This is a genomic window from Actinomadura sp. NAK00032, from assembly GCF_013364275.1.
Classification (GTDB): domain Bacteria; phylum Actinomycetota; class Actinomycetes; order Streptosporangiales; family Streptosporangiaceae; genus Spirillospora.
In genome coordinates this window covers 3,613,225-3,668,964 of sequence record NZ_CP054932.1, presented here as the reverse complement: position 1 = coordinate 3,668,964, position 55,740 = coordinate 3,613,225, and the positions used below count along the sequence as shown (strand labels likewise).

General features: G+C 74.1%; 53 protein-coding genes and 1 pseudogene (2 of these 54 cut by a window edge). 32 read left to right on the top strand and 22 right to left on the bottom strand.

The annotated features are described in order from the left end of the window. Together HUT06_RS17205 and HUT06_RS17200 are read right to left on the bottom strand one after the other, a co-directional pair. Positions 1-157: the 5' portion of a Zn-ribbon domain-containing OB-fold protein gene (locus HUT06_RS17205; protein ID WP_176196664.1), read on the bottom strand. Its footprint begins 263 nt before the window's first position; the window shows 157 of its 420 coding nt (coding positions 1-157); the start codon lies at positions 155-157; the stop codon falls past the left edge of the window. Next, complete coding sequence (locus HUT06_RS17200) at positions 154-1,317, bottom strand: thiolase family protein (RefSeq protein ID WP_176196663.1); 1,164 nt, start codon at positions 1,315-1,317, stop codon at positions 154-156. The genes HUT06_RS17205 and HUT06_RS17200 overlap by 4 nt, the downstream gene beginning before the upstream one ends. A 301-nt stretch (positions 1,318-1,618) precedes the next feature. Here HUT06_RS17200 and HUT06_RS17195 point away from each other — a divergent pair, with 301 nt between their 5' ends. Beyond that, positions 1,619-3,163 carry a class I adenylate-forming enzyme family protein gene (locus HUT06_RS17195; protein ID WP_176196662.1) on the top strand — a complete coding sequence of 515 codons (1,545 nt, stop codon included), beginning with the start codon at positions 1,619-1,621 and terminating at the stop codon, positions 3,161-3,163. Positions 3,164-3,204: 41 nt separating this feature from the next. Then, entirely contained in the window at positions 3,205-3,522 is a 318-nt protein-coding gene (locus HUT06_RS17190; protein ID WP_176196661.1) for a hypothetical protein, read from the top strand. 42 nt (positions 3,523-3,564) lie between these two features. Here the strand turns inward: HUT06_RS17190 and HUT06_RS17185 are convergent, their stop codons facing one another. The 3 genes from HUT06_RS17185 to HUT06_RS17175 form a co-directional block, all read right to left on the bottom strand. Further along, positions 3,565-4,323 (bottom strand): MarR family transcriptional regulator, encoded by a 759-nt coding sequence (locus HUT06_RS17185; RefSeq protein ID WP_176196660.1) that lies wholly within the window; start codon positions 4,321-4,323, stop codon positions 3,565-3,567. 106 nt (positions 4,324-4,429) lie between these two features. Further along, positions 4,430-6,817: a CoA transferase gene (locus HUT06_RS17180; RefSeq protein ID WP_176196659.1), complete on the bottom strand. Its 2,388-nt coding sequence runs from the start codon at positions 6,815-6,817 to the stop codon at positions 4,430-4,432. A 209-nt stretch (positions 6,818-7,026) separates the two neighbouring features. Next, positions 7,027-8,523, bottom strand: coding sequence for an MFS transporter (locus HUT06_RS17175; RefSeq protein ID WP_176196658.1), 1,497 nt, complete (start codon positions 8,521-8,523; stop codon positions 7,027-7,029). A gap of 411 nt (positions 8,524-8,934) precedes the next feature. Between HUT06_RS17175 and speB the strand changes: the two genes are divergently transcribed. From speB to HUT06_RS17155, 4 genes are all read left to right on the top strand, one after another. Continuing rightward, positions 8,935-9,981, top strand: coding sequence for an agmatinase (speB, locus tag HUT06_RS17170; RefSeq protein ID WP_176196657.1), 1,047 nt, complete (start codon positions 8,935-8,937; stop codon positions 9,979-9,981). A 79-nt stretch (positions 9,982-10,060) separates the two neighbouring features. Beyond that, entirely contained in the window at positions 10,061-10,660 is a 600-nt protein-coding gene (locus tag HUT06_RS17165) for an ABC transporter ATP-binding protein (protein WP_217711320.1), read from the top strand. Continuing rightward, positions 10,657-12,084: a DUF6297 family protein gene (locus HUT06_RS17160; protein WP_176196655.1), complete on the top strand. Its 1,428-nt coding sequence runs from the start codon at positions 10,657-10,659 to the stop codon at positions 12,082-12,084. Before HUT06_RS17165 ends, HUT06_RS17160 begins: the two co-directional genes overlap by 4 nt. 174 nt (positions 12,085-12,258) lie before the next feature. Continuing rightward, positions 12,259-13,674: an MFS transporter gene (locus HUT06_RS17155; protein WP_254715232.1), complete on the top strand. Its 1,416-nt coding sequence runs from the start codon at positions 12,259-12,261 to the stop codon at positions 13,672-13,674. Positions 13,675-13,677: 3 nt separating this feature from the next. Here the strand turns inward: HUT06_RS17155 and HUT06_RS17150 are convergent, their stop codons facing one another. Next, positions 13,678-14,544: a universal stress protein gene (locus tag HUT06_RS17150; RefSeq protein WP_176196654.1), complete on the bottom strand. Its 867-nt coding sequence runs from the start codon at positions 14,542-14,544 to the stop codon at positions 13,678-13,680. A gap of 180 nt (positions 14,545-14,724) precedes the next feature. On the opposite strand from HUT06_RS17150, the gene HUT06_RS17145 reads away from it, so the two are divergent. Then, positions 14,725-15,219 carry a hypothetical protein gene (locus tag HUT06_RS17145; RefSeq protein WP_176196653.1) on the top strand — a complete coding sequence of 165 codons (495 nt, stop codon included), beginning with the start codon at positions 14,725-14,727 and terminating at the stop codon, positions 15,217-15,219. Here HUT06_RS17145 and HUT06_RS17140 read toward each other — a convergent pair. Further along, complete coding sequence (locus tag HUT06_RS17140) at positions 15,188-15,679, bottom strand: neocarzinostatin apoprotein domain-containing protein (RefSeq protein ID WP_176196652.1); 492 nt, start codon at positions 15,677-15,679, stop codon at positions 15,188-15,190. The two genes, HUT06_RS17145 and HUT06_RS17140, sit on opposite strands and share 32 nt — an antisense overlap. 251 nt (positions 15,680-15,930) lie before the next feature. Between HUT06_RS17140 and HUT06_RS17135 the strand changes: the two genes are divergently transcribed. The 6 genes from HUT06_RS17135 (at position 15,931) to HUT06_RS17110 (ending at position 19,255) form a co-directional block, all read left to right on the top strand. Next, positions 15,931-16,419 carry a hypothetical protein gene (locus tag HUT06_RS17135; RefSeq protein WP_176196651.1) on the top strand — a complete coding sequence of 163 codons (489 nt, stop codon included), beginning with the start codon at positions 15,931-15,933 and terminating at the stop codon, positions 16,417-16,419. After that, on the top strand, positions 16,416-17,198 hold the full coding sequence (locus tag HUT06_RS17130) for an SDR family oxidoreductase (RefSeq protein WP_176196650.1): 783 nt from the start codon (positions 16,416-16,418) through the stop codon (positions 17,196-17,198). Before HUT06_RS17135 ends, HUT06_RS17130 begins: the two co-directional genes overlap by 4 nt. A gap of 160 nt (positions 17,199-17,358) precedes the next feature. After that, entirely contained in the window at positions 17,359-17,505 is a 147-nt protein-coding gene (locus HUT06_RS17125; protein ID WP_176196649.1) for a hypothetical protein, read from the top strand. Between the two features lie 25 nt (positions 17,506-17,530). Then, a complete protein-coding gene (locus tag HUT06_RS17120) occupies positions 17,531-18,133 on the top strand; it encodes an arylmalonate decarboxylase (protein WP_176201424.1) in 603 nt (200 codons plus the stop codon). Positions 18,134-18,137: 4 nt separating this feature from the next. Continuing rightward, a complete protein-coding gene (locus tag HUT06_RS17115) occupies positions 18,138-18,392 on the top strand; it encodes an alpha/beta fold hydrolase (protein ID WP_176196648.1) in 255 nt (84 codons plus the stop codon). 11 nt (positions 18,393-18,403) lie between these two features. Beyond that, positions 18,404-19,255, top strand: coding sequence for a DUF72 domain-containing protein (locus HUT06_RS17110; protein ID WP_176196647.1), 852 nt, complete (start codon positions 18,404-18,406; stop codon positions 19,253-19,255). A gap of 21 nt (positions 19,256-19,276) precedes the next feature. Here the strand turns inward: HUT06_RS17110 and HUT06_RS17105 are convergent, their stop codons facing one another. Continuing rightward, the gene (locus HUT06_RS17105) at positions 19,277-19,981 is read right to left on the bottom strand and encodes a FadR/GntR family transcriptional regulator (protein ID WP_176196646.1); all 705 of its coding nucleotides are present in this window, start codon (positions 19,979-19,981) and stop codon (positions 19,277-19,279) included. 141 nt (positions 19,982-20,122) lie between these two features. Between HUT06_RS17105 and HUT06_RS17100 the strand changes: the two genes are divergently transcribed. Further along, positions 20,123-21,511, top strand: coding sequence for a GntP family permease (locus HUT06_RS17100; RefSeq protein WP_176196645.1), 1,389 nt, complete (start codon positions 20,123-20,125; stop codon positions 21,509-21,511). Positions 21,512-21,596: 85 nt separating this feature from the next. Next, positions 21,597-22,829 carry an acetyl-CoA hydrolase/transferase family protein gene (locus HUT06_RS17095; RefSeq protein ID WP_176196644.1) on the top strand — a complete coding sequence of 411 codons (1,233 nt, stop codon included), beginning with the start codon at positions 21,597-21,599 and terminating at the stop codon, positions 22,827-22,829. Between the two features lie 7 nt (positions 22,830-22,836). Here HUT06_RS17095 and HUT06_RS17090 read toward each other — a convergent pair whose 3' ends face one another. From HUT06_RS17090 to HUT06_RS17070, 5 genes are all read right to left on the bottom strand, one after another. Next, positions 22,837-23,418: an HU family DNA-binding protein gene (locus HUT06_RS17090; RefSeq protein WP_176196643.1), complete on the bottom strand. Its 582-nt coding sequence runs from the start codon at positions 23,416-23,418 to the stop codon at positions 22,837-22,839. Between the two features lie 66 nt (positions 23,419-23,484). Next, positions 23,485-24,456 carry a glycine betaine ABC transporter substrate-binding protein gene (locus HUT06_RS17085; protein WP_176196642.1) on the bottom strand — a complete coding sequence of 324 codons (972 nt, stop codon included), beginning with the start codon at positions 24,454-24,456 and terminating at the stop codon, positions 23,485-23,487. Positions 24,457-24,474: 18 nt separating this feature from the next. Beyond that, positions 24,475-25,242: an ABC transporter permease gene (locus tag HUT06_RS17080; RefSeq protein ID WP_176196641.1), complete on the bottom strand. Its 768-nt coding sequence runs from the start codon at positions 25,240-25,242 to the stop codon at positions 24,475-24,477. Beyond that, positions 25,239-26,246, bottom strand: a complete 1,008-nt coding sequence (locus HUT06_RS17075) for an ABC transporter ATP-binding protein (protein WP_176196640.1) — start codon at positions 26,244-26,246, stop codon at positions 25,239-25,241. Before HUT06_RS17075 ends, HUT06_RS17080 begins: the two co-directional genes overlap by 4 nt. After that, positions 26,243-26,887, bottom strand: coding sequence for an ABC transporter permease (locus tag HUT06_RS17070; RefSeq protein WP_176196639.1), 645 nt, complete (start codon positions 26,885-26,887; stop codon positions 26,243-26,245). Before HUT06_RS17070 ends, HUT06_RS17075 begins: the two co-directional genes overlap by 4 nt. A gap of 218 nt (positions 26,888-27,105) precedes the next feature. On the opposite strand from HUT06_RS17070, the gene HUT06_RS17065 reads away from it, so the two are divergent. Beyond that, a complete protein-coding gene (locus HUT06_RS17065) occupies positions 27,106-28,035 on the top strand; it encodes an alpha/beta hydrolase (protein WP_176196638.1) in 930 nt (309 codons plus the stop codon). On the opposite strand, the gene HUT06_RS17060 is transcribed toward HUT06_RS17065, so the two are convergent. Next, the gene (locus tag HUT06_RS17060; protein WP_176196637.1) at positions 28,032-28,949 is read right to left on the bottom strand and encodes a PDR/VanB family oxidoreductase; all 918 of its coding nucleotides are present in this window, start codon (positions 28,947-28,949) and stop codon (positions 28,032-28,034) included. The two genes, HUT06_RS17065 and HUT06_RS17060, sit on opposite strands and share 4 nt — an antisense overlap. Before the next feature lie 247 nt (positions 28,950-29,196). On the opposite strand from HUT06_RS17060, the gene HUT06_RS17055 reads away from it, so the two are divergent. Further along, complete coding sequence (locus HUT06_RS17055) at positions 29,197-29,547, top strand: MmcQ/YjbR family DNA-binding protein (protein ID WP_254715230.1); 351 nt, start codon at positions 29,197-29,199, stop codon at positions 29,545-29,547. Positions 29,548-30,994: 1,447 nt separating this feature from the next. Here the strand turns inward: HUT06_RS17055 and HUT06_RS17050 are convergent. Further along, positions 30,995-31,888 carry a hypothetical protein gene (locus HUT06_RS17050; protein ID WP_176196635.1) on the bottom strand — a complete coding sequence of 298 codons (894 nt, stop codon included), beginning with the start codon at positions 31,886-31,888 and terminating at the stop codon, positions 30,995-30,997. A 59-nt stretch (positions 31,889-31,947) separates the two neighbouring features. Then, positions 31,948-33,291, bottom strand: coding sequence for an MFS transporter (locus HUT06_RS17045; protein ID WP_176196634.1), 1,344 nt, complete (start codon positions 33,289-33,291; stop codon positions 31,948-31,950). 72 nt (positions 33,292-33,363) lie between these two features. Here HUT06_RS17045 and HUT06_RS17040 point away from each other — a divergent pair, with 72 nt between their 5' ends. Next, entirely contained in the window at positions 33,364-34,026 is a 663-nt protein-coding gene (locus HUT06_RS17040) for a TetR/AcrR family transcriptional regulator C-terminal domain-containing protein (RefSeq protein WP_176196633.1), read from the top strand. Here HUT06_RS17040 and HUT06_RS17035 read toward each other — a convergent pair. Continuing rightward, positions 34,018-34,631 (bottom strand): annotated as a pseudogene (locus HUT06_RS17035) (alpha/beta hydrolase). The gene HUT06_RS17040 and the pseudogene HUT06_RS17035 sit on opposite strands and share 9 nt — an antisense overlap. A gap of 97 nt (positions 34,632-34,728) precedes the next feature. Here HUT06_RS17035 and HUT06_RS17030 point away from each other — a divergent pair. The 6 genes from HUT06_RS17030 to HUT06_RS17005 all read left to right on the top strand — a co-directional run bounded on the left by HUT06_RS17030 (position 34,729) and on the right by HUT06_RS17005 (position 39,662). Beyond that, positions 34,729-34,986 carry a hypothetical protein gene (locus HUT06_RS17030; protein WP_176196632.1) on the top strand — a complete coding sequence of 86 codons (258 nt, stop codon included), beginning with the start codon at positions 34,729-34,731 and terminating at the stop codon, positions 34,984-34,986. Positions 34,987-35,028: 42 nt separating this feature from the next. Then, the gene (locus tag HUT06_RS17025; protein WP_176196631.1) at positions 35,029-35,940 is read left to right on the top strand and encodes an LLM class F420-dependent oxidoreductase; all 912 of its coding nucleotides are present in this window, start codon (positions 35,029-35,031) and stop codon (positions 35,938-35,940) included. A gap of 267 nt (positions 35,941-36,207) precedes the next feature. After that, on the top strand, positions 36,208-37,110 hold the full coding sequence (locus tag HUT06_RS17020) for an ABC transporter substrate-binding protein (RefSeq protein WP_176196630.1): 903 nt from the start codon (positions 36,208-36,210) through the stop codon (positions 37,108-37,110). 85 nt (positions 37,111-37,195) lie between these two features. Next, positions 37,196-38,209, top strand: coding sequence for an iron ABC transporter permease (locus HUT06_RS17015; RefSeq protein WP_217711759.1), 1,014 nt, complete (start codon positions 37,196-37,198; stop codon positions 38,207-38,209). Further along, the gene (locus HUT06_RS17010; protein ID WP_176196629.1) at positions 38,206-38,976 is read left to right on the top strand and encodes an ABC transporter ATP-binding protein; all 771 of its coding nucleotides are present in this window, start codon (positions 38,206-38,208) and stop codon (positions 38,974-38,976) included. The genes HUT06_RS17015 and HUT06_RS17010 overlap by 4 nt, the downstream gene beginning before the upstream one ends. Continuing rightward, the gene (locus tag HUT06_RS17005; RefSeq protein WP_368406973.1) at positions 38,973-39,662 is read left to right on the top strand and encodes an adenosylcobinamide amidohydrolase; all 690 of its coding nucleotides are present in this window, start codon (positions 38,973-38,975) and stop codon (positions 39,660-39,662) included. Before HUT06_RS17010 ends, HUT06_RS17005 begins: the two co-directional genes overlap by 4 nt. Positions 39,663-39,771: 109 nt before the next feature. Here the strand turns inward: HUT06_RS17005 and HUT06_RS17000 are convergent, their stop codons facing one another. Then, positions 39,772-41,097, bottom strand: a complete 1,326-nt coding sequence (locus HUT06_RS17000; RefSeq protein WP_176196628.1) for a chromosome segregation ATPase — start codon at positions 41,095-41,097, stop codon at positions 39,772-39,774. 76 nt (positions 41,098-41,173) lie between these two features. Continuing rightward, positions 41,174-42,724 carry an AMP-binding protein gene (locus tag HUT06_RS16995; protein WP_176196627.1) on the bottom strand — a complete coding sequence of 517 codons (1,551 nt, stop codon included), beginning with the start codon at positions 42,722-42,724 and terminating at the stop codon, positions 41,174-41,176. Positions 42,725-42,928: 204 nt separating this feature from the next. Here HUT06_RS16995 and HUT06_RS16990 point away from each other — a divergent pair, with 204 nt between their 5' ends. Together HUT06_RS16990 and HUT06_RS16985 are read left to right on the top strand one after the other, a co-directional pair. Then, positions 42,929-45,028 carry a vWA domain-containing protein gene (locus HUT06_RS16990; protein ID WP_176196626.1) on the top strand — a complete coding sequence of 700 codons (2,100 nt, stop codon included), beginning with the start codon at positions 42,929-42,931 and terminating at the stop codon, positions 45,026-45,028. Further along, positions 45,025-46,383: an extracellular solute-binding protein gene (locus HUT06_RS16985; RefSeq protein ID WP_176196625.1), complete on the top strand. Its 1,359-nt coding sequence runs from the start codon at positions 45,025-45,027 to the stop codon at positions 46,381-46,383. Before HUT06_RS16990 ends, HUT06_RS16985 begins: the two co-directional genes overlap by 4 nt. Positions 46,384-46,398: 15 nt before the next feature. Here HUT06_RS16985 and HUT06_RS16980 read toward each other — a convergent pair whose 3' ends face one another. Next, positions 46,399-46,989, bottom strand: a complete 591-nt coding sequence (locus HUT06_RS16980) for a TetR/AcrR family transcriptional regulator (protein WP_176196624.1) — start codon at positions 46,987-46,989, stop codon at positions 46,399-46,401. Between the two features lie 77 nt (positions 46,990-47,066). On the opposite strand from HUT06_RS16980, the gene HUT06_RS16975 reads away from it, so the two are divergent. From HUT06_RS16975 to HUT06_RS16960, 4 genes are read left to right on the top strand one after another with little or no spacing between them, the layout of a single operon-like run. Then, a complete protein-coding gene (locus HUT06_RS16975; protein ID WP_176196623.1) occupies positions 47,067-48,680 on the top strand; it encodes a carboxyl transferase domain-containing protein in 1,614 nt (537 codons plus the stop codon). An 8-nt stretch (positions 48,681-48,688) separates the two neighbouring features. Further along, entirely contained in the window at positions 48,689-50,641 is a 1,953-nt protein-coding gene (locus tag HUT06_RS16970) for a biotin carboxylase N-terminal domain-containing protein (protein ID WP_176196622.1), read from the top strand. Then, complete coding sequence (locus HUT06_RS16965; RefSeq protein ID WP_176196621.1) at positions 50,638-51,567, top strand: hydroxymethylglutaryl-CoA lyase; 930 nt, start codon at positions 50,638-50,640, stop codon at positions 51,565-51,567. The genes HUT06_RS16970 and HUT06_RS16965 overlap by 4 nt, the downstream gene beginning before the upstream one ends. Before the next feature lie 2 nt (positions 51,568-51,569). After that, positions 51,570-52,718 (top strand): acyl-CoA dehydrogenase family protein, encoded by a 1,149-nt coding sequence (locus tag HUT06_RS16960; protein ID WP_176196620.1) that lies wholly within the window; start codon positions 51,570-51,572, stop codon positions 52,716-52,718. Between the two features lie 51 nt (positions 52,719-52,769). On the opposite strand, the gene HUT06_RS16955 is transcribed toward HUT06_RS16960, so the two are convergent. Both HUT06_RS16955 and HUT06_RS16950 read right to left on the bottom strand, forming a co-directional pair. Continuing rightward, positions 52,770-54,002, bottom strand: coding sequence for a hypothetical protein (locus tag HUT06_RS16955; protein ID WP_176196619.1), 1,233 nt, complete (start codon positions 54,000-54,002; stop codon positions 52,770-52,772). Further along, positions 53,992-54,513, bottom strand: a complete 522-nt coding sequence (locus HUT06_RS16950; RefSeq protein WP_176196618.1) for a SigE family RNA polymerase sigma factor — start codon at positions 54,511-54,513, stop codon at positions 53,992-53,994. Before HUT06_RS16950 ends, HUT06_RS16955 begins: the two co-directional genes overlap by 11 nt. A gap of 91 nt (positions 54,514-54,604) precedes the next feature. Here HUT06_RS16950 and HUT06_RS16945 point away from each other — a divergent pair, with 91 nt between their 5' ends. Both HUT06_RS16945 and HUT06_RS16940 read left to right on the top strand, forming a co-directional pair. Next, complete coding sequence (locus HUT06_RS16945) at positions 54,605-55,354, top strand: FkbM family methyltransferase (RefSeq protein ID WP_176196617.1); 750 nt, start codon at positions 54,605-54,607, stop codon at positions 55,352-55,354. 41 nt (positions 55,355-55,395) lie between these two features. Next, on the top strand, positions 55,396-55,740 hold the 5' portion of the coding sequence (locus HUT06_RS16940; RefSeq protein ID WP_368406972.1) for an SAM-dependent methyltransferase. It continues 516 nt past the right edge of the window; the window shows 345 of its 861 coding nt (coding positions 1-345); it begins with the start codon at positions 55,396-55,398; its stop codon lies off the right edge, out of view.

The following is a 55,740-nucleotide window of genomic DNA, read 5'->3' as shown; positions in this document are numbered from 1 at the left end:
GGCAGTGCTCGCTCGGCGGGAAGGTGATCGCGCGGCACCGGCCGCAGCGCTGGAACAGCAACTCGCCCCGCGCGCACCCCTCCCAGAAGGGGGCGGTCACCTCGCCGGGGACGGCGTGCGGGAGGTCGCGGGTCTGGGCTCGCAGCCGGGTCGTCATGGCAGGTCGTCTCCCAACAGGATCACGCCGGTGAACAGGGCGCCGGCTCCGCCGGTGGTGCACAGGGCGACGTGCGCGCCGGGCACCTGCAGCGGCCCGGCGTCGCCGCGCAGCTGCTGGACGCCGCGGATGACGCGCTGCATCATCTGGGGGTTGGCGCCCGCGTGGCTGAACGACATCAGGCCGCCGTCGGTGGTGACGGGATGGCTGCCGGTCAGCTCGATGCGTCCGTCCTCGACGAACGGGCCGCCCTCCCCCTCGGGGCAGAACCGCAGCGCCTCCAGCTGGCGGATGATCTCGAACGAGAACGGGTCGTAGAGCTCCAGCACGTCCACGTCGGCGCGGTCGAGGCCCGCCTGCCGGAAGGCGAGGTCGCCGGCGCGGCGGCCGGCCCACCCGTTGGACGGCGCGTCGCGCCGGCCGCGCAGGTCCCAGCTCGGCGGGAACTGGTAGGACGGGCCGAAGAAGTCGACCCCGGCGCCGAGCACGTGGACCGGGGGGCGGCGCAGGGAGCGGGCCCGCTCGGCGGTGGTGATGACGGCGGCGCAGCCGCCCTCCGACGTCATGGCGCAGTCGAGCAGGTGGAAGGGCTCGGCGATGGGGCGGGACGCCGTGATGTCCGCGGGTTTGAAGGGGCCCCGCCCGTAGTAGACGGCCTCCGGGTTGCGGTCGCCGTTGTTGCGGATGGTGGCCGCGACCCGCGACATCTGCTCGCGGGTCGTCCCGAAGATCTCCATGTGGCGGCGCGCGATGAGCGCGAACTCGGCGGCGGTGAACATGCCCCAGGGGGCGACGAACTCGTTCTCCGGACGGGTCCAGGGCGCGGTCGCCGCGCGGTCGGTGTAGCCGCCGGCCTGGGCGGCCACCAGCACGACGACCTCGGCGTAGCCCTTCTCGACGGCGGCGGCGGCCTCGGCGAACATGCCGGCGCCGAAGTCCTGGCCCTGCCAGGCCGGCCCGGCGCCGAGGTCGTAGATCAGGGACGTGCTGTCGGCCATGGCGCTGACGCCGTCGACGTCGGACAGGGCCAGCCCGGCGTCGTCCAGCGCGCCGCGGACCGCCGTGACCATGAGGCTGCGGGAGGTCTCCTCCTCCAGGCGGCGCGCCTGGCGGGTGTTGTGCACCCCGGCGATGACGGCCCGGCGGTTCGATGCCCTCACTCGTAACTCCTAGGGGGTCGGGCGATGTGCTGTAGATCACTAGCAGCTATGCACTATTAGACTTATCGATTTCGGGCCTGTCAAGGGGGCATTTCCCCGTGATCGCGGGATTGCCCCACGACGGGGCGGCGTTGTGAAACCCCTGCTAATCGGCGACTGTCGCCGCTCGATCCTGGGAGATCGGCACCCGTCGCCACCGGAACGCGGGCCGGAGGGCTGGCGCTCCGACGGCCGCTGTGTGACCATCATGAGTGACTAATAGTTCAAGAAAGCTTGGGTGATGACGAGCCATGGAGTCCGCATGACCATCCGCCTCATCCTCGACATGGCCGCGCAGGCGGGCGCCGGCCGCACCGCGCTGCTGCCCGGCGCCGGCGATCCGGTGACGTTCGGCCGGCTCGCCGAGGTGGCCGACGCCGGAAGCGCGCTGCTGGGGCGGCTGGGCGGCCGCACCCTGGCGTTCATCGGCGTCAACTCCCCGGCGGTGCCCGCCCTGCTGTTCGCCGCCGCCGGCGCCGGCGTCCCCTTCGCCCCGCTCAACTACCGCCTGGCGGAGCCCGCCCTGCGGGAGCTGATCGCCCGCCTCGACGCGCCCGTCCTCGTCACCGACCCGTCCCACCGCCTCGATCCGCCCGGCAACGCGGTCGCGTCGATCACCACGGGCGAGTGGTTCGACCTCCTCGCGTCCCCCGGCGCCGAGGACGCGCCGGGGGCGGCCTCGGCGGCGGCGTCCGAGGAGAGCCCCGCGGTCCTGCTGTTCACCAGCGGCACGACGTCCGCGCCGAAGTGCGCCGTCCTGCGGCACGCGAACCTGCTCGCCTACGTCCTCGGGACCGTCGAGTTCGACGCGGCGGCGGCGGACGACTGCGCGCTCCTCAGCGTCCCGCCGTACCACATCGCCGGAATCGGCGCCGTGCTCACCAACGCCTACTCCGGCCGCAAGGCCGCCTACCTGACGGACTTCACGCCGGAGGGCTGGCTCGACGTGGTCCGGACCCGGCGGGTCAGCCACGCGATGGTGGTGCCGACGATGCTGGCCCGGATCGTGGAGCACCTCGGGGACCGCCCGGCGGACTGCCCGAGCCTCACCTCGCTCGCCTACGGCGGGGCCCGGATGCCGCTGCCGGTGCTCACCCGGGCCCTGGAGGCGTTTCCCTCGACGGGCTTCGTCAACGCGTACGGCCTCACCGAGACCAGCTCGACGATCGCGGTCCTCGGCCCCGCCGACCACCGCGCGGCCGTGGCGGCCGGGGAGGCGTACCGCCTCGCCTCGGTCGGCCGCGTCGTCCCCGGCGTCGAGGCGGAGATCCGCGGCGAGGACGGCCGCGCGGTGCCCGCCGGCGCGACCGGCGAGCTGTGGGTCCGCGGGCCGCAGGTCTCCGGCGAGTACACCGGGCTCGGGTCGGTGCTGGACGCCGCCGGCTGGTTCCCGACCCGCGACCTCGCGCGCCTCGACGAGCAGGGCTACCTGTACGTGGAGGGACGCGCGGACGACACGATCATCCGCGGCGGCGAGAACATCGCGCCGGCCGAGATCGAGGACGTCCTGCTGCTGCACGGCGCGGTGCGCGAGGCCGCCGTCGTCGGGACGGCCGACCCGCACTGGGGAGAACGCCTGGTGGCCGTCGTCGTCCCCGCCGGACCGGCGGGAACCGCCGGCCCGGCCGCGGCCGCGGGCGCGGACCTGGCGGCGGAGCTGCGCGCCTTCGTCCGCGCCCGGCTGCGCGGCTCCCGCACGCCCGACGAGGTCGTGTTCCGCAGCGAGCTGCCCTACACCCCGACGGGCAAGCTGCTGCGCCGCGAGATCGTCGCCGGGCTCGCAGCCGGCTCGACCGCGCTCGCCTGACCGAGCGCCCCACCGACACCCGATCCGGACAGGAGAATCAGTTGACCGACACCGTCATCAAGCCCGGTACGCGCCTGCACAGCCAGGTGTGCGGCACCGGGGTCATCGTCGTCCGGCCCGGCTCGTCCGCCCTCGACCTGCGCTGCGGCGGGGTGCCGATGTCCGCCTCCGCCGACCGCGCGGCGGGCGGCGAGCCGCGGAGCCCGTTCGACCAGGGGTCGCTGCTGGGCAAGCGGTACACCCATCCCGACGACGACTCCCTTGAGCTGCTGGTGACCAGCCCGGGGGCGGGCACGCTCTCCGACGGCGACACGCCGCTGGTGGTGAAGGAGGCCAAGCCGCTGCCCGCGAGCGACTGACCCGCGAGCGACTGACCCGCGAGCACGGGCCGGCCGGGCGCGTCAGCCGTCCTCGGCCGGCTCCGTGCCCGGTTCAGGCCGCACCCTGCGCCGCACGGACGTCTTCGGATGGTCGGCGTACTTCTGGTAGGCGTCGCCCATGTTCCAGTCGATGTCGTCGCGCAACTGCCGGATGTTCGCCATCTCGGCGTAGAGCGAGCGCAGGGTGTACATGGTCACCGCCTGCGGGTACCGGGACCTCGGGTCGTCCAGCAGCCCCAGCTCCCTGCCCCTGCTCTGGGCCCACTGCAGCTCGTCGATCGACTTCTGCACGGTGTCCAGGTAGCGGTCGATCGCCTCCAGGACGCGGGCGGGCTCGGTGTCGCCGGCCAGCCAGATCTTGAGCATCAGCGGATGCTTGGTCATCACCGGCTCGTCGCCCGGCAGGGCCTCCGCCCACGCGCGCAGCGCCCGCTCCCCGCGCGCCGTCGACTCGTAGACCGTCATCTTGCGCCGGCCGACGTGGATGGTGCGCTCGGCCGCCATCCCGTGCTCGATCAGGCGGGCCAGCTCCCGGCGGATGTGGCTGACGGCCGGGGCCCAGTAGAAGTGCCCGACCGTGTGCTGGGAGCGCACCTTGATCTCGCCCGCGGTGAGCGACTCGTCGGTGACGATCAGCACGCCGAGGACGAGGTACGCGGTCGTCGGCAGGTCCGGGTAGCCGGCACCGGGCGCCGCGCGGGCCCCCTCCCCCGCCGCGTCGTCGCCCGTGTCCCAGGCCGCCTCGAATCCCACGTCGCCCTTCCCGCCGGTCGCCGTCATCCTGCGAGCGATCGTAGCCCTCGCCGGGGCGCCGGCGGCGCGGATCGCCGCCGCGCCGCCGCGGCGCCGGTGGCGGCGCCGGCAACAGGGCCGGCGGTGGGGCCGGTCACAGGCCGGCGGGACGGGAGCCGATGATGCCGTCCTCCTCCAGGGCGGCGATCTCGCGCTCTCCGAGGCCCAGCTCCGCCAGGACCTCCCGGTTGTGCGCGCCGAAGAGCGGAGCCGCGTCGCGGACCCACCCGGACGGCACGGTCCTGGATCCGAAGGGCAGCCCGGTCGAGCGGAACTCGCCCGCCACCGGGTGCCGGACGTGCTCCCAGAACCCGCGGGCGCGCAGGTGCTCGTCGTCCAGCACGTCGCGCGCCGGCGTCACCCGCGCGGCCGGGACGCCCGCCGCCCGCAGCACCGCGACGGCGGTCGCGACGTCCACTCCCGCCGCCCACGCGGCGACGGCCTCGTCGACGCGCGCGGCGTCGGCCGCGCGGCCGGCCCGGGTCGCCAGGCCGGGATCGCCCGCGAGGTCGGGGCGGCCGATGGCGGCGGCGAGCGCGGGCCACTGCGCGTCGTCGGTCACGGCGACCGCCGCCCACTCGTCGGGGCCGGCCGTCCGGTACACGCCCTGCGGCGCGGCGCCCGGCCCGCGGTTGCCGTCGCGGCGCGGCGTCACGCCGCGGACGGTGTGCTCCAGCAGCGCCTCGGCCGCCACGTTGAGCGCGGCCTCGACCATCGTCCCCTCGACGTGCACGCCCCGGCCGGTCGCGTCGCGGCTCTCCAGGGCGAGCACCGCCGCGAAGGCCGCGTGGACGCCGGCGACCGGGTCGCAGACGCCGCGGGGGATGATCGGGGGCCCGTCCGGGTGGCCGGTCATCCAGGCCATGCCGCTCGCCTGCTCCATCGTCTGCGCGAACCCGACCCGGTCCCGCCAGGGTCCGTCGAGCCCGAAGGCGGGCATCCGCACCATGCACGCGCGCGGGTTGGCGCCGGACACCTCCGGCCATTCCAGCCCGAAGTTCGCCATCACGCGCGGGGAGAAGTTCTCGACGACCAGGTCGCTGCCCGCGATGAGCCGCAGCGCGATCTCCCGCGCCCGCGGCAGGCTCAGCTCGAGGCCGAGCCCGCGCTTGTCGTTGTTGCTGGCGAGGAAGACCGACCCCCATTCCCACCACTGCTCGACGGTCGGCGGGCGCCCGCCGGAGAACCGCATGCCGTCCGGCCGGCGCAGGCCCTCGATCTTGACCACGTCCGCGCCGAACGCCGACAGCAGCTGGGTGGCGGTGGGGCCGGCCCAGAACGCGGTGAAGTCGGCGACCCGCACCCCGTCCAGGGGCCGCCGGTCCGCCGCCGCGCCCGGCTCGGACGTGCGCTCGCGCGCCGGCCAGCGCACCGCGCCGGTGTCGCCGCCCAGCTCCGGCACCGGCCCCGGCGGGCCCGCCTCGAACGCGCTCGCCCGGTACGGGACGCGCGGCTGGAGGTGGCCGAGCGCGTTCTTGACGAAGACGCCGCGCTCGCGGAACTGGTCGATGTCGGCCAGGGTCTCGGGCGTCCCGATCGGGGCGACCGGGATCCGCAGCGCGGCGGCGAGCTCCACGATCTCGGCGGTGGTGCGGGTGGCCGCCCAGCCGTGCACCATCTCCAGGAACTCCTCGCGCCGCCTGATCCGGCCGGCGAACGAGGCCAGCTCGGCGTCGTCGAGCAGGTCCGCGCGGTCGATCAGGACGAGGAAGTCCGCGAACTGCTGCGCGGTGATCGTGCAGAAGCCGACCAGGCCGTCGGCCGTGGGCACAATCGACGGCATCTCCAGGTTCCGGCCCGCCGCCGGGGCGTCGGCGCCGAGCACCTCCGCGCCGACGGCGCCGAGGCCCCCCATGGTGACGACCATCGCCTCCAGGACCGACACGTCGAAGACGTCGCCGCCGCCGGTCCGCCGGAGCCGCCGGAACCCGGCGGCGGCGGCGAAGGCCGCGTACGCCCCGGCCACCCACTCGCCGATCCGGCCGCCGGCCTGCAGCGGCTCCTCGCCGGGCCAGCCGCGGCCCTCGATCGACCCGCACATCGCCTGGAGGATGAACTCGTTGGCCTGGACGCCCTGGTCGGCGTAGGGGCCCTCGGTGCCGAACGGCGTGATGCTGACGAGCACGGCCCCGTCACCGCCCGCGAGGAGGGACCGCACATGCGCCAGGTCCCAGCCGCCCGTCCCGTCGACGACCACGACGTCCGCGCCGCGGATCAGGTCGTGCGCGGCGGGCGCGTCCGCGCGGTCCGCGACGACCGACCGCTTGCCGGCGGCCAGGTACTGGAACAGGGGCGCGTGCTCGCCCGGGCCGGGGGCGGGGTCCCCCGACGCGCTCCACGCGCGCAGCGGGTCGCCGCCCGGCGGCTCCAGCTTCACCACCTGCGCGCCGGCGTCGGTGAGCATCTTTCCGCAGTACGCGCCCGGGATGCCGCCGGTGCACTCCAGGACACGGACGTCAGCGAGCGGGAGGGGGCTGGGCATCGGATCCTCACAACGTCGAGGTGGTCTGAGTCTCGCCATGCGATCTAAGACTATTAGATACTCATATGTTGCGCCTGGCAAGGAGCAAGAACGCAGCTACGTCTACGTTTCCGCAGGTAACCGCAGATCAATCACCCAGCAGCCGAGTGGACTAATCGTCATGGCTCGCGGGCGCCGGCGCCCCGGGAGGGCACCGGCGCCCGGAGTCCTCAGTCGAGCCGGACGGCCGGCTCCCGGCCGGCGCGGGCGGCGGCCCCGTCGCCGCCCGCGAGCATCGACTCGCGGTAGCGCGACGCCGCGACGGCGAGCAGGAACCCGAGGACGGCGGCGACAACGGCCGCGACGGCGAGCGTGCCCAGCCCCTTCTCGCTCAGGAAGGCCAGGTCGCCCACCTTGATCTCGCCCCGCGCGAGGAAGACCCCCGAGAAGGACGCGGCGACGCCCTGGAACGTCGTCCGCACCACGGCCTGCATCCCCACGGCGGCGCTGGTCTCCTCCGGCGGGACGCACTCGACGATGAGGGTCGGCAGGGCGCCGTAGCAGAACGTGACGGCCACCGAGCTGACGATGGTGAAGGCGATGAAGCCGCCCAGCGTCGTGTGGAGGTGGACGACCGACCAGAAGGCGCCCACCGCGACCGCGGAGCCGATCATGATCGTCCGGGCCGCGCCGTGGCGGCGGGAGATCCGGCCGGGCAGCGGCGAGATGGCGAACCCGACGAGCGCGCCGAGGCCGCCCACCAGCCCGGTCATGGTGGCAGTCAGGCCGAGCCCGACCGGCAGGTCGATCGGGTCGCCGCCCGGCACCGGCAGGTGCGTCGGGGTGCGCAGCACGGCCGTCGGCATGACCTGGCTGAGCCCGAAGACGCCGAAGGCGATGATCACCGTGGCGAGCATCCCGATCGCGAACTTGGGGTTGGCGAACCGCCGGACCTCCATCATCGGGTGCCGGACGCGCAGCTCCCAGACCGTCCACAGGGCGAGCAGGACGAACCCGGCGCCGAGGAAGCCCAGCGTCCGGGAGTCGTTCCACGTCCACTCGCTCGACTTGGTGACGCCGTAGAGGGTCGTCCCGACGGCGACCGAGAACAGCACGGCCCCGAGGTAGTCGACCTTTCCGGGGTCGCGCGTCGCGGCCGCGGATTTCGGGACGACGGCGCGGATCCCGGCCATGGCGAGCGCGGCCAGCAGCACCGCCGACCAGAAGATGAGCCGCCAGTCGAGGTGGTCCAGGATGAACCCGGCGACGAGCATGCCCGACGCGCCGGCGATGAGCGCGGACGCGCTGACGACGGCGATCCCGGTCGTGACCTTCTCCCGCGGCAGCGTCTCGCGGGCCAGCCCGATCACCAGCGGCAGCACCGCGCCGGACACGCCCTGCATGCCCCGGCCGACGATGAGGACGTCCAGGTCGGGGGCGACCGCGCTGACGATGGAGCCCACCGCCGAGACCAGCAGCACGATGTTGAGCACGCGGGTGCGGCCGAACTGGTCGCCGAGCCGGCCGCACACCCCGGTGGCGGCCGCCGCCACCAGCATGTACGCGGTCACGATCCAGGTGAGCTTGCTGATGTCGGTGCCGAAGAACGGCAGCTGGGCGTAGAGCAGCTGGACGGACATCGTGGTCTCGAACGCCGACACCGTCTCGGCGAGCACGAGGACCGCGATCAGGAGGGCGGCGGGTCTGGACGATCTGGTTCCGGGCATGGCCGTACCGACTTTCCGAGGTGGGTGGGGTGCGGTGCAGTCGGGGCCCGGCGGCGCCCTCGCGCCCCGGGCGCGGGGCGCGGCTGCGGCGTCGGCGGGCCATCTGGCGTGGGCTGGGTCCCATTCCGGCTGTGACTAATAGAACGATGCTTCGTGGCGTTCGTCAACCCTCCCGGCAGAAACTTCCTGCAAGTACGGGTGTAGCCCTCGACCAGCCAGGGAACTTTAGACTCAGCGACCTCCGTTGATCGAGGACGGCCACCGCAACGACGCCCCAGCACCTCGGCGCACCCGGCAATTCGATGCCGGGCGCCATTACCGCTTTCTGACGGCGCATTTAACAGGGAACGCTTAGGCTCCCCGATATACGCGCATCCGCGCCGCGCAACGGCACAATACATTCGGGGGAAGATGACCTTGTCGGAACGGTACGGCCCGCAGTTCGGGCCCGACACCACCTTTCTGGGCGTGCCGCGATGCACCTGGTCGGAGCCGTCCACCTACGCCGATGCCGACGTGGTCATCCTGGGCGCGCCGTTCGACGGCGGCACGTCCCACCGGCCGGGCACCCGGTTCGGGCCGCAGCACATCCGGACGACCTGCTACCTCCCCCAGAGGGGCTCGCGGCCGTCGCTGGCCCTGCGGGTGGACGGCCTCCAGGGCGACCTCACGGTCTACGACGCCGGCGACGTCGAGATGTACTCCGGTGACGCCGAGCGCTCCGTCCGCGACCTGCGGAAGGCCGTCTCCGCCGTCGCGCGTACCGGGACGGTCCCGCTCGTCCTGGGCGGCGACCACACGATCGCGTGGCCCGACGCCGCGGGCGTCGCCGAGCACGTCGGCGCGGGCCGCGTCTCGATGATCCACTTCGACGCGCACGCCGACACCGGCGACGTGGCGTTCGGCTCGCTGGTCGGGCACGGCCAGCCGATGCGGCGGCTGATCGAGTCCGGCGCCGTGCGCGGCGACCGGTTCCTGCAGCTCGGCCTGCGCGGGTACTGGCCCGGCCCCGAGACGCTCGCCTGGATGGCCGAGCAGGGCATGCGCTCCTACGAGATGACCGAGATCGTCGCGCGCGGCCTGGACACGTGCCTGACGGAGGCGTTCGAGATCGCCACCGACGACTGCGACGCGGTGTTCCTGTCGGTCGACATCGACGTGTGCGACCCCGGCCACGCCCCCGGCACGGGCACGCCCGAACCCGGCGGGCTGACCGCGCGGCAGCTCCTGGACGCCGTCCGCCGCATCGCCTACGAGCTGCCGGTCGCCGGCGTCGACCTGGTCGAGGTGTCCCCGCCCTACGACCACGCCGACATCACCTCGGCACTGGCCAACCGCGTGGTGCTGGAGGCGCTGTCGGGCCTCGCCCGCCGCCGCCGCGACGCCCGCGACGGCACCACCTGGGACCCGCGCCGCCCCCTCCTCGACGGCCGCACCTCCGACGGCCGGGAAGGGTAATTCCTGGAGGGCGAGAACGCTGCCCTAGATTACATTCATGGTCGAAACGGGCACGGCAGTGCTTCTTCGTGTCTCGGGCGTGCGCAAGTCCTATTTCGGTGTGCCCGTCCTGGACGGGATCAGTTTCACCGTCCGGCCCGGCGAGGCGGTGGCCGTCGTCGGCCCCAACGGCGCCGGGAAGACGACGCTCCTGAAGTGCGCCGCCGGGGTCGAGACCGTCGACGAGGGAAGCATCGAACTCGACCGCGCGCGGCTGCGCGAGTCGGACCCGGCGGTGCGCGCGGCGATGGCCTGCCTGCTCGACGACGCCGACTACTTCCCGGACCTGTCGGTCGTCGACCACCTGCGGCTCTACGCCTGGGCGCACGGCACGGCCGACCCGGACGGGACGGTCGGCTCGCTGCTGGACGAACTCGGGCTCGCCGCGGCGGCGGACCGGCTGCCCGCCACGCTGTCCAGCGGCCAGCGGCACCGCCTCGGCCTGGCCTCCTGCCTCGTGCGCCCCCGCCGCCTCCTGCTCCTGGACGAGCCGGAACAGCGCCTGGACGCCGAGGGACGGGCGTGGCTGGCGGCGCGGCTCAACTCCGAGAAGTCCTCCGGCGTGAGCGTGCTGTTCTCCTCCCACGACAGCGAACTGATCGACGCCGCCGCCGACCGGACCGTCGAGATCCCCGCGTGACGGCCGTCGATGTGCGGCCCGCCGCCGGCGCCGTCCCCGGAGCCCGCGACCTGCGCCGCAGACTGCGTTCCGGGAGGCCGCGGCGCACGCGGGCGGACGTCCTCTCCCTGCTCCTCGAACGCGTTCTCTACATCGCGCTGCTCGGGGGTTTCGCCGTGGGGGCCGTGCGCGACGGGCTCGGCCGGGACGGCGCGGCCGCCGCCGAGCCGGAGACCTCGGTGGTCCGGCTGGTCTCCGCCGCCGCGGCGCTCCTGTGCCTCGTCCTCGTGGCCAAGTGCTTGCTGGCGTTCGGGCCGCTGTACGCGGGTGCTCCCGCGCGCATGTGGCTGCTCGGCACGCCGGTCGACCGGGGGCGGCTGCTGACCGGCCGGCTCGCCGCCGCCGTGGCCGCCGGCGCGGCGTCGTCCGCCGCGATCGGGACGGCGTTCGTGCTGACGGCCGGCCTCGCGGTGCCGCTCGCACCGTGGCTGGCGCTGTGGACCGCGGCCGGTGCCGTGTCGGCCTGCGCGTGCGTGCTCGCCCAGGTGAGGCTGCGGTCGCTGCGCGGCGTCCAGCGCGTCCTCGGCGGGGCCGCCTACGCGCTCGCCGCCGCCATGGCGGCGATTCCGATCGTCCGGCCCGGTCAGCTGCTGACGGAGCTGGAACAGGCGAGCGCGAACGCGTACACGGCCTGCGCGTCCGCCGCGCTGGTGGTGGCCGCCATCGCCGTCGCCGTCGCGCGCGGGAGCCTGGGCGGGGTCACCCGGGCCGCCGTTTCGCCGGGGGTCGAGCTGGCCAGGGCGGCTCGGGTGTCGGTCCTGTCCGTGGACTTCACGTTCTTCTGGTCCATCGCGCTGGAACGCCGCGCGCGCGCCGTCGTCAGGGTCAAGCCGGCGTCCATCGGCGGGGGCCGTTTCGCCGCGATGGTGAGGGTCGATCTGGCGCGTGTGCTGCGCACGCGCCCGGCGCTGTTCGTGTGGGCCGCGCTGATGGCGGTGCCCTACGCGGCGCACGTGGCCGGCCTGGCGGCCTTCCTGCCCGCCGTGCACATGGTGGCGGCGTTCCTCGCCGTGGACCGGCTGGCCGGAGGGCTCCGCCTGGTCGCCCGCTCCCCCGCGATCCGCAGGGCGCTGGGCGGCTCGGACCGCTCGCTCATGCTCGCCCACCTGGTGGTCCCCGCGGCGGGCGCGGTGGTCTGGTCGGCGGTGACGGCGGCGACGGTGCCCGGCGTCTCCGCTCTCACCGCCGCGCTGTCGGCCGCGGGGGCGGTGGCCGTCGGTTACCGGGCGGCCACCCGGCCGTCGCTGGACTACAGCGGCGGCCTCATCGATCTCGGGCTGTTCCCGCCGATCCCGATGGGCCTGTTCCTGCAGCTCGCCCGCGGGCCCGCCCTGCTGACCGCGTTCTGCGTCCTCCAGATCGCGGTGGCGCGCGTCGCCGGATAGCATCGGCGCCATGTCAGCCGCTTCGTGCGCGGCCTCTTGCGCCGCGGTGACGAGGGCGCTCCGCTAGCGGCGGGGCGTTCCTCCACCTCTCCTTGAACGTCCGGCCGCTTCGCCGTTCAGCCGAAGCGGCACGTTCGTGCTGCTCGGAACCTCTTCTGAGCAACGGAGCACTCGGTGTTCTCAGGCATTCTCTCCGCGCGCCGGGACGCATCGTCCCCGGCGCGCGCGTGGCTGGTGCTGTGCTGCCTGGCCATGCTGCAGTTCTTCATCGCGGTCGACGTGACCGTGGTCAACGTCGCGCTGCCGTCGATCGGCGCCGGCCTCGGCGCCGACGGCCACGCGCTGACCTGGGTCGTGGTCGGGTACACGATCACCGGCGGCGGGCTGCTGATGCTCGGCGGTCGGCTCGGCGACATGCTCGGCCGGCGCCGCGTCCTGCTGCTCGGCACGGCGCTGTTCGGCACGGCGTCGCTGCTGGCCGGGCTCGCGCCGTCCTTCTCCGCGCTGGTCGCGGCCCGGCTGCTGCAGGGGGCCGGTGAGGCGCTCGCGCTGCCGGCGGCGATGGCGGTGATCGTCCTGCTGTTCCCCGAGGGGCCGCGCAGGTCGCGGGCGCTGAGCGTGTGGGCGGCCGTGGCCAGCTGCGGCCTCGTCCTCGGGTTCGTGGTCTCCGGGATCGTCACCGAGCTGCTCGGCTGGCGGTGGATCTTCCTGATCTCCGTCCCGTTCATCCTGGTCGTGCTCGCCGCCGCGGTGCCGCTCGTGCCGGGCGAGCGGCCCGCCGGCCGCGCCCCGCTGGACGTGCCCGGCGCGGTCCTGCTGACCGCGGCGCCCCTGCTGTTCACCCTCGGGGTCGTCGAGGCCGGTGCGGCCGACGGCACGCCCGCCTGGCTGCCACCCGTCGCACTGGCCGGGGCGGCGGCGGCCGCGGCCGGGTTCGTCCGGGTCGAGCGCCGCGCGCCCGACCCGCTCGTGCCGCTGCGGTTCTTCCGCAACCGGACGCGGGTCCTGGCCAACCTCGCCACCGCCCTGCTGAGCGCGGCGCTGTCCGCCTCGTTCCTGCTGTTCAGCTACTACCTCCAGGACCGGGCGGGCGCCGGCCCGCTGCGGGCCGGCCTGACGATGCTGCCGCTGGCGGTGTCGCTGATCGCGGCGTCGGCGCTGGTGCCCCGCCTGCTCGGACGGTGGGGCGCGCGGCGCTGCGTCCTCGCCGGGATCGGCTTCACCGCGCTGGCGATGGCCGCCATCGCGCTGGTCGCCCGCTTCGGGGCCGCCGGTCCCGCGCTGGTCCCCGCCATGGTGCTCATCGCCGCCGGGATGGGGTTGGGGATCGTCGGGCTGCAGTACGTCGCGGTGACCGGCGTGACCGAGGACGACGCGGGCATGGCCTCCGGCGTCCAGCGGGCCGCCGACCAGCTCGGCGGCTCCACCGGGGTCACCCTGTACGTCGGCGTCGGGTTCGCGCCCGCCCTGGACGGCGCCGACCCGTTCCTGACCGCCGCCCTGGCGGCCGTCGCCGGTCTCGGCGCGGCGGCGCTCGTCGTCCGGCGGATCTCCATGCCCGCCGATGCGCCGGCGGAGGCCGCCGGGTGACGGCTACCCGGGGTCGCCGGTCACGTGGACGACCGCCACCGGGCAGGGCGCGTGCTGGACGAGGGCGTGGCTGACCGACCCCATCAGCAGGCCGCGGAAGCCGCCGAGGCCCCGGGAGCCGACGACGAGGAGGCGGGCCTCGGCGGCGGCCTCCAGCAGGACGTCGCGCGGCGGCCCGGTGAGGACGGAGATCCGGACGTCCACGCCGGGCCGCGGCTCGCGCAGCGGGATCATCAGCTGGGCCAGCCGCTTCCGCGCGGCGTCCCGCATCCCGGCCGCGTCCACCAGCGGCGGCAGGCCCTCGGGCGGCGCCGACGCCCAGGCGGTCACCGCGTGCACGGACGCGCCGTGCAGTTCGGCCTCGGCGAAGCCGAGGGCGAGCGCGGCCCGGGAGGCGGGTGAGCCGTCCACGCCGACCACCACGTGGCCCGCGCCGGTGCGCGGGCGGCCGCCGCGGGCGATCACCACCGGGCAGGCGGCGTGCGCGACGACCTGGGCGCTGACCGACCCGAGCACCAGCCCGGCGAAGCCGCCGAGGCCCCGGGGGCCCAGCACGATGAGGTCGGCGCTCCGCCCCGCCTCGATCAGCGTGGCGGCGGCGGGTCCGCTGGCGAGCAGGCCGCGCACGGGCAGGCCGGGGGCGGACTCGCGGACGTGCTCGACACCGCCGTCCAGGGTCTGCTGGGCCAGTGCCCGCAGGTCCAGGGCCGGGACGGCGACGGGACCGCCCTGGTAGGCGTTCCACACGTGGATCACCGTCAGCGGCGCCTCCCGGACGCGGGCCTCGTCGGCCGCCCAGTCCAGGGCCCGGATCCCGTTCTCGGAGCCGTCGAAGCCCGCGACGACACCGGTGATCGGCTGTGCGTTCATGCAGTCCCCCCAAGGCATGCGTCTCTCTGTCCGGTCACCTCCAGACTCACGGGCAAACCGCCGCCCCGGGCAGAGGCGTCGGTCCGGCGAAGAGGGGACCTTCGCCCCCTGCGGGACCGCGCCACCGCTCGACGTCCCGAGCGCGCCGGCGAGCTGGCGGCGGTCTGCGCCGACGTCGCCGTGCTGCGCGGCGCCGACCGGGCGGCCGTCGCCGCGGCGGCGCGCGGGGCCGACGCGGTGGTGCTCATGGTCGGCCCACGCCTGTCGCGGTCCTTCGACGCAGCACAGCGGGTCGCCGAGTACGCCGACACGCTGGTCGCCAGTGCGCGGACCACCGCCGCCGTCCATCCCCGGGTCGTCTTCACCAGTTCGACGTCGGTCTACGGCGCGGGCTCCGGCACGGTCATCGACGAGCGGAGCCCGACGACCGGCGACGCGGACGCCTCCCCGCGCAGCTTCATCGCGGCGGCGGCGCTCGACTTCGTGGTGAGCGAGGGGCTGACCGGCGTCTACAACGCGTTCCCCGACGCGGCGGTGCCGCCGACGAACGCCGAGGCGTTCGGGGAGATCTGCGCGGCCGAGGGGCTCGCGGAGCTGGCCTTCCGGGGCGAGACCAGGACGCCGGAGGTCCCGGTGCCGAGGTTCACGAGTGCCCCTTCCGACGGCGCGGGATGATCAGCAGGGCGGCGCCGCCGGCCATGACGAGGGCGGAGGCGACGAGGGCGTAGGTGGGGACGCCGTCGGGGCTGCCGGTGTTCGGCAGGTCGCCGCCGCCACCGGTCGGGGTCGAGCCGCCGCCCGTACCGCCGCCGCCCCCGTGCCCGCCGTCGCCTCCGTTGCCGCCACTGCCGGCGGCGGCGAAGGTGAGCGGGATCTCGGCCGAGTTGGGGCCCTGGTTCCCCGGCGCGGTGACGGCGAGGACGCAGTCCTTGAGGCCGTTGGTGTAGCCCTCCCGGCACAGCCCGACGGCGACCGACTTCAGGCCCGGCCGGAACCCGCTCTGGGTGACGGTGATCGTGGCGCCCTCGGCGAGGTCGGCGCTGCGGCTGACCTGGAGTTCGGGCGCGGGCGCGGCGCCGGCGGCGGGCAGGGCCGGGGCGCTCAGCAGCGCCGCGGCGAGGGCGATCGCGATCACTGGGCGGAACCTCCGGTGCTGCGGGCCGCCGCCGGAGGGGCGGCGGCGGGCGCGGGGACGGGACGGGGATCTCGGTGACGCCGTCGCGGCCGACGGTGTAGGCGCGGCGGGCGAGCGCCTGGATCTGCGGCGCGGCGGGCCCGGCGACGAGCACGGCGGTGCCGGTGGCGGCGAGCCGCCGGAGCACGGCGTGGACGGCGCCGGCGCACGGGCCGGCGGCGATGCCGTCCACCAGCAGGAGCCGGGGGCGGGTGAGCAGCGCTTCGGCGAGCGAGACCAGGTTCCGCTGCGCCTCGGTCAGGGCCCACGCGGGTTCCCCGCCGGTGCCGCGCAGCGCGGGGAAGACGTCCGGGACGTGCGAGCTGTGGGGCGCCGACCAGAAGCCGGCCGGCGAGGTCACCGTCTCGATCGAGCTGGAGCCCCTCGACCTGCTGCGCACCCGCCGCCACATCACCTGGACCGGCGCGATCGACCGGACCTGCACCGTCGAGGCCAGGCGGGGCGGGTTCCGCTCCTTCTTCGAGGGCCCGGACGCGTGGGGCAACGCGCAGGCGTTCGGCCGGGCCGACTACCCCGTCCTGCACTTCACCGACGTGTGGAAGCTCAAGGGCCGCGAGTACATGGTCGACGCCGCGCCCGGGATGACCGCCGGCGAGACGATGGCCGTGGTGTACGAGCTGTTCAAGGGCAACGTCCTGACGAGCGTCCTGCACGGGGTGCTGGCCTGGGAGGCCGCGTGACCGGCGCGGCCGTCGTCGTCACCGGCGGGACGCGCGGGATCGGGCTCGGCCTCGCCCGCGAGCTGCTCGCCCGGGACGCCCGCGTCGCGATCTGCGGCCGGTCGCGGGAGCCGGTGGACAAGGCGGTCGCCGATCTCGGCGGCGGCGCGATCGGGGTCGTCTGCGACATGGCGGACCGCGGCCAGGTGCAGGCGCTGTGGGACGCCGCCGCCGACGCGTTCGGGCGGGTCGACCACTGGATCAACAACGCGGGCGTCTCCACCTCCCGCCGCCCGCTCGCCGACCTGCCGCCCGAGCAGCTGGAGGCGGTGGTGTCGGCGAACCTGCTCGGCGTGATGCACGGCAGCGCCGTCGCGGTGCGCGGCATGGCCGCGCAGGGCGGCGGCACGGTGTGGAACATGGCCGGGCTCGGCAGCGACGGCCGCACCGTCCCCGGCCTGATCGCCTACGGCGCGACCAAGCGGGGCACCGACTACCTCACCTCCGGCCTGGCCAAGGAGGTCAAGGGCGGGCCGGTGAAGGTGGCGCACCTGTCCCCCGGCATGGTCGTCACCGACCTGCTCCTCCAGGACTACTCCCCCGAGGAGCTGGCCAGGGCGAAGAAGGTCTTCAACATCCTCGCCGACCGCGTGGAGACGGTGGCGCCCTGGCTGGCCGGCAAGATCCTTGCCGGGACGAAGAACGGCGGCACGGTCGCCTGGCTCACCACTCCCAAGATCATGGGACGGTTCCTGCTCGGCACCGTCCGCAAGCGCGACCTGTTCGGCGACCGGCCATGAGCGACTACCCGATCGCACTGGCCGCCGAGGACTACGTCCCGGTGGCGCTCACCGCCGCGGGGGTGGCCCTACTGCGGCACAGGCACCCGCTGATCCGGCCGCGGCCGCCCTCGTCGTCGCGGGCGGGTTCGCCAAGGCGACGTGGAAGCTGATCGTCGCCATGGACGGCCCGGACGTCCGCTGGCTGCACGAGGCGCTGTTCCCGCCGCTGGCGATCGGCTTCACACTGCTGGCGTACGCACTGGCGCGGGAGCTGCGCCGGCCGGGCATCCGGCCGTGCTCGCCGTCCCGCTCGTCGCGGCGCTGACGGCCTCGGCCGCGCTGCGCGACACCTGGCCCGCGATGGTGTGGACGATCCTCTGCTGGAGCAGATCCGCGACGAGATCGGCGCGGCCTGCGAGCGGGTGCTGACCTGCGAGCCGGACTCCATGGTGATGGGCATGTCCGCCGAGACGTTCTGGGGCGGCGTCGAGGGCAACAAGCAGTTCGTCAAGCGGATCCACGACATCACCGGCCTCCGGGTCGCGACCGGCGCCGAGGCGTGCGAGCGCGCGCTGAAGCTGTTCGGGGCGCGGCGGATCGGCGTCGTCACCCCGTACCAGCCGGTCGGCGACGCCAACGTCCGCCGGTTCTTCACCGAGCTCGGCTTCGCGGTCGACCGGATCATCGGGCTGAAGTGCCCGACGGCCGTGTCGATCGCGCACGTCACCGAGGCGGAGCTGCGGGCCGCGCTCCGCGAGCTGGCGGCGGGCGAGGTCGACGCGCTGGTGCAGTGCGGCACCAACCTGTCGATGGTGGCGACGGCCGACGAGGCGGAGCGCTGGCTCGGCCTGCCCGTCATCGCGATCAACGCCGCCACCTGGTGGATGGCGCTGCGCGACAACGGGATCGGCGACAAGGTCCACGGCGCCGGCACCCTCCTGCGCGAGCACTGACCGCATGGGGACCGAGGGCGGTTACGCGGACACCGAGTGGGGCCAGGTCCACTACCGGCGGAGCGGCGGCGCGGGGCCGTGGATCGGCCTGTTCCACGAGTCCCCGCTGTCGTCCCGCGTCTTCGAGGACGTCCTGCCGCCGCTCGGCCGGCACGCCCGAGGCGCCGGTGGACGGCCTGGGCTCCCAGTTCGGCTGCGCGCGCCGGGCGACTTCGCCGCCGCGCTGCTCGACTTCGTCCGGAAGGCGGCGGTTCGGTAGCGTCGGGCGGCATGCGGGTTCATGTGGGGTGCGCGATGTGGGCGCACGCGCGGTGGCAGGGCCGGTTCCTGCCCCCGGCGCTGCCTCCGGCCGAGCGGCTGCGCGCCTACGCGAGCTGGTGCGACGCGGTGGAGGGCAACACCACCTTCTACGCGACGCCGGCGCGGAGCGCGGTGGAGTCGTGGGCGGAGCAGACCCCGCCGGACTTCCGGTTCCTGCTGAAGCTGCCGAAGGCGATCACCCATGAGCGGCGGCTCGCGGACGCCGGCGAGCAGCTCCGCTCGTTCCTGTGGGCGATGGAGCCGCTGGGGCCGCGGACGCACGCGCTCTGGGTGCAGCTCCCGAGCTCGTTCGGCCCCGGGGACCTCGGCGCGCTGGCCGGTTTCCTGCGCGGCCTGCCCGCCGAACACCGGTACGCCGTCGAGGTCCGGCACCGGGCCTTCTTCGAGGACGACCGGAGCGCCCGCGACCTGGAGCGGGTGCTCGGCCGGGCCGGGGCCGAGTGGGTGCCGTTCGACACCACCGCGTTCTTCACCAGCCCGCCGACCAGCGACGCCGAACGGGACGCCTGGACGAAGAAGCCGCGCGTGCCGCGCCGGTCGGCGGCGCTCACCGACCGCCCGATCGTCCGCTACCTCGGCCGGGACGACACCGAGCGCACCGTCGAGGGCTGGCGGTTCTGGGTGGAGAAGGCCGCCGGGTGGGTGCGCGAGGGGCGCTCGCCGACCGTGTTCGTCCACACTCCCGACAACGCCGACGCCCTGGCGCTGGCCCGCCGCTTCCACGGCGAGGTGCGGGCCCTGGCACCGCAGGTGGAGCCGCTGCCGGAGCCCGTCCCGGCGGAGCCGCCCACCCTCTTCTAGGACGTCACGCGCGTCCGGACGTCACTCGCCCGCGTCGAGCATCGCCCGCGTGGCCTCGTCGACGATGTCGCGCATGGCGCGTTCGGCGGCGCCGGCGTCGCCCGCCTGGACGGCCTGCGCCACCTCCGCGTGCCAGCGGATCGCGGCCGGCTCGGGGTGGGCGGGCATCAGGTGGTGGTGGGTGCGGCCCGCGAGGACGGCGGCGACCAGCCCGCTGAGGGCGGCCATCATCTCGTTGCCGGACGCCTCCAGCAGCGTCCGGTGGAAGAGGACGTCCGCGGTGAGGTAGGCCTCCAGGTCGCCGGACCGGCCGTGCACCGCCATGTCCATCACCGCGCCGGTCAGCGTGCCGCACTGCGCGGGGGTGGCGCGGCGGGCGGCGAGCGCGGCGGCGACCGGCTCCAGCCCGCGGCGCAGCTCGCCGAGCGAGCGCAGCTGCTCGTCGCGGCCCGCGCCGTCCAGCCGCCAGCCGATGATCTGCGGGTGGAAGACGTTCCACCGCACCCGCTCGGCGACCGTGACGCCGACCCGGCGGCGGCTGGTGACCATGCCCATCGACTCCAGGACGCGGATCGCCTCCCGCACCACCGACCGGGACACCCCGAACCGGGACTCCAGCTCCTCGATCCGCAGCACCGCGCCCGGACCGAGCTCGCCGGACGTGATCAGCATGCCCAGCCGGTCGAGGACGCTGCCGTGCAACCCGGCCGGCGGGATGTCCATCATGGCCCAATCATCACACGAACCTGGGCATGACTAGCACAAAGATATGATTTTTAGGCTCGATGCCTTGTAAAGAGCAGGTCATTGCGGTCACACTCGGGCGGACCGCCCATCCCCTCCCCCCGCTCCCCCGGAGGATGAGAAATGCACACGATCGTGCTGGCCGCGGCGCCGGCCGCCTCCAGCGGGCGGCTCGTGCCGGCGGCACTCGCCGGCATCGCGCTGATCGTCGTCCTGATCACCTACTTCAGGGTCCACCCGTTCCTCAGCCTGACGCTCGGCTCGCTGCTGGTCGGCGCCATCGCCGGTCTTCCCATGGCGGACACGTTCGACGCCTTCGGCCAGGGATTCGGCAAGACCACGGCCGACGTCGGCGCGCTCATCGCGCTCGGCGCGATGTTCGGCAAGCTGCTGGCCGACTCCGGGGGCGCCGACCAGATCGTCGACACCATCGTGGGGCGGTCCAGGCGCGCCTTCCTGCCGTGGGCGATGGCGCTCGTCGGCGCGCTGATCGGGCTGCCGATGTTCTTCGAGATCGGCCTCGTGCTGCTGATGCCGGTCATCTTCCTGGTGGCGCGCCGCTCGGGGCTGTCGATCATCGCGGTCGGCATCCCGGCGCTGGCCGGGCTGTCGGCGATGCACGGGCTCGTCCCGCCGCACCCCGGGCCGCTCGCCGCCATCGGCGCCCTCAAGGCCGACCTCGGCCTCACGCTCGGCCTCGGCGTGCTCGTCGCGGTCTCGACGGTCGCCCTGTCCGGCCCGCTGTTCGCCCGGTTCGCGGCCCGCTGGGTGGACGTCACGCCCCCGCAGCTGTACGTCGACGCCGCCGAGGAGGAGGACACGGGCCTGGCGAAGGAGGGCCGCAAGCGCCCGTCGTTCGCCGTCACACTCGCCACCGTTCTGCTCCCCGTCGTGCTGATGCTGGGCAAGGCCGTCGCCGACATCACGCTGGACGAGGGCGGGAACCTCCGCACCGTCCTGGACGACCTCGGCACGCCGCTGATCGCGCTGCTCATCGCGGTCGTCGTCGCGATGTTCACCCTCGGGCTCGGCTCGGGCATGGACCGCCGGGCCGTCTCCTCCTCCACCGCGGAGTCGCTGCCGCCGATCGCCGGGATCCTGCTGATCGTCGCGGCGGGCGGCGGCTTCAAGCAGACGCTGATCGCGACCGGGATCGGCGACCTGGTCGCCGACTGGGTCAAGGACAGCGGGTTCTCCGTGCTGCTGCTCGCCTGGCTGGTCGCCGTCCTCATCCGGCTGGCCACCGGGTCCGCGACCGTGGCCACCGTCACCGCCGCCGGCATCTTCGTCCCGCTGGTCGGCACGCTCGACAGCGGCGAGACCTCGCTGCTGGTGCTGGCGATCGGCGCCGGCTCGCTGTTCTTCTCGCACGTCAACGACGCGGGCTTCTGGCTGGTCAAGGAGTACTTCGGGCTCAGCGTCGGGCAGAACATCAAGACGTGGTCGCTCATGGAGACCGTCATCTCGGTGTGCGGCCTGGTGTTCGTCCTGCTGCTGAACCTGGTCGTCTAGCGCGGGCGCGGGCCCGGTCCGGGCCCGCGCCACCCGATGCCCGATCATGGAAGCCGGAACACCACCCAGGGGGCGGAGCGAGTCGATGCGCGTCATCTCGGAATCACACCTCGGGACCGTCCTCGCGGGCCTGCCGGGGCGGCCGCGGGTCGTGGCGGGCGGCAACTTCGCCGCCCCGCGCCGCGCCCTCGCCGTCCTGGACGCGGCCGCCGCCGAGTACCGGCTGTTCATGCTCAACGCCCAGGGCGACATGCCCGACCGCGACGGCGTGGACCTGGAGACGCCGTTCGTCGGGGCGGGCATGCGCGGGCACGCGCGCCTGCGCTACTTCCCGTCGCGGCTGTCGCTCGTCCCGAACCTGCTGAAGGGGTCGCTGCCGCCGGACGTCGTGATCGTGCAGACCTCCACGCCGCGCGGCGGGACGGTGTCGCTCGGCATCGAGGTCAACATCCTGCCCGCCGCCGTCGAGGCCGTGCGCGCCCGCGGCGGGCTCGTCATCGCCCAGCTCAACCCCCGCATGCCCCACACCTTCGGGGACGCGGTCATGGCGGTGGACGAGATCGACTACGCGATCGAGTCGGACGAGCCGCTCGCGAGCCCGGTGCCCCGGCCGCCCGGCGGCACCGCCCGCGAGATCGGCGGCCGGGTGGCGGCCCTGGTCCCCGAGCGGGCGACGCTGCAGCTCGGCATCGGCGCCGTCCCCGACGCGGTGCTCGCCTCGCTGCTCGGCCGCCGCGGCCTCGGCGTCTGGTCGGAGATGTTCAGCGACGGGGTCCTCGCGCTGGAGAAGGCGGGCGCGCTCGACCCGGACACGCCGATCACCGCCTCGTTCGCGTTCGGCGGGGAGGAGCTCTACGACTGGGCCGACCGCAACGAGCGCGTCCGCATGCTGCGCACCGAGAAGACCAACGACCCGAGCCTGATCGCGCGCCGGCCCCGGCTGGTGTCGGTGAACTCGGCGCTCCAGGTCGACCTCTACGCGCAGGCCAACGCCAGCCGGGTGCGCGGCGTGGTCTACTCGGGGTTCGGCGGGCAGAGCGACTTCGTCGTGGGGGCGCTGCACTCTTCCGGCGGCCGGGCGGTCATCGCGCTGCCGTCCTGGCACCCGCGCGCGGACGTGTCCACGGTCATCCCGCGGCTGGCCGGGCCCGTCACCTCCTTCCAGCACAGCTTCATCGTCAGCGAGCAGGGCACCGCCACGATCTGGGGCCGGGACTCGCTGTCGCAGGCGCAGCAGCTCGTGGACAACGTCGCGCACCCGGACGCCCGCGACGGCCTGCGCGAGCAGGGCCGCGAGCTGGGCTTCCCGCTGAGCTGACGCCCGGTCAGGAGGCGGCCTTCGCCCGCGCCTTCCCCTTGCCCGCCTTCTTCTTCGCGTTCTTACCGTTCTTGTCGGCGTTGGCGGCCTTGCCGTTCTTCGCGGCGGCCTTCTTCCCGGCGGCCTCGTTCGCGGCGTCCTTGTTCGCGGCGTCCTTCGCGGGGCGCTTCTTCGCCCCGGCGTCCTTCTTGGCCTCGGCGTTCTTCTTGCCCTTCTTGCCGTTCTTGCCGTTCTTGGACGGCTTCGCCGCCGGGGCCTCGACCGGCGCCGCCACCGCCACGGCGGCCTCCGGCTCGGCGGCGGGCGCGGGGGCGTCGCCGGCGACCCGGGTGCGGAACGTCTGCCCGGACCGGAACCGCGGCACCTGCGCGGCGGGGACCTCGACCGGCAGCCCGGTGCGCGGGTTGCGGGCGCTGCGGGCGGGCCGGGCGAAGCTGTCGAACGTCCCGAACCCGGTCACGGTGACGCGCTCCCCGGCGGACACCCGCTCCATCACGGTGTCGAACACGGCGTCCACGTGCCGGCGGGCGGCGGCCTCGTCGCTCCCCGCGCGCTCCGCCACCCTCTTGACCAGTTCACTCCGGTTCATGCGCCATGCCCTTCACTGTGGCGATATGTGCTGCTCAGCGTAATGGGGCGGGGCGGCCGGGGCCCGTCACTTGCCGATGAAGCTCTTGGACTGCAGCCAGGTCTCGGCGACCTCCGCCGCCTCCTTGCCCTCGATGTCGACCCGGCCGTTCAGCTCTCGGAGGACCGAGTCGGTCAGCGCGGCGGCGATCGTGCCCGCGATCCTCCCGATGGCGGGGTGGTCCCGGTAGACGGAGTCGCGGACGGTGAGGGCGGGGTTGTAGACGGGGAAGAACCTCTTGTCGTCCGGGATCGGCGTGAGGCCCAGCGCCTTGAGGCGCCCGTCGGTCGTGGTGGTCTCGCCGAAGGCGCACGGCTCGCCCTTGCCGACGGCGTCGTAGATGGCGCCCTCGGCCAGCGTCGCGACGGACGACTCCGGCAGCGTGAACCCGTAGGCCTTCTGCAGGCCGGGCCATCCGTCGCCGCGTCCGGCGAACTCGCTCGCGACGCACGTGGACGCCTTGCCCGGGTCCCGCTTGGCCAGGGCGGCGTAGTCCGACAGGCTCTCGATGCCGAGCTGGCGCATGGTCGTCGTCTTCACCGCGATCGCGTAGGTGTTGTTCGCGGGCGCCGCCGCGAGCCACTTCACCTTGTTCTTCGCGAGGTCCTGCTCGGCGACCGCCTTGTACTGCGCGGCCGGGTCGCCGATCGGCTCGGTCTCCTTCAGGTAGTTGATCCAGGCCGTCCCGGTGTACTCCCAGTACATGTCGACGCTGCCGGACGTCAGCGCCGCGCGCGTGGTGTTGCTGCCCTGGAGCCCGCACTTCTCGCGGACGGTCGCGCCCGCCGAGCGCAGCGCGAGCGCGGTGACCTGGCACAGGACGAGCTGCTCGGTGAACTCCTTGGACCCGACGGTGAGGGTGGCGCCGTCCAGCGAGTTGCCCTCCGCCAGGCTGCCCGCCTCGGCGTCGGTGCCGCCGGAGCTGAAGCATCCCGCGGTGAGGGCGACGGCGGCCAGGGCGACGGCGATGCGTGATCGTCCGGTGGTGGGCGGGCGCATGGTGACTCTCCTCAGGGTTCAGACGCCGCGGGGGCGCAGGACGTGCTCGACGAGTCCGATGAGCCAGTCGGCGGCCAGGGCGAGCACGGCCGTCAGGACGCTGCCGGTCAGCAGGATCGGGGTCCGGTTCAGCGCGATCCCGGTGTTGATCAGCTCGCCGAGGCCGCCCGCGTTGGTGAAGGCCGCGAGCGTCGCGCTGCCCACGTTGAGGATCACCGCGACGCGGACGCTGGCCAGGATCACCGGCACCGCGAGCGGCAGCTCGACGCGGAACAGCACCGCCGTCCGGGACATCCCGATGCCGCGCCCGGCGTCGATGAGCGACCGGTCGACGCCCTGGAGGCCGACCATGGTGTTGCGCAGCACCGGCAGCGCCGACACGAGGATGAGGGCGATCACCGCCTTCTGGAAGCCGATGCCGACCGTGACCGCGAGCAGGACCAGCACCCCGATGGACGGGACGGCCTGCCCCGCGTTCGCGAGCGCGAGGAACGGCGCCGACAGCCGGCGCAGCCGCGGCCGGGTCAGCAGCACCCCCAGCGGGATCGCGATCGCGAGGACCAGCCCCGTGGACACCGCGACCAGGCCGACGTGCTCGCCGAACTGCCGGACGATCGCGTCCCGGTCGATGGCCCGGCGCTCGATCGGGTCCAGGTCCAGCCCGCGCACGTAGAGGGAGAGCGCCGCGCACACCAGCAGCAGGAAGACGGGCGTGGCGAGGAGCCCGGCGCGGCCCCGCGGCTCCTCCCCCGGCGCCGTCCGCTCCGGGACGGCGGTGACGGTCATCGCCCGCCGCCCGCCGCCGGGGTCTGTCCGACGATCGCCGACCAGGAGACCGTGCCGGCGGGCCGCCCGTCCTCGTCCAGGACGGTCGCTGTCTCCTCCCCGGCCCTCAGCATCGCGTCGAGCGCCTCGTACAGCGACTGGTCGGCGCGGACGGTCGCGCCCCCCTCGCCGCCCTCACCGGCGGCGGGCAGCGCGATCGAGCCGACCTCGACGAGCCGCAGCCCGCGCATCGCCGCGCCCGCCCCGACGAACGACGCGACGAACTCGTCGGCGGGCTCGGCGAGGATCCGCGCGGGCGTGTCGTACTGGACGAGCTTCGCCCGCCGCCCGAGCATCGCGATCCGGTCGCCGAGCTTCAGCGCCTCGGTCAGGTCGTGCGTGACCAGCACGATCGTCTTGCGGATCCGGCCCTGCAGCTCCAGGAACGCGTCCTGGAGCCGCTCCCGCGTGATGGGGTCGATGGCGCCGAACGGCTCGTCCATCAGCATCGCGGGCGGGTCCGCGGCGAGCGCGCGGGCGACCCCGACGCGCTGCTGCTCGCCGCCCGACAGCTCCTTCGGGTACCGGCCCCGGTAGGTGCCGGGGTCGAGCCCGACCATGTCGAGCAGCTCGTCCACGCGTTCCCGCACGCGCGGCTTCGGCCAGCCGAGCGTGCGCGGGATGACCCCGATGTTCGCGGCGATCGTCATGTGCGGGAACAGCCCGACCTGCTGGATGACGTATCCGATGCGGCGGCGCAGCTCGTCGGGGTCGGCGCGGGTGACGTCCTCGCCGCCGAGCAGGATCCGGCCCGCGGTCGGCTCGATCAGCCGGTTGACCAGCCGCAGCGTGGTGGTCTTCCCGCAGCCGGACGGCCCGAGCAGCACGACGATCTCCCCGTCCCGGACGCCGAGCGTCAGGTCCTCGACCGCCGGGGCGTCCTGGCCCGGGTACCGCTTGCTCACCCCCTCCAGCCGGATCGTCTCCCGGACGGCGGTGGTCTCGGTGACGGCGGTCTCGGTCATCGCAGCCCCCTGGCGGTGGTGAGGCGGGACAGCACGACGAACAGCAGGTCGAGGAGGAGCGCCAGCACGGCGACGCCGAGCGTCCCGGCGAGGGTGTCGTTCAGCGCGTTCGCCCCGCCGATCCGGGCCAGCCCGCCGAAGATCAGCTCGCCGAGGCCGGGCCCCGCGACGGCGGCGGCGATCGCCGCGATCGCGACCGTCATGATCGTCGCCACCCGGATGCCGGTGAGCACCACCGGCCAGGCCAGCGGCAGCCGGATCCGCAGCAGCCGGCTCAGCGGGCTCATGCCCATGCCGCGCGCCGCCTCCTCCACCGCGCCCGGCACCCCGTCCAGCCCGGTGATGGTGTTGCGCAGGATCGGGAACACCGCGTACAGCACCAGCGCGGTGATCGTCGGTGCGAGGCCCAGCCCGAACAGCGGGATGAGCAGGCCGAACAGCGCCAGCGACGGGACGGTCAGCATGGTGCCCGCGACGCCGAGCGCGAGGCCCCGCGCCCGCGGGCGGCCCTCGACGGCGACGCCGAGCCCGATCCCGACGACCGTCGCGACGGCGACGGCGATCAGCACGACCTCGGCGTGCTCGGCGGCGAGCCGGGCGATCGTGGGCCAGCGTTCGGAGAGGTAGTCGGAGAAGCTCATCGCCGCCTCCCGGCGGCGGGAGCCCGGGCGAGGAGGGTACGGCTCGCGTCTCCCATACCTCAGAGGCTGCCTACGGATGATCAGTTGTGCAATGGCCGATCGGCACCTTCGCCGCGGCCGGTCGACGATGACCATTCCGTTTCCCGGCGGCCTTCGGCTGGGCACGGCGGCGCCGGCGTCCGACACTGGGGACGCCGGACGCGTGAGAGGAGCCCGTGGTGACCTACGCCTACGACCCGGAACTCGCCCCCTGGATCTCGATGATCCCGCATCTGACGATCGCCGACGTGGAGAAGGTCCGCCGTGAAGAGGCGGAGATGTTCGAGGCGAGGCCCAGGTACGAACCCCCGATCCCGGTCGAGACCCGCGACGTCACCGTGCCGCCCGGCGTGCCCGTCCGCGTCTTCCGGCCCGCCGGGCACGACGGCGCCCTGCCCGGCCTCGTCTACATCCACGGCGGCGGGTTCGTCCTCGGCTCCGTCGACCTGTACCGGGACGACACGACCGCCATCGCCGCGGAGGTCGGCGCCGTCGTCGTCTCGGTCGAGTACCGCCTCGCCCCCGAGCACCCCTTTCCCGCCGGCCTGGAGGACTGCTACGCCGCCCTCATCTGGACCGCCGAGCACGCCGCCGAACTGGGCATCGACCCGGCCCGCCTGGCGGTCGGCGGCGAGAGCGCGGGCGGCGGCCTGTCGGCGGCGGTAGCGCTCCTGGCCCGCGACCGCGGCGGCCCCGCCCTGTGCTTCCAGCTCCTCGGCGTCCCCGAACTGGACGACCGGCTCGACACCCCGTCCATGCGGGCCTACACCGACACGCCGATCTGGCACCGCCCCAACGCGGAACTGAGCTGGGACTACTACCTCGGCGAAGGCGTCCGCGGCACCGCCGGCGTCTCCCCGTACGCGGCGCCCGCCCGCGCCGACGACCTGTCCGGGCTGCCGCCCGCCTACGTCACCACCTGCGAGTTCGACCCGCTGCGCGACGAGGGCCTGACCTACGCGCTGCGGCTGGTCCAGTCGGGCGTGCCCACCGAGATCCACCACTACCCGGGCACCTTCCACGGCACGACGCTCGTCCCGCAGGCGGCCGTGACGAAGCGGATGAACGCCGACCGCCTGGACGTCCTCCGCCGCGCCCTGCACCCCTAGAGCTCCAGAACGAGGCGGGGCCCGCGGGCCCGGGAAACACAGATCATCATGAATCCCCCGTCCGCGCGCTCCGCCTCACTCAGCACCGAATCCCGATGGTCGGGCACACCCTCGACAACGACCGTTTCACACGTCCCGCACGTCCCTTCCCGGCAGGACGACAGAACACTCACCCCCGCCTTTTCAACGGTCTCCAGAATCGAGCAACCAGCCTCGACCCGAAGCGTCTGCCCGCTCAACGCCAACTCGACATCGAACGCCTCAGCAGGCCCGGCGACCGCCTTCGGCGAGAACCGCTCCGTACGCAGCACACCCGCCCCACACCGCTCCTCGACCGCCGCGAGCATCGCCTCGGGCCCGCAGCAGTAAACAAGCGCCCCCTCCGTCCCGCCCAGAACCGAATCAAGATCAAGCAGCCCACACTCGTCCTGCGGCCAGAACTCGACCCGCTCCCCGTACCGCGACAGCTCCCCGAGAAAAGCCATGGCGGACCGCCGCCGCCCCCCGTAATACAACTGCCAATCAGCCCCCGCGGCCTCAGCCGCAGCCACCATCGGCAGGATCGGCGTAATCCCGATCCCACCCGCGAGAAACACGTAACGAGGCGCGTCCTCCAGCGCAAAGTGATTACGAGGCCCGCGCACGACAAGCCGATCCCCCACCCGCACGCGCTCGTGAACGACCGTGGACCCCGGCCCCTCTTTCAACACCGCGATCGACCACACCCGCGAATCGCCCGGATCCCCACACAACGAGTACTGCCGCACAAGCCCGTCCCCCAGGACCACATCCACATGCGCACCCGGCCCCCAGGCCGGCAACTCCCCACCGTCCACCGCCCGCAGCGCCAACCCCACAACGCCATCGGCGAGGACCACCCGCTCACCGACAACGACCTCAGTCTCCGCGGCCACAGGCCCTCCCTACAGCGAACAGTCCACCCGCCCCCGACCCTCGCCCCGACCACCACCCCCCACCAGCCCCCCTTCCATCCGACGGAAGAAAACCCCACCATCAGCAAGCGCGCCCGAGGCCGCCGCCCTGGCCGGTAGCCCGCCCACGGGCAGGGAGAGGGCCCGCGCGTCGGCTGCGAGTGGGCAGGCTGAATGTCGGACGCACCTCCTACGATTGCGCGAAGGCATGCGACCGAGAGGACTGCAGGTGAGCGACGTGGACCCGTCGGCGAGAATTCGGGAGATCTGCCTGGCCCTGCCGGAGGCGACGGAGAAGCCGTTCGGCGGCCACACCGCGCCGTCCTACCGGGTCCGCGACAAGCTGTTCGTGATGACCTCCGAGGACGGCCTCTCGATGACGTTCAAGGCCGGCCCCGGCGTACAGGAGGCGCTCGTGGCCGAGGACCCCGAGCGCTTCTTCGTCCCGAAGTACGTCGGCCCGAAGGGCTGGGTGGGCGCGCACCTCAACATCGACCACGACTGGGACGAAATGGCCGAACTCATAGAAGACAGCTACCGCCTGATCGCCCCGAAGCGCCTGGTAAACCTCCTCGACTGACCCGCCCCCACCTTCGAGAGTCGCGAGCAAGACGCTCCCCGAAGGCATGCCCGGTCAGCCCGAGCGGCGAAGTACGCCGCAGTCTCCCCTCCAACCGACCTGCACCATGTGGCGACGCGCGGGCGGCCGGCGCAATGGTGACGGTGCAAGACACGAACGGGCCCGTCCTCCTACTGACTCGCGCAGAGCCCTGCACACGACCATCCAAAACGCCACCGACACGCACTGACACCCGCCGCCCCAACCCGCCAAGCGGTGGTGCGGTGGGCCCCCGACCCGGACGGCCCACCGCACACCACCGCCGCCACGTGGCCTTCTGCCGGCCGCACCCACTCCCCACCAGCGAAACCACATGCCTTCCACCACGCCGCCCAACAGACCAAGCGCCAGCGGACACGCCCGGCCCAGGCGCGGTAACGAGTCCAGCCACCGGACGCGGCACAGCGGCATCGCCCACCCGGCCCTCACAACGCCCGACCAACGGCAACGCACGGAGGCGCCGGCCACCGACACCCAACACCCCAAGCGCCAGTCAGAGCCGACCAAGGGCCAACGTCCGCGCGGTAACAAGCCCGGCCACCGGGCGCGGCGCGGTGGCCTCGTTCACCCGGCGCTCACGATGCCGACGGACGGCAGGGGGCGGTGTGTCGGTCAGCGACGCCCAGCGCTCCGCGCGCTGGTGGCGGTGGCCACGGCGAGCGTCGGTGCGGGGGTGAGATCGGTGGTCGGGTGCGGCACGGTGGTTTCATGGGATGTCGGCGGGGCGGCAGGTGGGGCAGGGGCAGGTCACGAGGAGGTCGCCGTCTGTGCGCCGGTCGGCGGGCCAGCGCCCGTCGATCTCGGTGGCATGTGGGGCAGGCGTCGGTGCGGTCGGGCCGCCACTGCGGGCCCTGCTCGACCAGGTCACCGGCGCTCAATTCGCACAGGGTCAGTCCCCAGTGGCCCGAGGCGTGGTAGCGCCTCGGCGCCCCGTCGGGGACCGGGTCGGCGCACATGTCCCAGCGCATGTCGGGCGGGGCGTACCAAGGCCGGGTCGGGGTGGCGACGTGGCCGGGCGGGCCGGTGTGGAAGACCTCCATGTCCGCCCGGCACCGCACGCACGCATAAGAGGTAACCGTCTCGCCGTGCGATTGCCAGGTGGCGCAACGTTCGGTCGCATGGCCGCAGATCGGGCACGGGCCGAGGTCGACCGGCGGGTATGGGGGCGCCACCCAGGTGGGCCAGTCGCCACTATGGCCCGGCGGGTCGTCGTGGAGGTAGGAATGGTGCCGCCATCCGCCGTCGTCGGCCACTACGCCGCCCTTCTCATCTGCCGAGACCCTATCGGTGTTCGGCCCGTCTCTGAGAAGGCTCTGGCCGGGCACCGAAGGGGCGGGCATTGCCAAAGGGCCATTCGCTCTCTGGCCGCAGGTGGGAAAGGCGTCCGCGTGGGCGGAGAACGGTGTGGTCAGTGGGGGCGGCGTTTCAGGGTTGCCAAGCGGGTTTCCATTCTGGCCATGGTCTCGTTGTCGGGGTTCCAGCCTCGGTGGAGTAGGGCCGTTAGGAGGGCCTCTAGGTAGGGGGTGGGGGTGGCTAGGAAGTCCTTGGTGACCGGGATGATCTCCCACTGCATTTCCTTTGTCAGCCAGCGGCGGCGGGCCTTGTCGTGGGCACGGGCCTCGGGGCCGGTGTGGTGGCGTTCGCCGTCGTATTCGAGGCCCACGCGGAACTCGGGATAGCCGAGGTCGATGTAGAGGCGGCGTTCTTGCGGGCCCATGACCGGGACCTGGGTTCGGGGGCGGGGTAGGCCCGTGTTCACGATGGCGACGCGGGCCCAGGTTTCGCCGGGGGACGCGGCGCCTCGGTCGGAGAGGCGGATGATCTCGCGGAGTCTTTTGTTGCCTCGGTAGCCGGGGAGCGTTCGGGCCATTGTTGCCAGGTCTTGCGGGTTGACGCCTTTTCGGAGGAATTGGTCTAGGGCGGCTACCGCTTCCAGGCGGGGAAGCCAGCGGGCGCAGTCGAGTGCCGTGCGGATGGGGGTCGTCAGGCGGATTCCTCCTTTGCTCATCGCGTGGCCGGGTGGGATCTCGACTGTGTCGGGGGCGAGGGGAGCTGAGGGGTCGGGCGTGATGAGGTCTACGGGCCAGTCGGTCTCGTCAATGCCAGGGGGTAAGACGTCCAGGCCCCATATCCAGGCGGCGGTGCGGCGGGCGATGACGGCTTCCCGTGGGAGGAGGCCGCTCAGGGCGGCGGCCCGGGCGGTGAGGGAGGCGCCCTTGGCGGGGGCGAAATAGACGCCGTGGCCTACGGGGACGACCGTGTTGGCGGGCGTCCGCTTCCAGGTGAGGGTCATCCCGTTCATGGGTGGATCGTGACAGGAGCGGTTGTTGTGCCTGGTGGCGTTTTGAAGTTGTGGATAACTCAGCTGCGCATCAGGAGTGCGGTGATGGCGGCTCCTGTGAGGGCGCTCGCGGCGCCGATGAGGAAGAGGGTGTCTTGGCTTGCCACTGCGCCGTAGGCGGCTATGCCTACGGCGAAGCCGATCTGCAGGACGGTGTTGTTCACGCCCGATGCCATTCCGAGGTGCCGTTCGTCTGGGATGTCCACGGCGAGAGCGCCCAGGGTCGGGAGTGCCACGCCGCAGGCCAGGCCGGCCAGCAGCATTCCGGGGGCCAGGTCCGTCCAGGCGGTGGAGCCGCGCATGAGGACGATCGCGGCGGCCAGGACGGCTAGGGAGGCTGAGACCAGGAGGCCCTTGGGGAGGCGGTCCATGATGGCTCCCGCCAGTGGGCCCGCCAGGAGTATGGGAACTACCAGCGGCAGGAAGCACAGGCCCGTCTTCAGTGCCGTGTAGTGCAGGCCGTCCTGGAACCATAGGGACACGTAGACGAGCATCGCGAAGATGCTCGCCTGGACGGTGAACGATCCGACCTGGGTGCCGGTGAAGACGCGGTCGCGGAAGAGGGAGAGGTCCAGCATCGGGTCGCGGCGGCGGTGTTCCACGGCGGTGAAGAGGAGGAGGGCCACGAGGGCGGCGACGGAAGTCGTCAGGGTCCGTGCGCTCCCCCAGCCTTGGTCCTCGCCGCGCAGGAGGGTGAAGACCAGCGCGGTCAGGGCTACGGCCAGGAGGAACGGGCCCAGGGCGTCGATGCGGCGCGGGGTGCGGGCGGGCTCGTGGCGGGGTAGTGCGGCGGCGCCGATGGCGAGGGTGAGGGCTCCGGCGGGGACGTTCACCAGGAAGATCCACCGCCAGCCCGGCCCGGAGACCAGCGCGCCGCCGACGACCGGGCCGAGCACGACGGCCGAGCCCGCGGCCATGCCGCGTACGCCGAACGCCAGGCCGCGGCGCCGGCCCGTGTAGCACTGGGCGATCAAGGCGAGGGTGGTCGCGAACATGAGCGCGCCGGCGAGTCCCTGGACGACGCGCATGGTGATGAGCACGGCCGCGTTCGGGGCCAGCCCGCAGGCGAGCGACGCCGCGGTGAACAGCGCCACGCCGGTGAGGAAGGAGCGGCGGCGGCCCCAGCGGTCGGCCAGCGAGCCGGCGGTGAGCTGGAACGCGGCCATCGCCAGCGTGTAGCCGTTCATCACCCATTGCAGGTCGCCGAGGCCGGCGTGCAGGTCGTCGCGCATTCGCGCCAGGGCGACGGTCACCACCGTCGCGTCCAGCATGAGCATGAAGACCGCCGCGACGATCGCGGCCAGCGGCCACCAGCCGGGCGGGCTGAGGGGTCGGCGGGTCGCGGTGGGGATCGGATCGATCATCGGCACTCCCTAGCACTGTTAGAGACAATCTAACAGTGCTAGGGACTCCCTTGCAGTGTTAGGTTTTCGGGCATGGGTGGATTTCCGCGCGGGGAGGAGTCGGCGGCGCCGCGGCTGGATCGCGGTGAGATCGTCCGGGCGGCCCTCGAACTCCTGGACAGGGACGGCTTCGACGCGTTCAGCATGCGCAGGCTCGCGGCGGAGCTGGACGTCAAGTCGCCGTCGCTCTACTGGCACGTGCGCGGGAAGGACGAGCTGTTCGAACTGCTCGTCGACACGGTGATCGGGAAGTGCCCGCTGCCGGAGGCGGAGGGCGGGCCCTGGCAGGAGCGGCTGTCCAGGTTGGGGCTCGATCTGCGGCAGGTGCTGCTGGCCCATCCCGCGGCCACGCGGCTGCTTCCGGGGCGGCTGCCGTTCGGGCCGCACGGGTTGCGGCTGGCCGACCGGGTGATCGGCATCCTGCGGCGGTCCGGGTTCGACGACCGGATGGCGGGCTACGGCTACCTGGTCCTGGTGTTCTACGTGGCCGGCTTCGCGGTGCAGGAGATCGCCTTCGGCAAGGGCGCCGACGGTGGCGTGCGGCTCGCCGAGGTCGGCACCTACCTGGCCGGGCTGCCCGTGGAGCGGTATCCCGATCTCGTCGCGGTGGCGGACGGGCTGCTCGCGCCGGGGCTGACCGACCGGTTCGAGTTCGGGCTGCGGAGCCTCATCGACGGGCTCGCCGCGTCAGGGTGAGACCGCGTCCTTCGACCACTCGGCGATGCGGTCGATCAGGTCGGGGGTGGCGGCGACCTCGGCGTGGCCGAAGGCCGGTTCGATCCACAGTTCCTTCGGGTCGGACGCCGCCTCGTACAGCTGGTGGGCGTGGTCGAGGGGGAAGAAGGCGTCCGCGTCGCCGTGGACGACGAGGAAGGGGGCGGGTGCGATGCGTCCGGCCAGCGGGCGGGGGCGCTGACCGACACCACCGCGTCGACGCCGCCGTGCAGCGCGGCGTGGCGGACGACGACCGCGCCGCCCATGGAGAACCCCGTGACCGCGACGCGCCGGTATCCCCGGCGGCGCGCCGCCGCGACCGCGGCGGCGACGTCCAGGATCTCGCGGTCGCCGACCGTGGAGTGCCCGCCGGACCTGCCGTGGCCGCGGAAGTCGAACGCCAGGACGCCGCCGTGCCGGCCGAGGGCGCCGGCGATCCGGCGCAGCGCGGGCTGCCGCCACGAGCAGGTGAAACCGTGCGCCAGGACGAAGCACACCTCACCGGTACCGCGCAGGTGGCCCGCGTCGATCCGGACGCCGTCCGCGGTGTAGAGCGTGAGCGGTTCGGGATCTGCCACGTCCTCCATGATCGGACATCGCCGGGCGGGGCTGAACGGCCGGGTGGCTGGGTAGATAGGGAAACGTGGCTGGAGGGTTGGTGGATCGGTGCGCGGGCCGGCGGGTATGGACAGCGAAGACCACGCGCTCGGTGTGAGGGCGTGCGGGGGGCGGCACGAGGGCGACGAGTACCCGTGCCAGGCGATGGCGTCCTCGGCGCGCGCCCATGAGCGGGCGGCGACGCTGCTGGAGCGGATGGCCGCCGCGCACCCCGAGGAGGCCGACGCGCACCTGCAGTCGGCCGCCCGGCACCGCAGGTGGGCCGCGAACGACCGCGAGCTGGCGGAGAAGTACGCGCCCCGGGACGGCGGTCCCGACGGGTGAAGGTGTGTAAGGATCGCCTTACACGATACCGAGGAGGTCCTTGTGCGTATTGGGGTCATGCTGAGCGAGCGCGGCGGGGCGGACGCGCTGGGCAAGCTGGCGGACGACGTCCGGCGCGCGGCCGACGACGGCCTCCCGTCCGCGTGGCTCTCGCAGATCTTCGGGGTGGAGGCGATCACCGCGCTGTCCGTGGCGGGACGCGGCGTCCCGGGCATCGAGCTGGGCACCGCGGTCGTCCCGACGTACCCGCGGCACCCGGCGGTGATGGCACAGCAGGCGCGGACGGCGGCCCTGGCCCTGGACGGACGGTTCACGCTCGGCATCGGCCTGTCCCACAAGGTCGTCATCGAGGGCGTGTACGGGTACGACTTCGGCCGTCCCGTCCGGCACATGGACGAGTACCTGTCGGTGCTGGTGCCCCTGCTGAACGGGGAGAACGTGTCCTTCGAGGGCGAGACGCTGAAGGGCTCCATCGGGCTGAGCGCCGGCAACGAGGCGCGGGTCCCGCTGCTGCTGGCGGCGCTGGGTCCGAAGATGCTGAAGCTCGCGGCCGAGCGCGCGGACGGGACGGTGCTGTGGATGACCGGGCCCGCCACCGTCCGGGAGCACATCGCGCCGACCATCACGGCCGCGGCCAAGGCGGCGGGCCGCGACGAGCCGAGGATCGTGTGCGCGCTGCCCACGTGCGTCACGGGCGACCCCGAGCGCGCGCGGGAGCAGGCCGCCCAGACGTTCGCGATGTACGGCGACCTGCCGTCCTACCGGGCGATGATGGACCGGGAGGGCGTGGCCGGCCCCGCCGACCTGGCCGTCGTCGGGGACGAGGACACCGTCGCCGCCCGGCTGGAGGAGCTGGCCGCGGCCGGCGTCACCGACTTCGTCGCCGCACCGTTCATGCCGGACGACGAGCAGGGCAGGACCCGGCGGTTCCTCAAGGCCGCGGCGGCGCGATGAGCGCGTGAGCACTCACTCCGGCCACCCGGACAAACCCGGATTCCGTGGCTGATACCGTTGCGGTGCTGCGCGCCCTGGAGCGAAGTCCGGTGTGAACCCGGCGCTGTCCCGCAACTGTGGTGCCCCTCTACGAGTGGCCGAGCCAGGTCGCCTCCTCGCGCGCTGACGACCATCGACCTCGTGGAAGGGCGATCCGTCCCTGCGCGGGCCGCGGCTTCCCCCAGCCTGGAGGCTCCTGTGAGACCCGTACGTACCCTCGGCGCGGTGATGGCGATCGCTGTCGCCCTGGTCACGGCCGCTTGCGGCGGCGCCGGCGACGACGGCGCCAAGGACGGGACGGGCGCCGCGGCGTCCGTCACCGTGCAGGCCGCGAACGGCGCGGTGACCGTCCCCGCCCACCCGAAGCGCATCGTGTCGCTGTCGCCCACCCACACCGAGACGCTGTTCGCCATCGGCGCCGGCCCGCAGGTGGTCGCGGTCAGCGACTTCTCCAACTACCCGGCCGAGGCGCCGCGCACCAAGCTGTCGGGCTTCAAGCCGAACGCCGAGGCGGTCATCGCCTACAAGCCGGACCTCGTCGTCGTGTCCGACGACCTGAACGGCATCGTGAAGTCGCTGGAGAAGGTGAAGATCCCCGTCCTGCTGGAGCCCGCCGCGGCGAAGCTGGACGACGCCTACGACGAGATCAACGACCTCGGCCTGGCGACCGGCCACGCCGCCGAGGCCGAGAAGCTCACCGACGGCATGCGGGCCGAGATCCAGCGGACGGTCGACGCGGCGTCCGCGTCCGCCAAGGGCAAGGGCCTGACCTACTACCACGAGCTCGACAACGAGCTGCACTCGGTGACGTCCAAGACGTTCGTCGGCCAGGTGTACGGCATGTTCGGGCTGCGGAACGTCGCCGACGCCGCCGAGAAGGCGACCGGCGGCTACCCGCAGCTGTCCCGCGAGTACCTGCTCAAGCAGGACCCCGACCTCATCTTCCTGGCCGACACCAAGTGCTGTGGCCAGAACACCGCCGCGCTCGGCGAGCGCCCCGGCTGGTCCGGCCTCGGCGCGGTGAAGGACAAGAACGTGGTCGAGCTCGACGACGACATCGCCTCCCGCTGGGGGCCGCGCCTGCCGCAGTTCGTCAAGGCGATCGGCGACGCCGTGCAGAAGGTGCAGTGACCGCCACGACCGCAGACGCCCGCTCGTGAAGGGTCTGCGCCGCGCCCGCCCCGGCACCGGGGCGGGCGCCCTCCCGGCCGCCCGGCTGCGGCCGCTGCCGCTCGCGGCCGCGGTCGCGGTGCTCGCGGCGGCGCTGCTGGCCGGGGTGCTGGTGGGCGCCGCGGGGCTGCCCGTCGGCGGCGTGCTGAAGGCGCTCGCCGACAAGATCCCGTTCGTGGACGTCGACTCCGGTCTCGGGGCGATCGACGAGAGCGTGCTGTTCGAGCTGCGGGTGCCGCGCGCGCTGATGGCGGCGCTGGTCGGCGGGATGCTCGCGATGGCCGGCGCCGGGTACCAGGGCGTGTTCCGCAACCCGCTCGCCGACCCGTACCTGCTCGGCGCGGCCTCCGGCGCCGGGGTCGGCGCGACGCTGGTGATCGCGCTCGTCCCGGGCGACCCCGGCTACGGCATCCCGCTCGCCGCCTTCGCCGGCGCCCTGTGCGGGGTGTTCCTCGCCTACGCGCTCGGCCGGACGGCGGGCCGCCACGAGGCGGTGACGCTGGTGCTCGCGGGCGTCGCGGTGTCGCTGTTCCTGTCGGCGGTGCAGACGTTCGTCCAGCAGATGAACGCCGAGGAGCTGCAGCGGATCTTCTCCTGGATCCTCGGCGGGGTCGGCTCGGCGGACTGGCACCAGCTCGCGCTCGTCGCCCCGTACGCGCTGGTGTCCACCGTCGTGCTGCTGGCGCACGGCCGGCTGCTGGACGTGCTGAGCGTCGGGGACGAGGAGGCGGCGAGCCTCGGCCTGTCGGCGCCCCGGGTGCGGCTGACCGTGCTCGTCGCCGCGTCGCTGGCGACGGCGTCGGCGGTGGCGGTGAGCGGGCTGATCGGGTTCGTCGGCATCGTCGTGCCGCACGTGGTGCGGCGGCTGGCGGGCGGCTCGTACCGGGTGGTGCTGCCGCTGTCGCTGCTCGGCGGCGCCGCGTTCCTGGAGCTCGCGGACCTGGTGGCGCGGACGCTCATCAGCCCCGGCGAGCTGTCGCTCGGCGTGGTGACGGCGTTCGTCGGCGGCCCGTTCTTCGTGGCGGTGCTGCGCGCGTCCCGCAGGCAGGTGGAGACGTGACGGTCGCGGTGCGGGGCCTGGACGTGTCGCTCGGCGGCCGGCCGGTGCTGAAGGGCGTGTCGCTGGACGTCCCGGCCGGGTCGTGGACGGCGGTGATCGGGCCGAACGGGGCCGGGAAGTCAACGCTGCTGCGCGCGGTCCTCGGCCTGGTGGCCTCGCACGGCGAGATCACGGTGGCCGGCGAGGACCTCCAGCGGCTCAAGCCGCGGCAGCGGGCCCGGACGGTCGCCTACGCCGCGCAGAACCCGCACCTCCCCGTGGGGATGACGGTGTTCGACTACACGCTGCTCGGCCGCTCCCCCTACATCCCGCACCTCGGCCGGGAGAGCCCGCGCGACCGGGCCGTCACCGAGGAGGTCCTCGAACGGCTCGACCTCACCGGCTTCGCGACCCGGCCCCTGGACCACCTGTCCGGCGGCGAGCGGCAGCGGGTGGTGCTGGCGCGCGCGCTGGCGCAGCAGACGTCGGTGCTCCTGCTGGACGAGCCGACGACCGCGCTCGACATCGGCCACCAGCAGCAGGTGCTGGAGCTGGTCGACCGGCTGCGGCTCGCCGACGGGCTGACCGTGGTGACGACGATCCACGACCTCACCCTCGCCGGGCAGTACGCCGACGCGCTCGTCCTCGTCTCCGACGGGCGGGTCGCGGCGGCGGGCACGCCGGAGGAGGTCCTCACCCGCGCGGTCGTCGAGGAGCACTTCGGCGCGCGGGTCCATGTCGCCCCCGGTCCGGGCGGGCGGCCGATGCTGGCACTGGAGCGGCCGTGAACCTGGAGACCGTGTGGCGCGAGGAGGACGGAAAGCGCCTCGCCGCGACGGTGTGGCGGGCCGGGCCCGGCCGGCGGACGATCTCGTCGGCGATGCTGGGCGGCGGCATCGGCCCCGCCGGGTGGGTGCTGAACGCGCAGGTCCCGGGCGCCTACTCGCGCACCGATCCGGTCGCGCACCTGTCCGAACTGGCCGCGCTGTACGGGCTGGAGGGGCCGGGCGTCGGGATGCTGACGGCCGCGTCCGTCGCCCGCACGATGCGGCGGGACGACGCGGGCGTGCACGTGTCGGCGACGGTGGGGCTGCGCGTCCCGACCTGGGCGGCCTCCCCCGCCGGAACCGCCGACCCCGAACTGGCGCCGCTCGACGGGACGCGCCGGTCGGCCTGGACGCCCGGCACCATCAACATCGTCGTCGCCGTGCCCGTCCCGCTGAGCGACGCGGCGCTGGTGAACGCGGTCGTCACCGCGACCGAGGCGAAGACGCAGGCGCTCCTTGAGGCGGGCTTCCCGTGCACGGGCACCGCGTCCGACGCCGTCTGCGTGGCGGCCGCGTCCGGCGGCGCGGACCAGGAGGTCTTCGCCGGGCCCCGCTCGACGTGGGGCGCGCGGATCGCCCGTGCCGTGCACGCCGCCGTCCGCGCCGGGGCCCTCGACTACACCCGCTACCTGGAGACCCGCGGCTAGCACCGGCCGCCGTACCACCCCGGTGCGGTACGGCGGCCGGATTCAGGGCCAGTGCAGTATGGAGTTGCGCCTCACCTCCTACCTGTGCGTCGCTCCGCCGGCGTGACCGTCAGCCGGCGTGGGGAAGGCGATGTCCGTTGGCGTGCCCGTTGGCGTGCCCGCTGCGGTGGCCGTTCAGCGGGCCGGTGCGGTGGCCGTTCAGCGGGCCGGGGCGGGGGCCGGTGGCGAGGGGGTCGCCGCCGTCCAGCAGCGATCCGGTCCTCGTCCCGTTCATCGGCGGCAGCGGATGCAGCCCGGTCCGCGGCTCCGGGTCGGCCACCGGGCGGGGGCCGGTGTCCTGCCCGTCGGTGAGCGCGGTGAGCGCGTCGACGCGGCGGCGGGCCCGGTCGGCCTCGGCCCGTGCGGCGTCCCGCTCGGCGGTCAGCGCCCGCACCGCCGCCCGCAGCTCCTCGGCGGCACGGGTCAGCTGCCAGTTGTGCCGCTCCAGCTCCCGGCCGCGCGCCTGGATCTGGTCGCGGTCGGCGACGGCCTGTCCGCGCTTGGCCTCGGCGTCGCGGACGGCCGAGCGCAGGTCCTCGGCGGCGCGCTCGGCGGCGGCCGACTCGACGCGCCGCCCCTCCAGGAGCGTCTCGGCCTCCGCCACCCGGCCGTGCAGGGCGACGAGCTCGGAGCGGGCGCTCTCCAGCGAGGCGAGCAGTTCGCCCTCGCGGGACGCCACCCGGTCGCGCTCGCGCTCGGCGGCGAGCCGGGCTGCGGACGCGCCGTCGGCCTCGTCCCGCGCCTCCGCCGCCTCGCGCCGGGCGGTGTCGCGCTCGCCGGCCAGCCGCTCGGCCTCGGCGCGGGCGGCGGCGGCCTCCCGCTCGGCGGCCTCCGCGCGGGCGCGGGCGGCGGCGGTCTCCCGCCACGCCAGCTCGGCCTGCCGCTGCGAGGCGTCCCGCTCCCGCTGCGCGATGGCGACCTGCCCCGCGGCCTCGGCGCGGGCGTCGGCGACCCGCCGCTCGACGCCGGCGACGCTCAGCTCCGCCATCAGCGAGCCGGCGAGCCGGTCGGCGGCGCCCTCCAGCCGGTCGACCATCTCCCACGCCCACGCGACCTGCCCGGTGAGCCCCGGGGAGTCCAGCGCCCGCTCGCGGCTCTCCCGCGCGGCCCGCTCGCACGCGCCGTCGCCGTCCTGGCAGAACCGGACGGTGCGGGCACCGCGCACCGGCTGCGGCACGGGCCGTCCGCAGCCGGCGCACGGCCAGACCGCGACCGGATCACCGAGGCGTGCGATCCCGGCGCGGTCGTCATCGGCGGCCGCGGGCTCCCCGGCGCCGGCGGGCGCCTCGTCCACGGTGCAGGCGGCCGGGTCGGTGATGACGGGAAGGTCGGTCTTCGTCGGGGCGGCGGGGGTCGGGGCGACGTCGTCCAGCGGGGCGACCTTCTGGTCTTCCATGTGCCGTTGTACGCACGGGCCCGCGGCGGCGTTCGACGTTCCGGCGGCGAGTTGCGGGCGGCGCGCCCGCCCGGCGTCAGCCCTCCCGTCCGCCCAGGTAGTCCTCGCGGACGCGGCGCCGGCTGAGCTTGCCGGACGGGGTGCGCGGCAGCGCGGCGCGGAACTCGATCCGCCGGGGGTGCTTCAGCTTCGCCAGGCGCGGCGCGCAGAACGCGAGCAGGTCGGCGGCCAGCGCGTCGCCCGCCGCCGCGCCCTCGGCGGGCTCGACGAGCGCGACGGCGACCTGCCCCCAGTCGTCGTCGGGGACGCCGATGACGACGGCGTCCCCCACGGCCGGGTGCTGGAGCAGCACCGACTCGATCTCCGCCGGGTAGATGTTGACGCCGCCGGAGATGATGAGGTCGGTGCGGCGGTCGCTCATGTAGAGCCAGCCGTCCTCGTCCAGGTGGCCGAGGTCGCCGGGCGTGTAGAAGTCGCCGCGCATCGCGGCGGCCGTCTTGTCCGGGTCGTCGTGGTACTCGAACCCGGGCTGACCGCTCGCGTAGATCAGGCCCGTCTCACCGGGCGGCAGCTCGGCGCCCTCCGGGTCCAGGATCTTGATCTGGACGCCCTCGACCGCGCGTCCGACCGTCCCCGGGTGGGCGAGCCACTCGTGGGGCGCGGCGACGACGACCGGGCCGCTCTCCGTCGAGCCGTAGTACTCGTACAGGACGGGCCCCCACCAGTCCATCATCCGCTGCTTGGTCTCCTTGGGGATGGGCGCGGCCGTGTGGAAGACCTGCCGCAGCGACGAGACGTCGTACCTCGCGCGGACGTCCTCGGGCAGGCCCAGCATGCGGTGGAACATGGTCGGCACCATCAGCGAGTTGGTGACCCGGTACCGCTGGATGAGGTCGAGGGTCTCCTCGGGCCCGAAGTGGGCGGAGATGACGACGGCGTGGCCGAGGCTGAGCGACATCAGCGCGTGGACGCAGGGCGCCGAGTGGTACAGCGGGCCGATGGCGAGGTGGACCTCGTCGTCGCCCGGTTCGAGGCCGAGGTGCCGCATCAGCGTCTGCTTCATGACCTCGAACAGCACCTCGGGCGGGATGTCCATCAGCGGGCGCCGCACGCCCTTGGGCCGCCCGGTCGTCCCGGACGTGTAGAGCATCACCGAGCCCATCTGGCGCTTGGCGGGCGGGTCGGCGCTGTGCGCGGCGCACAGCTCGGGCAGCGCGCGGTAGCCCGGGGCGGGGTCGGCGCTCACCCGCCCCTCCGCCGGGACGCCCGCCTCGTCGGCCGCGCCGGACACGGCGGCGGCGAACTCGCTCTCGGTGATGACGGCCTTGGCGCCGGAGTCGCCGAGGATGTAGCCGATCTCGGGCGCGGTGAGGTGGCGGCTCACAGGGACGAGGTAGAGCCCCGACTGCATCGCGGCCAGCATCACGGTGAGGAACTCGCGCCGGTTGCCGAGGACCGTCGCGAGCGCGTCGCCGGGGCTCAGGCCCATGCCCGCGAGCGCGTGGGACAGGCGGTTCACCTCGGCGTGGAGTTCGCCGTAGGTCACCGGCCCGCCGGGGGCCAGCACGGCCGGGCGGTCCGGGTCGTTCTGCGCGATCTGGTAGAAACCGACACCTTCGACGCCCATGCGGGCCTCCTCTGTGCGGGGTCTGGCTCGGTCCATCTGACCCGTCTTGCTGGCGGCCCGTCAAGAGGACCCGGCGCGGCGCGGCGGCGGAGATCGACCGGCCCCGGTCAGCCGACTTCCCTGACCGCGACCGCGCGGCTACGTATCATGATGGGTCAGTGCCGGGGGGCCGAGAACCGAGACCTACACGGCGATGGGGCGTGCATGACGGGACCGAGCGGCGACGGCGGCCGGTCGCGGCGGCCGGGGCGGCAGGACGGCCTTCCCCCCTGGCTCCGCAGGTTCCTGCAGGTCATGCTCCTCGACCTCTGCTCCACCGTCATCGTCAGCATCGGGGTGACGCTCGTGCACGGCGTCTTCTGGCTGAACGCGGTCATCACCCTGCTGGTCGTCGCGCTGCTGACGGCGGCGCTGTTCGTCTTCTACCCCGCGACCGCGCACGCCGTCCTGGAACGCGTCGGGCGGGTCCTGCGGCGGGGCGGCGCGACGCTCGGGTGGGGCCTGGCGGGCGCCGCCGCGATGGCCGCCCTCCTGCTCGCCGGCACCGGCGTCCAGGTGCTCCGCGACCGCGCGAGCGCGTGCGGGCAGCCGCTCGACCTGCGGGTCCTGACCGCCCCCGAGACGCTGACGCCGCTGCGCGCCGCCGCCGCCGAGTTCGTCAACGACAGCGAGGACCGCGGCTGCCGCGAGTACAGCGTCACCGTCGTCCCCGAGGCCGGGCCCGTCCCGCTGTACGACGGGTTCCGGCTGCTGTGGCGGCGCAGCGCGGCGGCGGACGCGGGGCACGCCGACGACCAGCAGCTGTTCGGCCCGCAGCCCGACATCTGGATCCCGTCCTCGACGGCCGAGTACGACTTCGTCCCGAAGGGCCCCGGCCAGGTCGGCGCGGCCGGGGCGGGGCCGGGCGCGCCGTCCGGCAAGGCCGACCCGGTGTTTCGGGTACGCGGCTCGGTCGGGACGTCCCCGCTGGTGCTGGCGCTGTTCACCCGGGCGCACGAGTCCGTCGCCGACCCGATCGCGGCGCCGATCGCGCCGGGCACGGCGGCGCTGCTGCGCCGGGTCGCGGACGCGGGGGTGAAGCTGCGGGCGATCGCGCGGCCCGTCCCGGAGACGTCGGCGGCGGCGCTCGCCGTCACGCCCGCGTTATACGACGGGGCGCCGGGCGCCGACGCCGCGGACGAGCGGTTCGCCGAGCCCGCCGACCTGGTGGCGCCGGACGCGGTGTCGCTGCTGTGCCGGTTCCGGGAGCGCGCCGCCGCGCAGGACTCCGCCCCGCCGGACGACGTCGCCGTCGCCGTGCCCGAGCAGGTGCTGCACGACTACGACATGGGCCGGCCGCTCGGCGACCGCTGCGGCGCGGCCGACCCCGGCGCCGCCGCGTTCGCGCGGTGGCGCCTGCACCCGTACTACGCGACCGGCCTGCCGACGCTGGACTACCCGTTCGTCCAGGTGAAGTGGCGCGGCCAGGACACCCGGGAGCGGGACGCGGCGGTCACCGCCTTCCGCCGCTGGCTGGACCGCAACCCGCTGACCCGGCAGGGTTTCCGCGACGACCGCGGCGTCATCCCGCCCGCCCGCGAGGGCGACACCGAGCACTACTACCTGTCGCGGCTGCAGGGCGTCGTGGGCACCAGGGTCATGCCGACCGTGGTGGGCCTGGAGCCGCCTGCGGGCGTCCAGGAGACTCTCGACCGCATCGGCGCGGCCCGTCCGCGGACGTCGGTGTCACTGCTGCTGGACGTGTCCGGGTCGATGGGCGGCGCGGCGCAGGCGCGCGGCGGTTCGCGGCTCGTGCGCGGGACGTCGTTCCTGCGCAGCCTGGTGGCGCAGCTGCAGAGCAACGACCGCGCGGGCCTCCAGGTGTCGTCGGCCACGGCGTCGCCGAGCGCGGCGGACACCTTCGGCAACGTCCCGCAGGCGGCGGCGTCCCCGGAGCAGAAGAGCGCGATCACGAGCAGGCTGCAGGCGGTCGCGTCCAGCGGCGCCGACCAGCCGCTCAGCGACGCGATCGCGGCGGCCGACCTCGGGCCGGGACGGCAGAACCTCGTCCTCGTCACCGACGGGCAGTCCGCCGCCACCAACCCGGGGCTGGAGTCGCGGGTCGCGTGGCTGGCCGGCGAGTTCCGAAAGCGGCATCCGGGGCTGCGGCTGACGGTGGTGCTGACGGGCCCGGCGACGTGCGGCTCCTCCCCCGTGCGGGAGATCGTGGCCGCGCTCGGCCCGAAGGACGGGCACGGCTGCGTGCCGCTGACGCGGGCGCCCGAGGCCGAGCAGGCCGCCGAACTGCTGTCGGAGCTGCGATGAGGCGGCCCCGCTTCCTGCCGAGAGGCCGCCGGGCGTGGGTCAGCGCCGCGGCCGGGGCGGCGCTGGTGCTGGTGGCGTGGCTGCTGGTCGTCCTGTGGCCGGGCGCGTCCTACTCGGGCATGGCGGCCGACTGCGCGCGGTCGGAGCTGTTCGTCGCCGGCGGTACCGACGTCAGCCTGAAGAACCAGCGGCGGGCGCTGATCCGGCAGTGGAACGAGGGCCGCTACCCGGACGGCCGCCCGCACCCGCACGCCACGCTGGTGGAGGCGGCCGAGTCCACCGACCTGCAGCACAGCCAGATCAAGGCGGTGCAGGAGTCCGGCAGCTGCGCCTACGACGTGCTGATCATGGACAACACGTGGACGGCGCAGTTCGCCGACGCCGGCTACCTGCGGCCCCTCGACGACATCGACGACCTCGACGACTTCTTCCCCGCCGCGCTGCGGACGGGCGAGTGGGACGGCGAGCTGTACGCCGTCCCCTTCAACGTGGACGTGGGCCTCCTCTACTACTGGGAGGGGGTCTCGCCGCCGACCGCGTGGCCGGGGCTGCTGTCGTCCGGCGTGGCGATGCAGCTCGCCGACTACGAGGGCCTCACGGTGAACGCGCTGGAGGCCGTGTGGAACGACGGCGGCGCCGGGCGGCTCACCGGCACCGGCCGGCCGAGCGACGACGAGCTGAAGACGGAGGTGTACCCGGCGCTGGCCCGGCTGGTACCGCGCGTGCACGGGGCGCTGGCCGCGTCGCGCGGGTACGGGGAGCTGCAGAGCATCGAGGCGTTCGCGTCCGGGGCGAAGCTCATGCGCAACTGGCCGTACGCGTTCTCGGCGCTCGCGTCCGAGCCCCGGATGCGGGACGGCGCCCGGCTGCGGTTCGGGGTGGCGGCGCTGCCGGGCCGCACCGTCCTCGGCGGGCAGAACCTCGCCGTGTCCGAGCGCTCCCCGAACCCCGGCGACGCCGCCGACCTCGTGGAGTTCCTGAGCGGGACGGGCAGCCAGCGGCTGCTGTTCTCCTGCGGCGGGTTCGCGCCGGGCCGCTACTCGGCGCTCGGCCTGTCGCCCGGCCGCCACTCCCCCGCCGACGTGAAGGTGCGGGCCTGCTCGTCCCTCACCGGCCAGCCGGTCGGGCCGGGCGAGACCGAGGTACCGGACGAGGCGCAGCTCACCACGCTGGCGCGGGCGGTGGTGACCGCGCTCGGCCGCGCCGAGCCGCGCCCGGTGACCCCGCACTACAGCACGTTCACCGGCACGTTCCGGAGCTGCGTCCAGAAGATCTTCGACCGGGCGGGGACGGACCCGGAGACGTTCGCCAAGGCGGTAGACCGCTCCCTCGACGGCCGCACCGCGTCCTGCTGACCCGCCGGACGCGGGCTAGCGGAGGCCGCCGAGCGCGGCGCGGGCCATCGCGTGCAGGAGGTCGCCCATCGCGTCGCGGTCTCGCCCCGCGGCGCTGCGGGGCGTGGAGTTGAGGAGGCCGAAGCAGGCGTGCACGGCCGCGCGCGTCCGGTCGTCGGGCAGGCCCGGATCCATGCGGCGCAGGACGGCGACCCATTCCTCCACGTAGGCGCGCTGGAGGCGGCGGACGCGGTGCCGCTGCGGCTCGGGCACGTTGTCGAGCTCCCGCTCGTGCACGGTGATCAGCGCGGGGTTGTCGAGCGCGAACGCGATGTGCCAGCGCAGCAGCGCGTCGAGGGCGCGCGCCGGGTCGGGGCCGGCGGCGCGCCGGACGCCCTCGGCGAGCAGCCGCTCGCTGATGTCGAGGAGCATCTCGGCGAGGACGGCCTCCTTGCCGCTGAAGTGGCGGTAGAGGGCGGGGCCGGTGAGCCCGACGGCGCGGCCGAGGTCGCCGATCGACACCCCGTGGTAGCCGCGCCGCGCGAACAGCTCGGCGGCGGCGGCGAGGATCTCGGCCCGGCGCGGGTTCGGCGGCTCGGCCGGAGCCTCGGTCCGTGCGGAGGTCATGCGGGCAGTCTAGACTAGGGTTGTTAATGAGCGTTAACATCGGCATTGTTAATGAACGTTAACGGGGAAGGGGAGGCATGGGCGGACCCGAGATCGACTCCCGCGCCGACACGGCGGGCGAGGCGTTCAAGGCCAGTGCCGCGCACAACGAGGCCCTGGTCGCCGAGCTGCGCGAGCGCGTCGACGCGGCCGGGCGCGGCGGTCCGGAGCGGGCCCGCGAGCGGCATGTGGCGCGCGGCAAGCTCCTTCCCCGTGACCGGGTCGACACGCTGCTCGACCCCGGCTCGCCCTTCCTGGAACTGTCGCCGCTGGCCGCGCACGGCATGTACGGCGACGAGGCGCCCGGTGCCGGGATCATCACCGGCGTGGGCCGCGTGTCCGGCCGCGAGTGCGTCATCGTCGCCAACGACGCCACCGTCAAGGGCGGCACGTACTACCCCGTCACCGTGAAGAAGCACCTGCGGGCGCAGGAGGTGGCGCTGCACAACCGGCTGCCGTGCCTCTACCTGGTCGACTCGGGCGGCGCGTTCCTGCCCCGGCAGGACGAGGTCTTCCCCGACCGCGAGCATTTCGGCCGCATCTTCTACAACCAGGCCACGATGTCGGCGCGCGGCATCCCGCAGATCGCGGCGGTGCTGGGGTCGTGCACGGCGGGCGGCGCCTACGTCCCGGCGATGAGCGACGAGGCCGTCATCGTGCGCGGCCAGGGCACGATCTTCCTCGGCGGCCCGCCGCTGGTGAAGGCGGCGACCGGCGAGGTCGTGACGGCCGAGGAGCTGGGCGGCGGCGAGCTGCACTCCCGCACGTCCGGGGTGACCGACCACCTCGCCGAGGACGACGCGCACGCGCTGCGGATCGTCCGCGACATCGTCTCCACGCTGGGCCCGCGCGAGCCGCGCCCGTGGGAGGTCGCGCCCGCCGAGGAGCCCGCCGCCGACCCGTCCGAGCTGTACGGGATCGTCCCGCCCGACTCGCGCACCCCCTACGACGTGCGCGAGGTCATCGCCCGGATCGTGGACGGCAGCCGCTTCCAGGAGTTCAAGAAGGAGTACGGCGCCACGCTCGTCACGGGGTTCGCGCGCATCCACGGGCACCCGGTCGGGATCGTCGCGAACAACGGCATCCTGTTCGGCGAGTCCGCGCAGAAGGGCGCGCACTTCATCGAGCTGTGCGACCGGCGCAGCGTCCCGCTGGTGTTCCTGCAGAACATCACCGGGTTCATGGTCGGACGCGAGTACGAGGCGGGCGGCATCGCCAAGCACGGCGCCAAGATGGTCACGGCCGTCGCGTGCGCCCGCGTCCCCAAGTTCACCGTCGTGATCGGCGGCTCGTTCGGCGCCGGGAACTACGCGATGTGCGGCCGGGCGTACTCGCCGCGCTTCCTGTGGATGTGGCCGAATGCCCGCATCTCGGTGATGGGCGGGGAGCAGGCCGCGAGCGTCCTCGCGACCGTCCGCCGCGACCAGCTGGAGGCGCGCGGCGAGCAGTGGCCCGCCGCGGACGAGGAGGGGTTCAAGGCGCCGATCCGCGAGCAGTACGAGGCGCAGGGCAACCCGTACTACTCGACGGCGCGGCTGTGGGACGACGGGGTGATCGACCCGCTCGACACCCGGCGCGTGCTGGGCCTCGGGCTGTCGGTCGCCGCCAACGCACCGCTGGAGCCGGTCGGCTACGGCGTCTTCCGGATGTGAGGGTGTTGATGTTCGACAGCGTCCTGGTCGCCAACCGCGGGGAGATCGCCGTCCGCGTGTTCCGGACCCTGCGGCGGCTCGGCGTCCGCTCGGTGGCGGTGCACACCGACGCCGACGCCGGGGCCCGCCACGTGCGGGAGGCCGACGAGGCCCTGCGGATCCCCTCGTACCTGGACATCGACGCGGTGATCTCGGCGGCCCGCGACTCCGCGGCGTCGGCCGTCCACCCGGGGTACGGGTTCCTGGCCGAGAACACGGCGTTCGCGCGGGCGTGCGGCGAGGCGGGGCTGGTGTTCATCGGCCCGCCCGCCGAGGCGATCGACGCGATGGGCGACAAGATCCGCGCGAAGCGGACGGTGGCGGCGGCCGGGGTCCCGGTCGTGCCGGGGCGGGACGAGCCCGGCCTCTCCGACGCCGAGCTGGAGGCCGCCGCGCTGGAGGTCGGGCTGCCGGTGCTGCTCAAGCCGTCCGCGGGCGGCGGCGGCAAGGGCATGCGGCTCGTCCGGGACGCGGCCGCCCTGCCGGAGGCGATCGCGTCCGCCCGCCGCGAGGCGCGCGGCTCGTTCGGCGACGACACGCTGCTCGCCGAGCGGTTCGTGGAGAACCCGCGGCACATCGAGATCCAGGTCTTCGCGGACGCGCACGGCAACGCCGTCCATCTCGGCGAGCGCGAGTGCAGCCTCCAGCGCCGCCACCAGAAGATCGTCGAGGAGGCGCCGTCGCCGCTGCTGGACGAGGCGTCCCGCGCGCGGATGGGCGCCGCCGCCGTGGCCGCCGCGCAGGCCGTCGGGTACGTGGGCGCCGGGACGGTCGAGTACATCGTCTCCGCCGATCGCCCCGACGAGTTCTTCTTCATGGAGATGAACACCCGGCTCCAGGTCGAGCACCCCGTCACCGAGCTGGTGACCGGCCTCGACCTGGTGGAGCTCCAGCTCCGGGTGGCGTGCGGCGAGCCGCTGCCGTTCACGCAGGACGACGTGACGCTGGACGGCCACGCCATCGAGGCCCGCGTCTACGCCGAGGACCCGGCGCGCGGCTTCCTGCCGACCGGCGGGCGCGTACTGGCGCTCCGCGAGCCCGGCGGCGTCCGCGTCGACTCCGGGCTCGATGCGGGCACCGAGGTCGGCGGCTCCTACGACCCGATGCTCGCCAAGGTGATCGTGCACGGCGCCGACCGCGCCGAGGCCCTGCACCGGCTCGACCGGGCGCTCGCCTCGTTCACGCTGCTGGGCGTCCCGACGAACGTGGCGTTCCTGCGGGCGCTGCTGAAGCACCCGTCGGTGGTGTCCGGCGACCTCGACACGGGGCTCGTCGAGCGCGCCCTGGACGACCTGGTCGCGGGCGCGTCCGTCCCGCCGGAGGTGCTGGCCGCCGCCGCGCTGGAGCGGATGCGGGCCCTGGAGTCCGGCCCGGACGGCACCGGCGACCCGTGGGACATCCCGGACGGCTGGCGGCCCGGCGCGCACGCGTGGGCGCCGTGGATCATCACCCCGTCCGGCGGGGAGCCGGTGGAGGTCCGTGTCCAGGGCCGCGCGGCGTCCGCGCGCGTCGCCGTCGGCGGCGCCGAGCCGGTCGACGCCGCGCTGACCGGTCCGTTCGTCCTGACCTACGGTGGAAGGACGACCTCGTTCGAGGCCGCCCGCGACGGGAGCACGCTGTGGCTCGGCCGGGACGGGCACGCGTGGGCCCTGAGCGAGCACGTCCGCGCCGAGGGCGGCGCCGCCTCGGCCGCCGCCGGCGACGGCGTGCTGCGCAGCCCGATGCCGGGCACGGTCCTCGCCGTGAAGGCGGCCGAGGGCGACCGGGTCGAGGCCGGGCAGCCGCTCGTGGTCGTCGAGGCGATGAAGATGGAGCACACCGTCACCGCGCCGCTCGCCGGCGTCGTGGCGAAGCTGCCGGTACGCGCGGGCGCGCAGGTCGCGCTGGACGCGGTGCTGGCCGTGATCGAGGAGGCGCGATGACCGCGGCGACACCCCTCGCCGGACTGCCCGAGCGGGTCACGATCTACGAGGTCGGCCCCCGGGACGGGCTGCAGAACGAGAAGGCGGTCGTGCCCGTCGAGGTCAAGTCCGAGTTCGTGACGCGGCTCGCGGACGCCGGCCTGCGCACGATCGAGACCACCAGCTTCGTCCATCCGAAGTGGGTGCCGCAGCTCGCCGACGCCGAGCAGCTCCTGGACGTCCTGCCGCGCTCGCCGCGGCTCCGCTACCCCGTCCTGGTCCCGAACGAGCGGGGCCTCGAACGGGCGCTCAGCAACGGCGTCACCGAAATCGCGATCTTCGGCAGCGCGACCGAGACGTTCGCCCGCCGCAACCTCAACCGCACGGTGGACGAGTCCCTCGCCATGTTCGCCCCGGTCGTGGAACGCGCGCGCGCCGAGGGCCTCTGGGTGCGCGCCTACGTCTCGATGGTGTGCGGCGACCCGTGGGAGGGCGACGTGCCCGTCTCCCAGGTGGTGTCCGTGGCGTCCCGGATGATGGACATGGGCTGCTCCCAGCTCAGCCTCGGCGACACCATCGGCGTCGGCACGCCCGGCCGGGTCACCGCCCTGATCGAGGCGCTCGGCGCGGCGGGCATCGGCACCGAGCGGCTCGCCGTCCACTTCCACGACACCTACGGGCAGGCCCTCGCCAACACCCTCGCCGCGCTTCAGGCCGGCGTCACCGTCGTGGACGCGTCCGCCGGCGGGCTCGGCGGCTGCCCGTACGCCGAGAGCGCCACCGGCAACCTGCCCACCGAGGACCTCGTCTGGATGCTGCACGGCCTCGGCATCGACACGGGCGTCGACCTCGGCGCGCTCGCCGCCACCAGCCGCTGGATGGCCGGGCACCTCGGCCGCCCCAGCCCGTCCCGCGTCGTCCAGGCCCTGTCCCCGGAATCGGAGTAACCATGATCGACTTCACGCTCACCGACGAGCAGGAGGAACTGCGGCGCACGGTCGAGCGGTTCGCCCGCGAGACCGTCGCCCCGGTGATCGGCGACCTGTACGAGCGCGGCGAGTTCCCGTACGAGATCGTCGCCGCGATGGGGAAGATGGGGCTGTTCGGGCTGCCGTTCCCCGAGGAGCACGGCGGCATGGGCGGCGACTACTTCACGCTCTGCCTGGCCCTTGAGGAGCTCGCCCGCGTCGACTCGTCCGTGGCGATCACGCTGGAGGCGGGCGTCTCGCTCGGTGCGATGCCGATCTACCGGTTCGGGTCGCGGGAGCAGAAGGAGCGCTGGCTGCCGGCGCTGACCTCCGGCGAGAAGCTGGCCGGGTTCGGGCTGACCGAGCCGGGCGGCGGCTCCGACGTCCCCGGCGGCATGCGCACCACCGCCCGGCTGGACGGCGACACCTGGGTGATCAACGGGTCGAAGGCGTTCATCACCAACTCCGGCACCGACATCACCGCGTTCGTCACGGTCACCGCCTACTCCGGCGAGAACGAGATCTCCACGATCCTCGTCCCGAACGGCACCCCCGGCTTCACCGTCGGGCGCAAGTACTCCAAGGTGGGCTGGTCGTCGTCCGACACGCGCGAGCTGTCCTTCGACGACGTGCGGGTCCCCGCCGAGAACCTGGTCGGCGAGCGCGGCCGGGGCTACGCCCAGTTCCTGCGCATCCTGGACGAGGGCCGCATCGCGATCGCCGCGCTGTCGGTGGGCCTCGCCCAGGGCTGCGTGGACGAGTCGCTCCGCTACGTCCGGGAGCGCGAGGCGTTCGGCCGGGAGATCGGCCGCTACCAGGCCATGCAGTTCAAGATCGCCGACATGGAGACGCGCACCCACACCGCGCGCCTGGCCTACTACGCCGCCGCCGCGAAGATGCTGCGCGGCGAGCCGTTCAAGAAGGAGGCCGCGATCGCCAAGCTGGTCGCGTCGAACGCGGCCATGGACAACGCCCGCGACGCCACCCAGGTCTTCGGCGGCTACGGGTTCATGAACGAGTACGCGGTCGGCCGCTTCTACCGCGACGCGAAGATCCTCGAAGTCGGCGAGGGCACCTCCGAGGTGCAGCGCATGCTGATCGCCCGCGCCCTCGGCCTCCCGCCGTCCTGACCCGCCGCGCCGCCCGCCCCGCGCTCGCGGGACGGGCGGCGCCGCGCCCCCTCAGCGGATCTTCGACAGGTCGAGCAGCATCGTCCCGCTCTTGGTCGTGAAGAAGTGCTGCGGGTCGCGGTCGTTCCGCGGGGAGCCCATCGCCTCGTTGGTCCGCCGGATCCCGGTGTCGAGGAGCGCGCCCGATTCGACGTCGTAGAGGAGGTGGGTCTTCTTCTTGGCCGGAACGTCCGGGACGTAGGGGATGTACCGGCCGTAGATGAGCTCCGGCACCGCGCCGCCGGGGTCACCGGGCAGGAGCCGGCCGGCCTTCCCGTCCCTGCGCTGCACGGCGCCCTTCAAGTCCCGGTGGTAGGTGACTCCGGACGCGGGACCCCCGACGCACCAGGTCACACCGCACGACCACGCCCCCTTGAACGGGGCGAGGCGGGCGTCGCGGCGCTCCCCGGTCACCACGTTCCGCAGCGACTTGAACGTGATGCCGCCGAGTCCGGTCTTACGGGACGCGGGGCCGATCCACGGCCAGGACACGATCTCGAACCCGTCGCTGCCGGTGACCTTCACGGGCGCGCCGCCCGCCAGCGGCGCCCGGTACACGGCGTCGCCCATCCCCATGACGACGGTGTCCCCGTCGATGAGCAGCGTGGACACGCCGTTCCCCGGCAGCCCGGTGATCTTGCGCGCGGCGCCGCCGGCGAGCGGCGCGCCCCAGACCTCGGCCGTGTCGCGGCCGTCCGCACGGTACGACTGCCACCAGACGACCTGCCCCCGCGCGACCGTGAAGTCGGACGGGTAGATCTTGGTTCCGCGCGGGGCCACGAGGTCGGTGATCAGCTTGGCCCGGCCGCTGCCGAGGTCGTACGACCACAGCTGGTCCGGAAGCTGCAGGGACGCCCAGGTCTCCCCGACCAGCACGTCGCCGTCGAGCAGCGCGACGGGGTGCAGGGTCTGCCCGTCGGGCAGCCGCCCGGGGACGCTCCGGACGGCGTCCGGCCAGCGTTCGCGCACCTTGACCGGCGTACCGAGGTCGGCGGCCGACAGCGGCTTCAGCGCGCCCGGCGCGGCGACCGGGGGCGGGCCGTCGCCGGAGCGCACGGCCGCGCCGACCGCGCCCGTCCCGCCGAGGAGGACGGCGGCGGCGAGCGCGGCGGCCGACACCCGGCGGCGCCGCCGCCCGCGGTGCGCCGCCTCGACGGTCTCCAGCAGCCCGGGCCGGACGGCCGGGGCCTCCCGCGCGGCGGTCGCCAGCGCGCCGCGCAGGGCGGTGCCCAGTTCATCGGTCATGGCGGCCTCCCATCGTGGACGCGGCGGCGGCCGGGCGCCAGTCCGCGCGGAGCTTGTCGAGCGCGCGGGCGGCCTGGCTGCGCACCGTCCCGCGCGAGATGCCGAGCATTCCGGCGATCTCCTCGTCGGACAGGTCCTCGTAGTAGCGCAGGACCAGCACCGCGCGCTGCCGTCGGGGAAGCACCGACAGCGCCTCCCACAGCCGCGGGTCGCTCTCCGCCCGCTCCAGGCCGCGGTCGTCGTAGTGCCGCTCCGGCACGGACCCCATCAGGTGCTCGCGTCTTCGCCGCCGCCAGACGCTGATGTGCTGCCGCGCCATGATCTTCCGGACGTACCCCTCGGGATCGTTCTTGTTGACGACCCGCCCCCAGGCGCCGCGCAGCCGGATCAGGCTCTCCTGCAGCAGGTCCGCCGCGTCGTCGGCGTTGCCGGTGAGGACAAAGCCGTAGCGCAGCAGAGCCTGGGCGCGTGTCGTCACGAACTCCTCGTACGTCACGCCGTCATCGTCCAAAGACCCGTCCTTCCATCGCCCCAAGGACGCACCGGGGACTGGATCTGTTGCACGCCCGTGCGGGGCGCGGCGGGCGCGGTAGGGTCGGCGGATGCTGCTGCGCGCCTATGGGATCGCCCGGTCGCTGGTCATGTACTACGGGGTTCCGGGCAAGCACCGGCGCGCGAAGCGACTGTACGGCCTGTTCCTCGGGCCCGGTGACGTGGCGTTCGACGTCGGCGCGCATGTGGGCGGCCGGGTGCGGGTCTGGCGGCACCTCGGGGCGCGCGTGGTCGCGGTCGAGCCGCAGCCCGACTGCCTGCGCGTGCTGCGGCTGTTCTTCGGGCGGGACCCGGACGTCGCGATCGTGCCGGGCGCGGCGGGGGCGGAGCCGGGGAGGGCGCACCTGGCGCTGTCCACCGCGACGCCGACGGTGTCCTCGATGTCGCCCGGCTGGATCAGGTCGGTGACGGAGGACAGCAGCTTCGCGCGCGTCCGCTGGGACCGCGAGGTCGAGGTCGAGGTGACCACGCTGGACGACCTCGTCGCGGCGCACGGCCTCCCCGCCTTCTGCAAGATCGACGTGGAGGGCTTCGAGGCGGACGTCCTCGCGGGCCTGTCCCGGCCGGTCCCCGCGCTGTCGTTCGAGTACGTCCCGTCGGCGCACGGCGCCGCGCTGGAGGCGCTGGAGATCGTGGAGCGGCTCGGCGCGTACGAGTACAACTACTCCCCCATCGAGACGATGCGGCTCGCGAGCCCGCACTGGCTGAGCGCCGCAGAACTGCGGCGGCGGCTGGAGCGCATCCGCCCGCGCGGCCGCTCCGGCGACGTCTACGCCCGGCTGCGCTCCCCCGGCCGGTGATCTAGGGCGAACCGCCCCATCTGGAAACAAGACTTACTAATATGTGGCCCGCACCACTACAGCGACGTATGGGGGCTACCGTGCCGGACGCAGCGGAGAGTGAACCGTCCTCGGCCGACCTGAGGACCGACGTGGCCCACTCCGCCCGGGTCTACGACTACCTGCTCGGCGGCAAGGACAACTACGCCGCCGACCGGACGGCCGCCGAAGAGGTCGTCAGGATCGCCCCGTACATGCGCACGTCGGTGCGGGCGAACCGCGACTTCATGGTGCGGGTGGCGCGGTACCTGGCCGCCGAGGCCGGCGTCCGGCAGTTCCTCGACATCGGCACCGGCCTGCCGACGTCGCCGAACCTGCACGAGGTGGTCCAGGAGGTCGATCCGTCC

Bases quoted from the DNA above. Each gene is read 5' to 3' on its own strand.
- HUT06_RS17180 (WP_176196659.1), bottom strand. From the start codon at position 6,817: ATGCCCAGCCCCCTCCCGCTCGCTGACGTCCGTGTCCTGGAGTGCACC.
- speB (WP_176196657.1), top strand. From the start codon at position 8,935: ATGACCTTGTCGGAACGGTACGGCCCGCAGTTCGGGCCCGACACCACC.
- HUT06_RS17030 (WP_176196632.1), top strand. From the start codon at position 34,729: ATGGACAGCGAAGACCACGCGCTCGGTGTGAGGGCGTGCGGGGGGCGG.
- HUT06_RS17100 (WP_176196645.1), top strand. From the start codon at position 20,123: ATGCACACGATCGTGCTGGCCGCGGCGCCGGCCGCCTCCAGCGGGCGG.
- HUT06_RS17075 (WP_176196640.1), bottom strand. From the start codon at position 26,246: ATGACCGAGACCGCCGTCACCGAGACCACCGCCGTCCGGGAGACGATC.
- HUT06_RS16990 (WP_176196626.1), top strand. From the start codon at position 42,929: ATGACGGGACCGAGCGGCGACGGCGGCCGGTCGCGGCGGCCGGGGCGG.
- HUT06_RS17085 (WP_176196642.1), bottom strand. From the start codon at position 24,456: ATGCGCCCGCCCACCACCGGACGATCACGCATCGCCGTCGCCCTGGCC.
- HUT06_RS17150 (WP_176196654.1), bottom strand. From the start codon at position 14,544: ATGAACGCACAGCCGATCACCGGTGTCGTCGCGGGCTTCGACGGCTCC.
- HUT06_RS17185 (WP_176196660.1), bottom strand. From the start codon at position 4,323: ATGACGGCGACCGGCGGGAAGGGCGACGTGGGATTCGAGGCGGCCTGG.
- HUT06_RS17000 (WP_176196628.1), bottom strand. From the start codon at position 41,097: ATGGAAGACCAGAAGGTCGCCCCGCTGGACGACGTCGCCCCGACCCCC.
- HUT06_RS17095 (WP_176196644.1), top strand. From the start codon at position 21,597: ATGCGCGTCATCTCGGAATCACACCTCGGGACCGTCCTCGCGGGCCTG.
- HUT06_RS17050 (WP_176196635.1), bottom strand. From the start codon at position 31,888: ATGAACGGGATGACCCTCACCTGGAAGCGGACGCCCGCCAACACGGTC.
- HUT06_RS16975 (WP_176196623.1), top strand. From the start codon at position 47,067: ATGGGCGGACCCGAGATCGACTCCCGCGCCGACACGGCGGGCGAGGCG.
- HUT06_RS17020 (WP_176196630.1), top strand. From the start codon at position 36,208: ATGGCGATCGCTGTCGCCCTGGTCACGGCCGCTTGCGGCGGCGCCGGC.
- HUT06_RS17115 (WP_176196648.1), top strand. From the start codon at position 18,138: ATGGGGACCGAGGGCGGTTACGCGGACACCGAGTGGGGCCAGGTCCAC.
- HUT06_RS17175 (WP_176196658.1), bottom strand. From the start codon at position 8,523: ATGCCCGGAACCAGATCGTCCAGACCCGCCGCCCTCCTGATCGCGGTC.
- HUT06_RS17040 (WP_176196633.1), top strand. From the start codon at position 33,364: ATGGGTGGATTTCCGCGCGGGGAGGAGTCGGCGGCGCCGCGGCTGGAT.
- HUT06_RS16945 (WP_176196617.1), top strand. From the start codon at position 54,605: ATGCTGCTGCGCGCCTATGGGATCGCCCGGTCGCTGGTCATGTACTAC.
- HUT06_RS17125 (WP_176196649.1), top strand. From the start codon at position 17,359: ATGGACGGCCCGGACGTCCGCTGGCTGCACGAGGCGCTGTTCCCGCCG.
- HUT06_RS16995 (WP_176196627.1), bottom strand. From the start codon at position 42,724: ATGGGCGTCGAAGGTGTCGGTTTCTACCAGATCGCGCAGAACGACCCG.
- HUT06_RS17195 (WP_176196662.1), top strand. From the start codon at position 1,619: ATGACCATCCGCCTCATCCTCGACATGGCCGCGCAGGCGGGCGCCGGC.
- HUT06_RS17080 (WP_176196641.1), bottom strand. From the start codon at position 25,242: ATGACCGTCACCGCCGTCCCGGAGCGGACGGCGCCGGGGGAGGAGCCG.
- HUT06_RS16960 (WP_176196620.1), top strand. From the start codon at position 51,570: ATGATCGACTTCACGCTCACCGACGAGCAGGAGGAACTGCGGCGCACG.
- HUT06_RS16955 (WP_176196619.1), bottom strand. From the start codon at position 54,002: ATGACCGATGAACTGGGCACCGCCCTGCGCGGCGCGCTGGCGACCGCC.
- HUT06_RS17105 (WP_176196646.1), bottom strand. From the start codon at position 19,981: ATGATGGACATCCCGCCGGCCGGGTTGCACGGCAGCGTCCTCGACCGG.
- HUT06_RS16970 (WP_176196622.1), top strand. From the start codon at position 48,689: ATGTTCGACAGCGTCCTGGTCGCCAACCGCGGGGAGATCGCCGTCCGC.
- HUT06_RS16980 (WP_176196624.1), bottom strand. From the start codon at position 46,989: ATGACCTCCGCACGGACCGAGGCTCCGGCCGAGCCGCCGAACCCGCGC.
- HUT06_RS17070 (WP_176196639.1), bottom strand. From the start codon at position 26,887: ATGAGCTTCTCCGACTACCTCTCCGAACGCTGGCCCACGATCGCCCGG.
- HUT06_RS17045 (WP_176196634.1), bottom strand. From the start codon at position 33,291: ATGATCGATCCGATCCCCACCGCGACCCGCCGACCCCTCAGCCCGCCC.
- HUT06_RS16965 (WP_176196621.1), top strand. From the start codon at position 50,638: ATGACCGCGGCGACACCCCTCGCCGGACTGCCCGAGCGGGTCACGATC.
- HUT06_RS17090 (WP_176196643.1), bottom strand. From the start codon at position 23,418: ATGAACCGGAGTGAACTGGTCAAGAGGGTGGCGGAGCGCGCGGGGAGC.
- HUT06_RS16985 (WP_176196625.1), top strand. From the start codon at position 45,025: ATGAGGCGGCCCCGCTTCCTGCCGAGAGGCCGCCGGGCGTGGGTCAGC.
- HUT06_RS17110 (WP_176196647.1), top strand. From the start codon at position 18,404: ATGCGGGTTCATGTGGGGTGCGCGATGTGGGCGCACGCGCGGTGGCAG.